Annotated in this window: 46 protein-coding genes and 1 riboswitch (1 of these 47 cut by a window edge); of the genes, 34 read left to right on the top strand and 12 right to left on the bottom strand. The window is 62.0% G+C overall.

Annotation, left to right across the window (positions count from 1 at the left end):
- Positions 1-982, top strand: partial view of a diguanylate cyclase gene (locus LCQ44_RS01505; RefSeq protein ID WP_225093880.1) — the 3' portion only. The gene continues 899 nt to the left of window position 1, outside the view; only the last 982 of its 1,881 coding nucleotides appear in the window; its start codon lies beyond the left edge, outside the window; it ends in the stop codon at positions 980-982.
- Between the two features lie 23 nt (positions 983-1,005).
- Complete coding sequence (locus LCQ44_RS01500) at positions 1,006-1,362, top strand: Hpt domain-containing protein (protein WP_195240810.1); 357 nt, start codon at positions 1,006-1,008, stop codon at positions 1,360-1,362.
- Positions 1,363-1,467: 105 nt separating this feature from the next.
- Here the strand turns inward: LCQ44_RS01500 and LCQ44_RS01495 are convergent, their stop codons facing one another.
- The 6 genes from LCQ44_RS01495 to LCQ44_RS01470 form a co-directional block, all read right to left on the bottom strand.
- Positions 1,468-2,277 (bottom strand): gamma-glutamyl-gamma-aminobutyrate hydrolase family protein, encoded by an 810-nt coding sequence (locus tag LCQ44_RS01495; protein WP_225093879.1) that lies wholly within the window; start codon positions 2,275-2,277, stop codon positions 1,468-1,470.
- 87 nt (positions 2,278-2,364) lie between these two features.
- Positions 2,365-3,129: an amino acid ABC transporter ATP-binding protein gene (locus tag LCQ44_RS01490; protein ID WP_022094659.1), complete on the bottom strand. Its 765-nt coding sequence runs from the start codon at positions 3,127-3,129 to the stop codon at positions 2,365-2,367.
- A 36-nt stretch (positions 3,130-3,165) separates the two neighbouring features.
- A complete protein-coding gene (locus tag LCQ44_RS01485; RefSeq protein WP_225093878.1) occupies positions 3,166-3,999 on the bottom strand; it encodes an amino acid ABC transporter permease in 834 nt (277 codons plus the stop codon).
- Complete coding sequence (locus tag LCQ44_RS01480) at positions 3,996-4,655, bottom strand: amino acid ABC transporter permease (protein WP_225093877.1); 660 nt, start codon at positions 4,653-4,655, stop codon at positions 3,996-3,998. The genes LCQ44_RS01485 and LCQ44_RS01480 overlap by 4 nt, the downstream gene beginning before the upstream one ends.
- Positions 4,656-4,794: 139 nt before the next feature.
- Positions 4,795-5,790 carry a glutamate ABC transporter substrate-binding protein gene (locus tag LCQ44_RS01475; RefSeq protein WP_225093876.1) on the bottom strand — a complete coding sequence of 332 codons (996 nt, stop codon included), beginning with the start codon at positions 5,788-5,790 and terminating at the stop codon, positions 4,795-4,797.
- A gap of 457 nt (positions 5,791-6,247) precedes the next feature.
- The gene (locus LCQ44_RS01470) at positions 6,248-8,029 is read right to left on the bottom strand and encodes a 1-deoxy-D-xylulose-5-phosphate synthase (RefSeq protein ID WP_225093875.1); all 1,782 of its coding nucleotides are present in this window, start codon (positions 8,027-8,029) and stop codon (positions 6,248-6,250) included.
- Positions 8,030-8,256: 227 nt separating this feature from the next.
- Here LCQ44_RS01470 and LCQ44_RS01465 point away from each other — a divergent pair, with 227 nt between their 5' ends.
- The 6 genes from LCQ44_RS01465 to LCQ44_RS01440 all read left to right on the top strand — a co-directional run bounded on the left by LCQ44_RS01465 (position 8,257) and on the right by LCQ44_RS01440 (position 16,995).
- Positions 8,257-8,793, top strand: a complete 537-nt coding sequence (locus LCQ44_RS01465) for an HD domain-containing protein (protein ID WP_225093874.1) — start codon at positions 8,257-8,259, stop codon at positions 8,791-8,793.
- 3 nt (positions 8,794-8,796) lie between these two features.
- Positions 8,797-9,816: a putative ABC transporter permease gene (locus tag LCQ44_RS01460; protein ID WP_225093873.1), complete on the top strand. Its 1,020-nt coding sequence runs from the start codon at positions 8,797-8,799 to the stop codon at positions 9,814-9,816.
- Between the two features lie 260 nt (positions 9,817-10,076).
- Positions 10,077-10,934: an HAD-IIB family hydrolase gene (locus LCQ44_RS01450; RefSeq protein ID WP_225093872.1), complete on the top strand. Its 858-nt coding sequence runs from the start codon at positions 10,077-10,079 to the stop codon at positions 10,932-10,934.
- A gap of 156 nt (positions 10,935-11,090) precedes the next feature.
- Positions 11,091-11,216, top strand: coding sequence for a hypothetical protein (locus LCQ44_RS09995; RefSeq protein ID WP_022094649.1), 126 nt, complete (start codon positions 11,091-11,093; stop codon positions 11,214-11,216).
- Positions 11,217-11,491: 275 nt separating this feature from the next.
- The gene (locus tag LCQ44_RS01445; RefSeq protein ID WP_225093871.1) at positions 11,492-12,202 is read left to right on the top strand and encodes a TetR/AcrR family transcriptional regulator; all 711 of its coding nucleotides are present in this window, start codon (positions 11,492-11,494) and stop codon (positions 12,200-12,202) included.
- Positions 12,203-12,213: 11 nt separating this feature from the next.
- Complete coding sequence (locus LCQ44_RS01440; RefSeq protein ID WP_225093870.1) at positions 12,214-16,995, top strand: 2-hydroxyacyl-CoA dehydratase; 4,782 nt, start codon at positions 12,214-12,216, stop codon at positions 16,993-16,995.
- 568 nt (positions 16,996-17,563) lie between these two features.
- Here LCQ44_RS01440 and LCQ44_RS01435 read toward each other — a convergent pair.
- Positions 17,564-18,826: an IS30 family transposase gene (locus tag LCQ44_RS01435; protein ID WP_225093555.1), complete on the bottom strand. Its 1,263-nt coding sequence runs from the start codon at positions 18,824-18,826 to the stop codon at positions 17,564-17,566.
- 299 nt (positions 18,827-19,125) lie between these two features.
- Here LCQ44_RS01435 and LCQ44_RS01430 point away from each other — a divergent pair, with 299 nt between their 5' ends.
- Positions 19,126-19,575, top strand: a complete 450-nt coding sequence (locus tag LCQ44_RS01430) for a hypothetical protein (RefSeq protein WP_225093869.1) — start codon at positions 19,126-19,128, stop codon at positions 19,573-19,575.
- Between the two features lie 125 nt (positions 19,576-19,700).
- Here the strand turns inward: LCQ44_RS01430 and LCQ44_RS01425 are convergent, their stop codons facing one another.
- Both LCQ44_RS01425 and LCQ44_RS01420 read right to left on the bottom strand, forming a co-directional pair.
- Positions 19,701-20,840: a DUF389 domain-containing protein gene (locus tag LCQ44_RS01425; protein ID WP_225093868.1), complete on the bottom strand. Its 1,140-nt coding sequence runs from the start codon at positions 20,838-20,840 to the stop codon at positions 19,701-19,703.
- 598 nt (positions 20,841-21,438) lie between these two features.
- Positions 21,439-22,596 carry an IS110 family RNA-guided transposase gene (locus LCQ44_RS01420; RefSeq protein WP_225093533.1) on the bottom strand — a complete coding sequence of 386 codons (1,158 nt, stop codon included), beginning with the start codon at positions 22,594-22,596 and terminating at the stop codon, positions 21,439-21,441.
- Positions 22,597-22,865: 269 nt separating this feature from the next.
- Between LCQ44_RS01420 and LCQ44_RS01415 the strand changes: the two genes are divergently transcribed.
- A complete protein-coding gene (locus tag LCQ44_RS01415; protein WP_225093867.1) occupies positions 22,866-26,144 on the top strand; it encodes a CAP domain-containing protein in 3,279 nt (1,092 codons plus the stop codon).
- A gap of 201 nt (positions 26,145-26,345) precedes the next feature.
- On the opposite strand, the gene LCQ44_RS01410 is transcribed toward LCQ44_RS01415, so the two are convergent.
- Both LCQ44_RS01410 and LCQ44_RS01405 read right to left on the bottom strand, forming a co-directional pair.
- Positions 26,346-28,049 (bottom strand): OPT/YSL family transporter, encoded by a 1,704-nt coding sequence (locus tag LCQ44_RS01410; RefSeq protein ID WP_225093866.1) that lies wholly within the window; start codon positions 28,047-28,049, stop codon positions 26,346-26,348.
- A 247-nt stretch (positions 28,050-28,296) separates the two neighbouring features.
- On the bottom strand, positions 28,297-29,463 hold the full coding sequence (locus LCQ44_RS01405) for an IS110 family RNA-guided transposase (RefSeq protein ID WP_225093809.1): 1,167 nt from the start codon (positions 29,461-29,463) through the stop codon (positions 28,297-28,299).
- A gap of 426 nt (positions 29,464-29,889) precedes the next feature.
- Here LCQ44_RS01405 and LCQ44_RS01400 point away from each other — a divergent pair, with 426 nt between their 5' ends.
- The 11 genes from LCQ44_RS01400 to LCQ44_RS01345 all read left to right on the top strand — a co-directional run bounded on the left by LCQ44_RS01400 (position 29,890) and on the right by LCQ44_RS01345 (position 40,370).
- Complete coding sequence (locus tag LCQ44_RS01400) at positions 29,890-30,741, top strand: type III pantothenate kinase (RefSeq protein WP_225093865.1); 852 nt, start codon at positions 29,890-29,892, stop codon at positions 30,739-30,741.
- Positions 30,742-30,825: 84 nt separating this feature from the next.
- Entirely contained in the window at positions 30,826-31,350 is a 525-nt protein-coding gene (locus LCQ44_RS09990) for a deoxycytidylate deaminase (protein WP_161115098.1), read from the top strand.
- 170 nt (positions 31,351-31,520) lie between these two features.
- Entirely contained in the window at positions 31,521-31,799 is a 279-nt protein-coding gene (locus LCQ44_RS01385) for a NifU family protein (RefSeq protein WP_022094472.1), read from the top strand.
- 109 nt (positions 31,800-31,908) lie between these two features.
- Complete coding sequence (gene lgt / locus LCQ44_RS01380) at positions 31,909-32,730, top strand: prolipoprotein diacylglyceryl transferase (RefSeq protein ID WP_225093864.1); 822 nt, start codon at positions 31,909-31,911, stop codon at positions 32,728-32,730.
- Between the two features lie 143 nt (positions 32,731-32,873).
- The gene (locus LCQ44_RS01375) at positions 32,874-35,057 is read left to right on the top strand and encodes a DUF6020 family protein (RefSeq protein WP_225093863.1); all 2,184 of its coding nucleotides are present in this window, start codon (positions 32,874-32,876) and stop codon (positions 35,055-35,057) included.
- Positions 35,058-35,222: 165 nt separating this feature from the next.
- Entirely contained in the window at positions 35,223-36,029 is an 807-nt protein-coding gene (locus tag LCQ44_RS01370) for a YebC/PmpR family DNA-binding transcriptional regulator (RefSeq protein ID WP_225093862.1), read from the top strand.
- Between the two features lie 166 nt (positions 36,030-36,195).
- A complete protein-coding gene (locus LCQ44_RS01365; RefSeq protein ID WP_225093861.1) occupies positions 36,196-36,741 on the top strand; it encodes an alkaline shock response membrane anchor protein AmaP in 546 nt (181 codons plus the stop codon).
- Positions 36,734-37,111 (top strand): DUF2273 domain-containing protein, encoded by a 378-nt coding sequence (locus LCQ44_RS01360; protein WP_040358983.1) that lies wholly within the window; start codon positions 36,734-36,736, stop codon positions 37,109-37,111. The genes LCQ44_RS01365 and LCQ44_RS01360 overlap by 8 nt, the downstream gene beginning before the upstream one ends.
- Before the next feature lie 44 nt (positions 37,112-37,155).
- Positions 37,156-37,677, top strand: coding sequence for an Asp23/Gls24 family envelope stress response protein (locus LCQ44_RS01355; RefSeq protein ID WP_195568595.1), 522 nt, complete (start codon positions 37,156-37,158; stop codon positions 37,675-37,677).
- Positions 37,678-37,883: 206 nt separating this feature from the next.
- The gene (locus LCQ44_RS01350) at positions 37,884-38,906 is read left to right on the top strand and encodes a YitT family protein (RefSeq protein ID WP_196032031.1); all 1,023 of its coding nucleotides are present in this window, start codon (positions 37,884-37,886) and stop codon (positions 38,904-38,906) included.
- A gap of 150 nt (positions 38,907-39,056) precedes the next feature.
- Positions 39,057-40,370 (top strand): zinc-ribbon domain-containing protein, encoded by a 1,314-nt coding sequence (locus tag LCQ44_RS01345; protein WP_225093860.1) that lies wholly within the window; start codon positions 39,057-39,059, stop codon positions 40,368-40,370.
- A gap of 140 nt (positions 40,371-40,510) precedes the next feature.
- On the opposite strand, the gene LCQ44_RS01340 is transcribed toward LCQ44_RS01345, so the two are convergent.
- Positions 40,511-41,974, bottom strand: coding sequence for a M20 family metallopeptidase (locus tag LCQ44_RS01340; RefSeq protein WP_055286783.1), 1,464 nt, complete (start codon positions 41,972-41,974; stop codon positions 40,511-40,513).
- 162 nt (positions 41,975-42,136) lie between these two features.
- Between LCQ44_RS01340 and LCQ44_RS01335 the strand changes: the two genes are divergently transcribed.
- The 13 genes from LCQ44_RS01335 to LCQ44_RS01275 all read left to right on the top strand — a co-directional run bounded on the left by LCQ44_RS01335 (position 42,137) and on the right by LCQ44_RS01275 (position 57,639).
- Positions 42,137-43,780 carry an amidohydrolase gene (locus tag LCQ44_RS01335; RefSeq protein ID WP_225093859.1) on the top strand — a complete coding sequence of 548 codons (1,644 nt, stop codon included), beginning with the start codon at positions 42,137-42,139 and terminating at the stop codon, positions 43,778-43,780.
- A gap of 315 nt (positions 43,781-44,095) precedes the next feature.
- Positions 44,096-45,430, top strand: coding sequence for an IS256 family transposase (locus LCQ44_RS01330; protein ID WP_089573697.1), 1,335 nt, complete (start codon positions 44,096-44,098; stop codon positions 45,428-45,430).
- A gap of 245 nt (positions 45,431-45,675) precedes the next feature.
- Positions 45,676-45,969, top strand: a complete 294-nt coding sequence (groES, locus tag LCQ44_RS01325; RefSeq protein WP_022094351.1) for a co-chaperone GroES — start codon at positions 45,676-45,678, stop codon at positions 45,967-45,969.
- Between the two features lie 96 nt (positions 45,970-46,065).
- Positions 46,066-47,703, top strand: coding sequence for a chaperonin GroEL (gene groL / locus LCQ44_RS01320; protein WP_006234938.1), 1,638 nt, complete (start codon positions 46,066-46,068; stop codon positions 47,701-47,703).
- Between the two features lie 370 nt (positions 47,704-48,073).
- Positions 48,074-48,264: riboswitch (FMN riboswitch) on the top strand.
- 5 nt (positions 48,265-48,269) lie between these two features.
- Positions 48,270-48,860: an ECF transporter S component gene (locus LCQ44_RS01315; RefSeq protein ID WP_055252299.1), complete on the top strand. Its 591-nt coding sequence runs from the start codon at positions 48,270-48,272 to the stop codon at positions 48,858-48,860.
- Entirely contained in the window at positions 48,857-50,761 is a 1,905-nt protein-coding gene (locus LCQ44_RS01310) for an energy-coupling factor transporter ATPase (RefSeq protein WP_225093858.1), read from the top strand. Before LCQ44_RS01315 ends, LCQ44_RS01310 begins: the two co-directional genes overlap by 4 nt.
- Positions 50,761-51,561: an energy-coupling factor transporter transmembrane component T family protein gene (locus tag LCQ44_RS01305; protein WP_195232443.1), complete on the top strand. Its 801-nt coding sequence runs from the start codon at positions 50,761-50,763 to the stop codon at positions 51,559-51,561. Before LCQ44_RS01310 ends, LCQ44_RS01305 begins: the two co-directional genes overlap by 1 nt.
- A 30-nt stretch (positions 51,562-51,591) precedes the next feature.
- Positions 51,592-52,038, top strand: coding sequence for a pyridoxamine 5'-phosphate oxidase family protein (locus LCQ44_RS01300; RefSeq protein ID WP_195232441.1), 447 nt, complete (start codon positions 51,592-51,594; stop codon positions 52,036-52,038).
- A gap of 44 nt (positions 52,039-52,082) precedes the next feature.
- Entirely contained in the window at positions 52,083-52,493 is a 411-nt protein-coding gene (locus LCQ44_RS01295; RefSeq protein WP_195232439.1) for a pyridoxamine 5'-phosphate oxidase family protein, read from the top strand.
- Positions 52,494-52,750: 257 nt separating this feature from the next.
- Positions 52,751-53,821, top strand: coding sequence for an N-acetyl-gamma-glutamyl-phosphate reductase (argC, locus tag LCQ44_RS01290; RefSeq protein WP_225093857.1), 1,071 nt, complete (start codon positions 52,751-52,753; stop codon positions 53,819-53,821).
- Positions 53,822-53,955: 134 nt separating this feature from the next.
- Positions 53,956-55,224: a bifunctional glutamate N-acetyltransferase/amino-acid acetyltransferase ArgJ gene (gene argJ / locus LCQ44_RS01285; RefSeq protein ID WP_225093856.1), complete on the top strand. Its 1,269-nt coding sequence runs from the start codon at positions 53,956-53,958 to the stop codon at positions 55,222-55,224.
- An 81-nt stretch (positions 55,225-55,305) separates the two neighbouring features.
- Positions 55,306-56,286, top strand: a complete 981-nt coding sequence (gene argB, locus LCQ44_RS01280; protein ID WP_117583122.1) for an acetylglutamate kinase — start codon at positions 55,306-55,308, stop codon at positions 56,284-56,286.
- Positions 56,287-56,355: 69 nt separating this feature from the next.
- Positions 56,356-57,639, top strand: a complete 1,284-nt coding sequence (locus LCQ44_RS01275) for an aspartate aminotransferase family protein (RefSeq protein WP_225093855.1) — start codon at positions 56,356-56,358, stop codon at positions 57,637-57,639.
- Positions 57,640-57,671: the final 32 nt, after the last annotated feature.

The following is a 57,671-nucleotide window of genomic DNA, read 5'->3' as shown; positions in this document are numbered from 1 at the left end:
CGACAACGGTCGTACGGCGCTCGACATGGTCGACCGCTATGGCGATGAGTTGTCGCTCGTGCTGCTGGATATTGTCATGCCGGGCATAAGCGGCTTTGAGGTGCTGGCCGATCTGTCGCGCCGATCGGGTATCGACAATCTGCCTTTCATCATGATATCGAGCGAAGATTCCAATGATATGGTTCTGCGCGCGTACGAGCTGGGCGCCTCGGACTATATCAACCGCCCGTTTGACTCCCGTGTCGTGCGCCGCCGTGTAAGCAACACCATCCGCCTATATGCCAAACAGCGCCGCCTGACGAGCCTGCTGTCCCAGCAGTACAACGAGCGCGTCAAGAACAGTCGCATGCTCATTGACATCATGGCCGGCGTTATGGAGCTTCGCAATGGCGAGAGCGGCAGGCACGTTACGAACATCGAGAAGCTGACCGAGCTGCTGCTTGGCTGTCTGGTTCAGCGTAGCGACACGATCTCCCTCGACAATGAGGAACGCTCTACGATTGCCCTGGCTTCGGCGCTGCACGATATCGGCAAGATGTCGATTGACGATGCAATTCTCAACAAACCCGGGCGCCTTACGCCCGAGGAGTTCGAGATTATGAAGACGCATACCACGATGGGCGCCGACATGTTGCTTGAGCTGGGCCGCCATCACGTCGGCAATGCGCTTATGGAATATGCGTACCAGATTGCGCGTTGGCATCACGAGCGCTGGGACGGCAAGGGCTATCCCGATGGCCTTAAGGGCAACCAGATTCCCATCGCCGCACAGGTGGTTTCGGTGGCCGACGTGTACGATGCGCTGACGAGTGTGCGTGTGTACAAGGATGCTATCCCGCACAAGGAGGCTATCCAGATGATCTTGGACGGTAAGTGCGGTGAGTTTAACCCGCTGTTGCTCGACTGCCTGCTCGAGGTGCAAGACCGTATTGCCGAGACGTTGGCACGCCCCGCCGACGTTGTCGCGTTTCCCACGATTTAGTTTGACCAAAGGAGTTTTAATCCATGATTTCCATGCGTGAGGCGTATGAGAAGATCGGCGCTAATTATGATGACGCGTGCGCTCGGCTGATGGGCGAGGAAATGCTTGCCCGCTTTGCCCTCAAGTTTTTGGATGACGAGAGCATGGACAAGCTGGAGGCCGCCATGGCGGCAGGAGACGCCGAAGGTGCGTTTATGGCAGCGCACACGCTCAAGGGCGTGAGCCAGAACCTGGGATTTGATAATCTGTACGAGCCGGCGGTCGTGGTGACCGAGGCGCTGCGCGGCGCCGATGCCGTTGACGACGCTCGCGAGGGAATGCATGCGCTGCAGCAGCAATATGCGGCTACGATGTCGGCTCTGCGCGAGGCGGGCGAGTAAGAGGTTGTGAGCCTTGGGCTGTGTGCCTGCCGCGTATAGGCAAAAGGGCGCCCCGCCGGACCATGTGGCCGGCGGGGCGCCCTTATCTGTTATGCGGTTCGCGAGCTAGCGAGCCTGCTTAACCTTTGCCGCTGCCTCGACAAACGACTTCCACAGGTTAAAGTCGGTCTCGAGTGTCTGCCAGGTGTACTCGGGATGCCATTGCACGCCCAAGCAGAACGGCTGGCCCTCGACCTCGATGCACTCGGGAACGCCATCGGTTGCCTTGGCGACCAAGCGCGTGCTCTTAGCCAGACGATCGACGCAGCAGTGATGTGCCGAGTTGGTCTGGATCAGCCTGTGCCCGCCAACCGCGCGCTCCAGCAGCGAGCCCGGCATGACCTCGACAGGGTGCACGGGGTCGTTGAGCACGTGGGTGTGGCGCCACTGCGTGCGGCCCTCGCGCGCACCCAGGCTCGGCACGTCCATGCACAGGGTGCCGCCGGTGGCGACGTTGAGCAGCTGCGTGCCGCGGCAGGTGGTAAAGAGCGGCTTCTTGGCGCGGAGTACCTCGTCGACCAGCTTAAACTCAAAACTATCGCGGATCTCGCAGCAGAGGGTGGGGTCGTAGGGTCGATCATCGCCCCAGCGCTTGGGGTTGACGTCCGGGCCGCCGGGAATGGCGATGCCGTCGGCGATATCGACGTAATGACGGATAACCTCAATGTCCTCGGTGATGGACATCTGCAGCGGTAGGCCGCCGGCGGCAAGGATGGCATCGACAAAGACACTTGCGATTTCCTCGTTGGGGGAGAGCGTCTCGCTTAAAAACGGCTTTGCCTCTTCCCAGCGCGGTGCGACGAGGATGAGTGGGCGGTCGGCGGGGGCGACGTCGACGTGCGGGGTGTAGGACGATGAGGTGCGGGTTCCGATCATAGGTGTTGCTTTCGAATCTGAAGGTGACAGGGCGCATGAGAGACGTGGGACAACGCTTCCGATGGATTTGCCCCACGGGGTGGCTGGCTAGTGCCCCTTGATGGAGTTGAGGAAGTCCTGGGCGCGCTTGGTCTGGGGATGGTCGAAGAACTCGTCGGGTGTGCCGGTTTCCACGATCTGGCCGTCGGCCATAAACACGACGCGATCGGCAACGCGGCGTGCGAAGTTCATCTCGTGCGTGATGACGATCATCGTCATGCCCTGCTGGGCTAGACGGACCATGACCTCGAGCACCTCGTTGATCATCTCGGGGTCAAGGGCGCTCGTGGGCTCGTCAAAAAGCATGGCCTTGGGTTGCATGGCAAGCGAGCGGGCGATGGCTACGCGCTGCTGTTGGCCGCCCGAAAGCTGTGCGGGCACCTTATCGGCCTGCTCGGCAACGCCCACGCGGCCCAGCAGGTCCATGGCGCGCTCGCGGGCCTCGTCCTTGGAGACACCCAGTACGTCGACCGGTCCCAGCATGACGTTCTGCAGGACGGTCATATGTGCGAACAGGTTGAACTGCTGAAACACCATGCCCAGCTCGGCACGCATGCGGGCAAGATCCTTGCCTTCCTGCGGCAGGGGCTCGCCCTCGATGAGGATCTCGCCCGAGTCGATGGTTTCCAGACGGTTGATGGTGCGGCACATGGTCGACTTGCCCGAGCCCGAGGGTCCAATCACAACGACGACCTCGCCGCGGTCGACCGAGAGATTGATGTCGTTGAGGACGTGCAGATCGCCATAGTGCTTATCGACGTGTCTGAGCTCGATCAGCGGCTGATTGCCGGTGGAAGAGGTGCTCTGTGCCATGGTGCTCGGCTCCTTATGACTCGAAATGGTAAAGCGTTAGCGGATGATGGTCGCGCCGGTCTTGTGCGAAACATAGACAGCGGCCTTGTTGATCGCGACGTTGATGAGGATGTAGATGACCGCGATTACCAGGTAGACCGACACGAGGGCGTCGTAGTTGGTAATGAGCACGCGGGCGTTTTGCATGAGGTCGGGGTAGCTCACCACATAGGCGACGGTGGTGTCTTTGACTACGACCACAAGCTGCGAAATCAACGACGGAATGATAAACCGAATAGCCTGCGGCAACACGATTTTAAAGGTGATTTTGGCCTTGGAGAGACCGAGCGCCTGGGCGGCCTCGACCTGGCCGCGCGGCACGGCATTGACGCCGGCGCGGAAAATCTCGGCCAGCACGCCGGCTGCAGCGAGCGCGACGGGAAGCGTGAGCATCCAAAACGACGGCAGCGAGATCTTGTACTGGGGCAGCACCAAAAAGAAGAAGTAGATGAACAGCAGGCTCGGCACGCCGCGGAAGAAATCCGTGAGCACACGGCAAACCAGCTGGAGCGGCTTAATGTCGCTGGTGCGGCCGAGCATAAGGGCTAGGCCCAGCACCAGCGCGATGGCGCCAGCGGTGAGTGCGACTTTAACGGTGCCCTCAAAGCCGGCAAGCAAGAACTTCCAGGTGGTGAGGTGCGTAAAGAAATACCAATAGTGGACCGAAAGCTGGCCGGTCACATAAAAGCGCTGCAGTACCAGGGCGACGAGCACGGCGACGGCAACGAGCGAGATAGCGGTGCCGATGCGAATCTTGGCGCGCATCTTGGGGCCGGGAGCCTCGTAGAGCGCATCGCGCATGGTAAGTGCAGGGGAGGAATGCTTGCTCATCGGAGGATCCTCACCTTCTTATCGATGTAGTTGCCAATGTGGCTCACCACAAAGGCCGTGCCCAGGTAGCCGAGTGCCGAGATAAAGAACGCGACGACGCCGCCGAGCGAGCGCGTGTTGATGTAGCTCACCACGCCGGTGAGCTCCTGCGGTTTAAGCGGCACCTGGCTACCGAGCGCGGTGGTGAGCATGACGGCGATAAAGAGGTTGGTCATGGGCAGCACGCTTGAGCGCAGTGCCTGTGGAATCACGATCTTGGCGAGGATACGGCTGAAGCTCATGCCGAGCGAACGGGCGGCTTCCACCTGGCCGACGCCGACGGTGTTGATGCCGCTCATAAAGTTCTCGGAACCAAAGGCCGAGCCCAAAAGGACCGTGGCGACGATAACGCAGGTGCGGTAGGGCAGGACGACCTTGAGCGGCGGAAGCGCATAGACGACGATGATAAGCAGCGCGATGCCGGGGATGTTACGGAAGACCTGGACATACAGGTCACCAAAGACGCGCAGCGGCTTGAGCGGCGACACGCGCATCACGGTGACGGCGACAGCCAGCACCATGGCGATGGCAAACGACTCAAGCGTCATGCCCCAGGTTGCTAGCAGCGCGTCGATATAGTTCTGGCCATAGAGCGACCAGAGCTCGGAGAGACTCATGCGGACCTCCCGCCGATAAGGAAAGGGGCTCCCGTGTGTACGGAAGCCCCGACAACTCAGTGAGGAAACAGTTTAGCGCAATAAAGCGAATCGTGCGTTTCCGTATGGTTTCGCAGCGGCTGATGCCCAGCTTGCGAGCTTAGGCGCCGACCTCGGGGAGCTCGGGAACATTGGTGTCGCCCGTACGGTCACCAATGCAGATCTGCCACAGCTCGGTCCAGGTGCCATCGTCCTCGATCTTCTTAAGGAAGTCGTTAACGAAGGCGACGCCGTCGGAATCGAGCGGCAGGCCGATGCCGTAGGGCTCCTTGCTGCCGAAGGGCTTGCCGGCGATCTTGTACTTACCGGGCTCGCGGACCAGGGCGCTTTGCTGCATGTTGTTGTCGATGACATAGGCGTCAACGCGACCCTGCTGGAGTGCCTGGCGGGCCTCCTCGTCGGTCTTGAACTCCTGCTGGCTGGCCTTGGGAGCGAACTCCTCCAGGATGGCGGGGCCGTTGGAGCCAGACTGGACGGCGACGTTCTTGTCGGCCAGGTCGTCGACGCTCTTGATGTCGTCGTTATCGGCGAGCACCAGGATAGCCTGCTGGGTGTAGTAGTAGGGACCGGCAAAGGAGACAAGCTTCTTGCGCTCGTCGGTGATGGTGTAGGTGGCAAAGACGGCGTCGACCTGGCCGTTCTGCAGGACGGACTCGCGCGTGTCCGAGGTCACCTGGGTGATCTCGACCTTGTTCTCGCCCAGAATGTAGTTGGACAGGAGCTGTGCGATACCGGCGTCGAAGCCGCGGGTCTGACCGTCTTTCTCGTTGAGGAGGGAGAAGAGCGTAGAGGTCTGAACGCCACCGATCTTAAAGACGCCGGCGTCCTTGACGGCCGTAGCCCAGGTGCTGGCGGCGATGGCGTCGTCATCGGCCTTGGGGCCGTTGTCGACGAGCTTGTCGAACGCCTTAGCGTCGAGCGTGGCGGAAACTTCGGTATCCTCGGAGCCCTTGGAGGAGCCGGCGGCGGAACCCTTGTCGGCCTCGGCGCTGGTGTCGGAGCAGCCGGCAAGACCAAGGCCGGCGACGGTTGCGAAGGTGGCGGCAACGAAGCCGCGGCGGTCGAGAACGACCTGCTGGGAGAGGTTCTTGCTCATGGTAGAACACCTTTCTCAATAAAATCCCTAGCGGTTGAGTAGAGTTATACCCTATCGCGCTCAAATGGGTCAACACGAAATAACTCAGAAACATACTTACCTTATGGGTAATTCTACCTACCAAAAAGGGACAGGCACCTTTGTGGTGGTCCTGGCCGATGCGGTGGCATGCCTTGCTGCTTTGTCTCAATCTGTAACATCTGCAGCCATTTTTGCCGAGTAACTGTTACAGATCGAGATTTTCTCTTCAGGGGAATTCGAATGTCTCAATCTGTAACATCTGGACGGCCAAAAGGTCCCTATCTGTTACAGATTGAGACAAACGTCGGGGACTAAGACGTCTTGTCTCGATCTGTAACAGTTAGACGGGAATTCAGGCCATAGATGTTACAGATTGAGATAATCGCGTCGCGAAAATAAAAACCTCCGCAGGGATGCTTTCCTTGCGGAGGTTTTCTTACTCGTTGAGTAGCCTTACGGTTTCGGCGGCCATGTTCTCGACCGTCATGCCGTTCTGCGCGAGCAGTTCGTTGGGATCGTAGCGGTCGGGAAAGCCCTTGGCGATGCCAAAGGTGCGCGTGCGCAACGGCGTGCATGCCAGATAGCATGCCACGCGCTCGCCCCAGCCGCCGTCCAAGATGCCGTCCTCGAGGGTGACGACGACGCGATGCTCGGCGGCAAGACTGTCGAGGAACTCGCGGTCGAGCTCGGTTGCAAAGCGCGGGTTGACGAGCGTGGCCTCGATGCCGTACTCGGCAGTCAGACGGTTTGCCACGCGCTCACCCAGCTCAAAGAAATCGCCAAGCGCGAGCACGGCAACGTCGCGGCCCTGACGCACCACGTTGTAGCGAACGGCGCTGTAGTCGGTGTCTTCGGCGGGCGCAAGGTCGGGGCGGCTTACCAGGCCGATGCCCGGTACGCGGATTGCCACGGGATGCTCGCGGTGGTCGAGCGACCAGCTCAGCATGGACAGATATTCCTCCATGCAGGCCGGCGCCAAGTAGTGCATGTTGGGAAGACCGCCCAACATGGAAATATCAAAGAACGAGAGGTGCGTCTCGGACGTGGTGCCAAAGATTGACGCACCAAACACCAAAATGGTTGCCGGGGCGTCGTTGAGGCACAGGTCGTGCCAGAGTTCGTCGTAGGCGCGCTGCAAAAACGTGCCGTACACACCAAAGACTGGCTTGGCGCCCGAGCGCGCAAGCGCGGTGGCAAAGGTCACGGCGTGCTCCTCGGCAATGCCCACATCGACGAACTGTTTGCCGGCGGCAGCGCGAAGCTCGGGTGTAAAGCCCATGATGTAGGGTGTGGCGGCCGTGATGCCCACGACCTGCGGATCGCGCTCGATGGCGGCGCTGAGCGCCTCGCCCGTAATGTCGGCGTAGGTGCGCGGCGCAGGCTCGCTCGGATGGCCCGGGCAGAGCTTGCGCCCGGTCGCCATGTCAAACGGACCCACGTGGTGCCAGCGTTCGGGGTCGCTCTGGGCCGGCTCAAAGCCCTTGCCCTTGGCGGTGGAGGCGTGCAGCACGATGGGATGATCGATATTGCGCAGTTCCTGCAGCGCGTCGACTAGGGCCAACACGTCGTTGCCGGCGTCCAAATAACGGTAGTCGAGTCCCATCGCGCGGAAAACGTTGCGCTCACAGGTGCCGTTGCTGGCGCGCAGCTCGGCCAGATTGCGATAGAGGCCACCGTGGTTCTCGGCGATGGACTGGTCGTTATCGTTGACGATGATGATCAGGTTGCTGTCGAGTTCGGCGGCATTGTTGAAGCCCTCAAACGCCAGGCCGCCCGAAAGCGAGCCGTCGCCAATGATGGTGATGACGTTGTACGCATCGCCCGCCAGGTCACGAGCGTGCGCCAGGCCGCAGCCCAGGCTCACCGACGTGGAGGTATGGCCCATGGCGAACAGGTCGTGCTCGGACTCGTCGGGATTGGCAAAGCCAGAGGCCTCGCCAAAGCGCTTCGGATCGATATAAGTGTACGCGCGCCCAGTCAGCGCCTTGTGGGCGTAGGTCTGGTGCGAAACGTCAAAGAGAATCTTGTCGATAGGGGAGTTAAACACGCGATGGAGCGCGACCGTAAGCTCAACGACGCCCAGGTTGGGGGCAACGTGCCCGCCGACGGCGGCGGAGCTTTCGAGGATGGCGTGGCGAATCTCGTCGCAGAGCTGCGGGAGCTCGGCACGATTAAGAGCCTTGACGTCCTCGGGCGTTGTCGTTTGCGTAAGCAGCATCGTTGTGGGTTACTCCATGCGAATCGAGCGCCGGCGCTCCCTCGGCCGACACAATTGCACAAGACAGTCTCGCACATTTTGGCGTTTGATATGTGACGGCGGCGCGGTAATTCGCCAACTGGTGGGGCAAAACGTTTTGTCCGATGCCATACTGATAGATTCGATGATGATTTTTTCAATACGTGCAGGCCGTGGCTTGCCGCCGTGAGCCGCTGGAAGGAGGCAGCATGTCCGATGCCGTTCGTGCCGAGAAAATCGCGCACGAGGTCGACGATGCCGCCCGCCAGCTCGCCCAGGCGGGCCGCTTGGACCTGACGCGCGAGTTTATCCAGCATGGCGACGTGACGGTCTATGCACATGTGACCTCGGTGGCACGGGCAAGTCTGTCCTTTGCCGAGCACTTGGGCCGTGCTGGCATTTCGATCGACCGTGCCTCGCTGCTGCGCGGGGCCTTGCTGCACGACTACTTTCTCTATGATTGGCACGACCCCGACCCGAGCCATCGACTGCACGGATTTCGACATCCGTTTTTTGCCCTGGCGCGTGCCGAGGAAGATTTTGAGCTGACGCCGCGAGAGCGGAATATTATCGTGCGGCATATGTTTCCGCTGGTGCCGGTGCCGCCGACGTGTCGCGAGGCGTGGATTGTTTGTCTGGCGGATAAATGGTGTGCTCTGCGTGAGACGGTCGCCGGCCGCCTGCCGCGCAAGGACGAGACGGACGATAGCGTGAGTAAAGCATCGAGTGAAAAGAGGAGAGGGTAGACGGTGGGGACCGCAATCGACATGTCCTTTGACGGCGCGACGCTTGCCGCCTGCCCGCTTTCGGCACTGGTGCTCTCGTTTGCCTTCTACGGTTTTTGCGGCTGGGCATGGGAATCGACAGTCTGCGCCATGCTCAACCACGGACGCTTTGCCAACAGCGGCTTTTTGCTGGGACCGTGTTGCCCTATCTATGGCGCGGGCGGCATTGCCTGCTGGCTGCTGTTGCGCGGGATTCCGGATGCCCCGAGCCAGTTTGTCGCTGCAGCGCTCGTATGCAGCGTGATTGAGTACAGCGTAGGCGTGCTGTTGGAAAAAACAACGGGCGCTCGCTTTTGGGACTATTCGCATCTGCCGTTTAACCTGCACGGACGTATCTGTCTGTACTGGGCCTGCGCGTTTGGCCTGGGTGCGTTGTGCATTTGCCGTTTAGTGGAGCCGGCATTGCTGGGGCTGCTTGGCCATCTGCCGGTGCTGATTGTGCGGTTGTCCGCCTTTATCGTCGCGGTCGCGATGATGGTCGACGCGTTGTGCTCATTGGCGAGCTGGCGGCGTCTGTCTGATCAGCTGGAGCGCGTCCGGGCCGACCTTGCCGACCGCATCAACGAGTCGCTTGCCGATGCCTCGGACTCAATGCTCGAGCGCATTCCCGAATCGACGATTGACTCGGTGACACAGACGCACATCCGTAGCCGTGCCGTTAACGCGTGGCTGGCCGAGCTGGGTGACGCCGCGCTCGATGCCCTGCGCGAGAAGGCTTCAATGCCGACGTTTATCGCGGATGGTGCTCGCGGCCTGGCACTTGCTGCCCGCTGCGTGGCCGATGCCGCGCCGAGCATGCCGCGTCCGTCGCTCAGTCGTCGCCTTGCCGGCAAGCGCATAAGCCGTCCGGTGCCGAGCGTGTCACTCAGCCGCCGCGACCTGCGCTTCTTCAATGCCTTCCCGCGCTTGCGTATCAACCGCTACGAGGGCGTCATCCGAGCTACCGACCTTCGTGACCGAGCCCGCGAGCTGTTCCGCCACTAGCCGGGACGGGCGCGCTCACGGCTTCCTTGCTCGCGTATTTCCCGTTGGTTTCGCGCCCGTTGCCGCGCCGTTTCCAAGATTGCGGTGCCGTTGGAGACGGCAAGATTTGGGTCGAGCCGGTCGAGGAGGTTATCCGCATCCGCACCGGCGAACATGGCCCCTCTGCGGTGTAGGACAATCTTTCGCCTGACGGGCGTGCCTCTCTTGGGGCGCGCCCGTTCTCGTCTACAATATCGTGCAGACGAAGGAGAGGCATGCCCATGATCAAGATGTTTGCGAGTGACTTAGACGGAACGCTGCTGAACGCCCTGCATGAGGCGGATGGGACCATCCGCCGTGCCATTCGCGAGCTGACCGAGGCTGGCTTGCATGTGGTTCCCGCGACCGGACGCTCGACGCTGCCGATCGGCGAGCATGGCTTTACGGGCCTGGCGCTTGACGCTTGCTGCTCCAATGGGTCCATCGTGCGCAACAGCCATGGCGAAGTGCTCAAGACCTGGACCATCGACCCGCAGGTTACCGAGGAGCTGCTCAAGGCGTTCCCGGACATTTGCTTCGACTGCTCCACGCCTGACGGCATGTTCTCGAGCGGATCGTTTGAGATGCACCAGGCGGGCTTTAAAAAGGACAGTCCTGTCAAGCGCATCGTGATGCGCGGCATGCGTGCACGTGGCGGCTATCACGAGGAGCAGTATTTCGACCAGTCGATCGGTGACATCTTGCGCCACGATGTGTGTAAGATCAACTGTCGCGTAACCTCGCCCGAGCTGGAGCGTGACCTTAAGGCGTATCTTGCCGAGCGCTCCGACCGCGTGGTCAACGCGCCGTTCGATCCGGTGATGTTCGAGATCACGGACGTGGCGTGCAACAAGGGCGAGAGCGTGGCCTGGCTGGCGGGCTACTACGGCATTGCCGAGGATGAGGTCGCGGTTTACGGAGACGGCGGCAACGACATCGCCATGCTCAAACGCTTCCGCCACAGCTACGCGACCAAAAACGCAAGCGATGCTGCCAAGGCCGCCGCGAGCGCGACTATCGGCAGCTGCATGGTCCACGCCGTCCCCAAACACATGCTCGCCACCATGCGCAAGCAGAATTCCTGCACCGTAATCGAATAATGTGACAAAGGGACAGCCCCTTTGTCACAGGTGAAGCTGGTCTCTTGAAATACGAACAAACATTCGCATATCTAACTGCGCTTTGATAGAATTGATACTGTTGGCGGCAGTTCCATGTGCCGGGCAGCGCCCTCCATCTGATGGGAGGTGATGCCCATGACCGATTTGATTGATTTCGTGAGACTTCTGACCGCTTTGGTCTCGTTCTTCACGGCACTTGTCGGCCTTTCCGAGGCACTCAAGCAGCGTTCGAAGCGCAACAGAAGGGGTCGCCGCCGCTAAGGCGTTGACCCCCTAATGCAAACAACGGCGCTGCCCAGCTTTCCAGAACTTGGGCTGCCGTCGACACTATTCTACCCACGAATGACATTTTGAACAATCGGCAATGCCGCTTCAAAAGCCAGGCACAACTGGCACAACCTAGGCGGTCGCTGAATGTGACAAAGGGACAGCCCCTTTGTCACATCCAAAATATTGCCTTTACGTGTTGATACACACGGTGTGCAATAATACTCGCACTGTGCAATAGCGCGCAGACTGAGTAACAAGGAGGACGCTTGTCCCAGCTCGAGAAATGTGATCGCCGGTCCCTTCGCTCGCAGCGTGCCCTACGCCAAGCACTTGCCAGCGAGCTTGCCGAAAGCGGCGACCTTTCGCACATTAATGTCGCGTCGCTCACCGAGCGCGCTGGCCTTACGCGCCGCACGTTCTATTCGCACTACCGCGATATTCCCGACTTTATCAATCAAATCGAGGACGGCTTGCTGGCCGAGATCCGCGAGCGCATTGAGCTCATCACCGCAGCTCAGTTGCCCGATCTCTATCACAACATCGATGAGCTCGAGCCGGCGCCCGGTTCGGTTGAGTTGCTGCGCTACCTTGCGGCCAACCGCGATTTAATCGGATCGCTGCTGGGCCCGGGCGGCGACCAGGCTTTCATTAAGAAGATTATCGACACCGCGCGTGAGGCCGTGGTGCCTCGTGCACAGACGGGCATTTTGGGCCTGGCGCTGGGCACGTTCTTTGACTACTACGTTACCTACGTCGTGAGCGCCGAGGTCGGCATGATTCAGCGCTGGTTTGAGCACGGCCTCACCGAATCGCCCGAGGCCATGGCACGCATTATGACGGTTATCGCCTTTGTGCGTCCCGGCGACCTATATGGTCAACCCATCGATATCAACGTGCCGGAATACGGCTTGAAGCTATTGAACCTGCAGCTCGAGGATACGGCCGACACCGCCGCAACCGTCGAGTCCAACAACTAAGAGGAGAGATAATGAGCAAACTCGTCGATGGCATCAAGGATCGCATGGTCGCTGCCGCACGCGAGGCCGCGCCCGCCGTGGTGGACGCCGCGCAGAAGGCCGCGACCGCGGCTGCCGAGAAAGTTGCCGAGGCAGTTGCCGATGCCAAGAACGCGGCAGGGGAGACGTCCGTCGCCAGCGAGCCCGCTACCGCTGCCGAGCCCGTAGCCGCCGCCCACGCCCCCGAAGGCGCGATCTTCAACCCCGAGAACGCTCGCGGCAACCTGCACCTGGGCATCGACGTGGGCTCCACCACCGTTAAACTTGCCGTGCTCAACGACGACAACCAGATCGTCTACGCCAAGTACCAGCGCCACCACACCGACGTCCGTGCCTGCGCCCGCGACCTGTTCGAGGGCGCTGCGACCGTGCTGCCGACGGCCCAGATGACCTGCGCCATCACCGGCTCGGGCGGCCTTCTGCTGTCCCAGTGGCTCGACCTGGAGTTTGTCCAGGAGGTCATCGCCAGCAAGCGTGCCGTCGAGACCCTCATCCCGGCCACCGATGTCGCCATCGAGCTGGGCGGCGAGGATGCCAAGATCATCTACTTCGATAACGGCATCGAGCAGCGCATGAACGGCACCTGCGCCGGCGGCACGGGTGCGTTCATCGACCAGATGGCAACCCTGCTCCACACCGACGCCAGCGGCCTCAACGAGCTCGCGGCCAACGCCACCACCATCTATCCCATCGCCAGCCGCTGCGGCGTTTTTGCCAAGACCGACGTGCAGCCGCTGCTCAACGAGGGCGCCCGCCCCGAGGACGTGGCCGCCTCCATCTTCCAGGCTGTCGTGACCCAGACCATCTCGGGCCTGGCGTGCGGCCGTCCCATCCGCGGCAACGTCGCCTTCCTGGGCGGCCCGCTGCAGTATCTCTCCGAGCTGCGCCACCGCTTCTACCTCACGCTCAATCTGGACGAGGAGCACCGTATCGTGCCCCAAAACGCTCACCTGTTTGTGGCGAGCGGCGCCGCCATGGCGCACGAGTCCAACAAGCTCAGCACGTTCCCGCAGCTCATCGGGGCCATCGATGCCCTGGGTGACACGCAGGGTGCCGAGGTCGAGCGTCTGGATCCGCTCTTTGCCACCGACGAGGACTTTGCCGAGTTCAAGACCCGCCACGACACCGAGGTCGTCCCCAAGGGCAAGCTCGAAGGCTACACCGGACGCGTGTTCATCGGCATCGACGCCGGCTCCACCACCATGAAGGCCGCGCTCGTGGGCGAGGACGGTCAGCTGCTGCACACCTGGTACGGCAACAACAACGGCGACATCCTAGGCACGGCCAAGGTCATCATGGCCGATTTCTACAACCACATCCCCGCGGGCTGCACCATCGGCCACGTGACCACCACGGGCTACGGTGAGGCGCTGCTCATCGAGGCCCTCAAGGCCGATTCCGGCGAGATCGAGACCGTCGCGCACCTGCGCGGCGCCAAGGCGTTCCTGCCCGGCGTCGAGTTCATTCTGGACATTGGCGGCCAGGACATGAAGTGCCTGCGCGTCAAGGACGGCGTCATCGAGCACATCATGCTCAACGAGGCCTGCTCGTCGGGTTGCGGTAGCTTTATCGAGAGCTTCGCCGTCTCTATGAACATGGACGTGCGCGCGTTCGCCAACGCCGCCATCCATGCCAAAGCCCCGGTCGACCTGGGAAGTCGCTGCACGGTCTTTATGAACTCGCGCGTCAAGCAGGCGCAAAAGGAAGGCGCCACGGTGGGCGATATCGCGGCAGGTCTGTCTTATTCCGTCATCAAGAATGCCCTGTTCAAGGTCATTAAGCTGCGCGATCCCAAGGAGATCGGCAGCCAGGTAATCGTCCAGGGTGGCACCTTTATGTCCGATGCCACGCTGCGCGCGTTTGAGCAGCTCACCGGCGTTCATGCCGTGCGTCCCGACATCGCCGGCTGCATGGGCGCCTACGGTGCGGCCCTGCTCGCCCGCGATCGCGCCGGCGCCGACGGCACCTCGACCATTCTTTCGGCTGAGGACATCGCGCACCTCACCGTGACGCAAAAGCATGTCCGCTGCGGCCGTTGCTCCAACAACTGCCAGCTTACCGTCAACGACTTTGGCGGTGGCAGGCGCTTCATTACCGGCAACCGCTGCGAGAAGGGCGCCGGCCACAAAAAGCAGAAGACCGAGGCCCCCAACCTCTTCAAAAAGAAAAACGAGCTGCTCTTTAACCGCGAGGTCCTGAGCCCCGACGAGGCCCCGCGCGGCACCGTCGGCATCCCGCGCGCGCTCAACATGTACGAGAACTACCCCTTCTGGCATGCGTTCTTTACGCGCCTGGGCTTTAGCGTGCAGCTGTCCGACCAGTCGAGTAAGAAGACCTACCAGGCGGGCATCGAGTCCATGCCGTCCGAGAGCGTGTGCTATCCGGCCAAGATGAGCCACGGCCACGTGATGAACCTTATCGACCGTGACGTCGACTTTATCTGGATGCCGTGCGTGCGCTGGGAGCGCAAGGAGGATCCGACCGCCGGTAACTGCTATAACTGCCCCATCGTCATGAGCTACCCCACGGCGTTGGCACTCAACATCGACGAGATCCGCGAGCAGAACATCGAGTTCCTGTACCCGTTTGTGCCCTATCACGATAAGACCGAGCTCAAGCGCCGTCTGTACCAGGTGCTCGCCGTCGACCGTGTGGCCGATGCGCAAGCCGGTCGCGGTCGCGTGCGTGGACCCAAGATCACGCGCTCTGAGGTCGATGCCGCCGTCAACGCTGCCTTTGAGGCCGATGCGCGTTTCCACGAGGACATCCAGACCATGGGTGAGGAGGCCCTTAAGTGGGTCGAGGACCACGGCGGTCACGGCATCGTGCTCGCCGGTCGTCCCTACCATAACGACCCCGAGATCAACCATGCCCTGCCCGAGCTTATCTCGAGCTTTGGCTTTGCGGTCTTTACCGAGGATTCGCTCGCGCATCTGGTAAAGCCCGAGCGTCCGATTCGCGTCGTCGACCAGTGGATGTACCACAGCCGCCTGTACGCCGTCGCCCGTTTTGTAACGATGCGCAACGACCTGGACCTGATTCAGCTCAACTCTTTCGGCTGCGGTCTGGACGCCCTGACCACCGACCAGGTGCAGGAGATTCTGGAAGCCAGCGGCAAGATCTACACCGTGCTCAAGATCGACGAGGTATCCAACCTGGGTGCCGCGCGCATCCGCATCCGCTCGCTCATGGCCGCGCTTAAGGACCAGGAGGCCGAGCGCCTGGCCGAGGCCACGGCCGCGGGCGAGGCATACGAGCAGGGCGATGCCGCGCCGGTGGCGCCCTCCACGGATGCCCCCGCGTTCGCGAGCCGCAAGTACACGTTTGAGGCTCAGCGCGAGAGTGCTTCGACCGCGTGGCCCAAGGTGCCCTTTACCGAGCAGATGCGCGACGAGGGCTACACCATCCTGTGCCCGCAGATGGCGCCGATTCACTTTGACCTGGTCAAAGAGGTGTTCCGCGGTGCCGGCTACAACTTGGAGCTGCTGCCCTCGACCGATCACGATGCTGTCGAGGCCGGCCTGCGCTATGTGAACAATGACATTTGCTACCCGTCGATTCTGGTAACGGGCCAGATTATGGAGGCCATCGAGAGTGGTCGGTACGACCTGTCCAAGACAGCTGTGGTCATCAGCCAGACCGGTGGCGGCTGCCGTGCCACCAACTACATCGCACTCATCCGCAAGGCCCTGCGCGAGAGCGGCCACCCCGAGATTCCGGTGATCTCGCTTTCGGCCGTGGCGCTCGGCGAGGACAACCCCGGCTTTAAGATTACGCCGGCGCTGCTTAAGCAGGCAGTCTACGCGGTGCTCTTTGGCGACGTGATGATGCAGATGCTCTATCGTTGCCGCCCGTACGAGGCAACGCCCGGTGCTGCCAACGCACTCTACGAGGAGTACATGGCGCGTGCCCGCAAGCTGGCGCCTAAGTTCAACAGGCACAACTACACCAAGCTTGCGCGTGAGGCCATCCGCGCGTTCGACACTATGCCGCTCGTGGGCGAGGGTACCAAGCCGCGCGTGGGCGTGGTTGGCGAGATCTTGGTCAAGTTCCATCCCACAGCCAACAACCACGTGGTCGATGTCATCGAGCGCGAGGGCTGCGAGGCAGTGGTGCCGGGCCTGCTCGACTTCTTCCTGTACTCCATGAGCAACGCCGAGCTGCAGAAGGACGAGCTGGGAAGCTCTGCCACTACGCGCGCGGGCATGCAGGCGCTCATCAAGCTCGTGGACTGGATGCGTACGCCGGTGGAGGAGATGCTCGAAAAGTCCCGCCGCTTTGAGGCTCCCGAGCGCATCGGCGCCATGGCCGACAAGGCCCGCACGGTGCTTTCGGTGTGCAACAACATGGGCGAGGGCTGGCTGCTCACGGCCGAGATGCTCGACTTGATCGATCATGGCGCACCCAATATCATCTGCACGCAGCCCTTCGCGTGCCTGCCCAATCACGTGGTGGGCAAGGCCGTGATTAAGGAGCTGCGCCGTCAGCACCCCGAGAGCAATATCGTCGCGGTGGACTACGACCCTGGTGCGTCCGAGGTCAACCAGCTCAACCGCATTAAGCTCATGATCAGCGTGGCCAAGGAAAACATGCGCGCCGGCAAGGGCTTTAAGCTCGAGAAGGTGGCGCCGCTCGCGATGGACGAGGTCACCGGCCAGATGCGCGCCCATGACGGCTGCGTGAGCTGCGGGCCGGCCAGCGAAGAGGCCGTTGCATCGGTCGCCGAGCGTCTGGGACGCGGCATTAAGAAGTAACTGGCCTGCTTTGGGCTAGATATGAGGCAAACGGGTGGTAGCCGTGCCGGCTACCACCCGTTTTTGCTGGACATATGTTGCGCAAATGACCTTGCTACAGCCTTCCGTGGGCTCGCCAGAGTTTTGGGCCGGCTCGGGCTTTGAGGGCAAGTTGCTGCAAGCCCAGGGCGATTTTTCGCTCAACGCAGGCCAGCACAGCGTGACCTATCTGCCAAACGACGAGATGATCGCTGCGGACTGCCCATCGCCACCTACGAGATGGAAGCCGATAAGTACATCTACCGCGTGTACAAGTACGAGCTGTAGGGCCGCGCTTAGGTTTGACCAATGGAGTATGAAAACAGGTTGATTTTCAATCTCAACGCAACAGCCTGAACGGGCCCCGCGTTTCCGCAGCTAGCGCAACGCGGAAATAGCCCCCGGCACCTGCTCGTCGCCTCGTTTCCGCAGGTGGAGAGGCTGTGGAGGCCGGTGCCCCCATGCCGCCGCCGCATGCTCCGCCAGCCCGCCGCGCAGCCGTTCCGGACTCAGCGCAACGGGCCCTCCGGCCCATGTCCCGGCCCGCCGCCTATCCCGCCAGCGGCCCCTCGCCCCTCGCGGCCCTGGCCCTGTCGATGCAGCCGGGCGTGAGGTCGAGCTCGCCGGGCGCCAGCTCCTCTATCCCGAACGCGTCCATGAGGGCGGAGGCGTCCTCCCCGAGGGCCGCCCGCAGCACGCGCGCCGGCGTCAGGAACCCGAGCGCCCCCCTCGGCTCGGAGTTCACCTGCGACATGAGCAGCGCGCAGTCCGCCGCCGTCAGCCGGTCGAACCTGGCCCCTGCGCCCTTGGGCAGCAGCTTCCTGATCTCCACGTGGTTCTTCTCGCACGCGCCCTTCTGCTGGCTCTGCCGGGGGTCGCAGTAGAAGAGCCTGGTCTCGCCGTCCCGCTCGCCGAACAGCGCCGCGATGGCGCCCTCGTCGGCGAACTCGCTCCCGTTGTCGGTGAGCACGGCGCCGAAGGCGCGCCTCGCGCCGTCCTCGCCGAGGACCCCGCGCAGGGAGGAGAGCGCCGCCAGGACCGAGGCGCACGTGCCGTCCGGCAGCGGCAGGGCCAGCTGGAAGCGGCTCGGGCGGTGCAGGAGCGTGAGGAGCCTGGCGGAGTCGCCCCTGGGGCCCTCGACGGTGTCCATCTCCCAGGCCGCGGCGCAGGCGTCCTCGCCGAGCGCGAGGAACGACGCGTGCGACCTGCGCGCCGAGTGGGACGTCGCCCTCTTCGGGGCCCGGCGCGACCTCGGCCTGTAGCCGACCTTGCGCCTGAGCTCCATGTTCGTCATGCCGTCGTAGCCGGCGTCCACCCACCTGTAGACGGTGGAGGCGCTGAGCCCGGGGGTCGTCGCCGCTATCTGCTGCGGGGAGAGCCCGCGCGCGAGCCCGTCCCTGATGGCCGCTAGCTTGGCGGCGGCGCCCTCCTCGGTCTCGTCGATCCCGGACCTGCTCGCCGAGAGCTCGGCGTCGGCCGCCTCCTGCGCCCTCCTGGCGCTGTAGAACACCCTGGGCCTCCTCGAGCAGCCGTAGCCCCTCCTGTGCGAGCAGCCGTTGCAGCACCTCGGCCACGCGGAGAGCCTGGGGCAGGCCCCCGACAGGTCCGCGGGCGCGGGCTCGCCGTAGCGCGAGCGCGGCGCGGTGACGTAGCGGTGCGCCGCCACCTCCCTGGTCACGGTCGACGGCGACCTGCCGAGCTCCGCGGCGATCTCGCGGGCGCTGCGGTTGCGGTCGAGCATCCTCTCGACCGTGTTCCTCTCGTGCCTCGTGAGCCTCCCGTACGACCTTCCGGACGGCTTGGGTCTGGACATGCCGGCCTCCCTCCATCGCGGGCCGGGGGATTCCGGCCCCTCTGGGGTTGCCTACCCGGATTCGCGCCTCAGGACTCAGCGCAACGCGTTGCGCTGAGTCCTGAGGCTGTTGCAATGAAAATGAGAATCAAGGGAGTATGAAAACACGCCGTTCGCCGATGCCCCCTCCGCGAGTAGCAGCCATATGGTTTGATATCATAAACATATAGCTGTCGCCAGCCTGCTGGCGACGTTCCCCCTGATATCGGAGGTTCCAGGTATGTTTCGTGCTCCGTTAAACAACTATCGGTTGGGCTAACATGGGTCGCCGTGCTATTTCGATAACCCTTGCAGTGGTCTGCCTGGCTGTGCTCTTGGGCGCTACAGGGCTGTTTGCTATAAGCCGAGAAACGTCCTATATGCAGGAATGTGCTTCCGAAGGGTTTGCCATTGATGGTTACTATCGGGATGACAAAACGAGTCTGGAAACCCTGGCTTTTCTTGAGGAGGACAACTGTCGATGGCAGCTGGTCGACCAAGACGGAATCTGCACAGACGGGCAGTTTAAGCGTACGGATGACCCCAACATCCTGGTATTAAAGAAGGAAAACGGCAAAGAATTCGGTACGGTTCACGTTGCGTATATATCGCGCCGACGCAATCAGGGGCAGATTTACCTAATTAGAGATACTAAGGTGACCCGATTTTATCTTGTGAGCACCGATCCGGCGTTTACGGTGGAGTCTGGCGATGTCGATCTGGACAGTTGATTCACGGCAATAAAACAGCGAGCGGGGCGCGGGTGTGAACTGCACCCCGCTATTTGCTCGTGTCCGTATCGCATCTGCGCCTCGTCGTAACTTGCGTCCGTGCAGGCATTCATCCCGCGCCGGCATCACTTCACATCGAACTCCACGCGGTCGAGTTCGGGCACGTTGAGGTCGATGAGCTTGCGGGCTACGTGGCGGTCGTGCGCCCCGAGCGCCTCGCTCGTTGTCACATGGGCGACAACCTCGCGCTCGACGATGCCCTCTTCCTCGCCTTCGGTAGCCGAGGTCTCGACGGCGACGGTGTAATCTTTAAAACCCGGCAGCACCGCGGCAAGCTCGCGCGTGGTTTCGGTGACGCCGTAGCCGTCCTGCACGCCGGCCTGCGCCGAGCCAATGGAACCCGCGGTCATAACGATGCAGGGGATGGCAAAGACTACCGTGCCCACAATAATGCGGCGGCGCACCTTGCGTGACAGCTCGTCGACCTCGGCGTTTTCCTTGGCGGTCACAATGCCGTCGCCGTTGAGGTCGCGCTTGAGCGGTACACGTAAAAGAAGCAATACGGCTTCGGCCGCCAGCGCGATAAAGACCACGTTGATGCCAAACTCATAAAGCGCCGAGAGAAATAGCGACCCGCTTGCGATGGCGATGCCGTAGCCCGCCGCGCACAGGGGCGGCATGAGCGCGGTCGCCACGGCCACGCCGGCGATGAGCGTGGCGGGTTCCTGGTCGCGCGAGTTGCCTAGGCCGCCCGCAAAGCCGCCCGCGAGCGCGACGGCAAGGTCCCACACAGTCGGTGTCGAATTGTCGATGATGGCGGCCGTGGTGGTGCCGAGGGACGAGAGCTTAAAGTACAACGTGGATGTGACCAGGCAAAAGGCCATTTGCAGCGCAAGGCTGGCGACGGCTTCGACGGTAATCTCGCGGTCGAGCGTGGCGATGCCATATGCCATGGCAAGGACCGATCCCATAAGCGGGCAGATGAGCATGGCGCCCACGATGGCGATGTCCGAATCGATATCGAGGCCGATGCTTGCGATGAGCATGGCGATGATGAGGATACACAGGTGAGAGCCAGTCAGACGCGCGCCGTTTACAAAACGCTTGCGGATCACGTGATAGGGCGCGCGTCCCTCGCGAATGTTGAATGCGCGCTTGAGGAAGCGGGTGATGTTTTCCATGGCTTCGCTATGAGCGGGGCGGATGCCGTGACGTCGATGATGACGCTCGCGCAGTCGCTTGATCTGTTGTTTGTCGAGTTCCATGTCCACCTCGTTCCAGCGCGGTCCGCGCAACGCGCCCGTTGTCCTAACTCTACACCGTGGCGGGCGGGGTGTCTGTTGGATGCGGAATCCGATAGGGCGGATGACGCGGGAGCAAATGCAAATCACAGGCTCAATTCCATCCCGCGAGAATATGATGCACCAGCTCCTTCAAATGTGACGAAACTGTGAAGCACGAGAGCGTGAATTTCAAAAAATACGCTGGTCGCCAATGTTGCGCAACAGAATTCAAAAATCGACAGCTACCGTTTGATACGTATGGATACATCCGTGTCAAAGGGAGAAAGCCATGGCAAACTACAGTCCACAACACTTTGGGCCTCGGGCCAAGACTGTCAACGTCAAGGGCGTTGCTAACCGCGCCGTCGCAACCGTTTTGACGGCGGGCCTCATCGCTCAGCCGCTCATGTCGCCGCTGGCGGCAATCGCCGCACCATCAACCGATAACGGCGATTCTGTTCAGGGGGGGGGTGTTCCTATAGTTTTGTCAACTGGGCAATGCTGTTTTCGAGATTGAATCGCGACATGCTAACGCCAGGCCTTTCGGCCGATGGGCTCCAATCTGTTCGGAGCGCTTCGACTAGGCGGCGTAGGGCACCCTGTCCCGCATGATCGCGTAGATGACCTTCAGCCTCTTTCGTGCCAGCGCCTTGAGCGCCTTGCCGTGCGGCATGCCCCGCTCTCGGCACCTAGCGTAGTAATCGCCCCATCTTCCCTCTGTCCGGGTAAGGCAGTTGCACGAGAATATGAGCAGGTTCTTCAGCCTCTTGTTGCCTTGGCGCGATGCCGTCACCGAGGAGATCGAGGTCCCCGACTGGCGGTTGCGCGGCGCCAGGCCGCAGTACGACGCGAGCCTGTCGTGGCTTGGGAAGTCTTCGATATCTATGGAGATCGCGAGCTCGGAAGCGGTTTTGGGGCCGATCCCCGGCACCGTCAGGAGGCATCGGTAGGTATCGTCGCCCTCGAGGAGGGCGGATATCTCCGCCGTGATCACATCGATCTCCGCCGAGTTCTCGGAGATCCTGCGCGCGAGCAGCCTCACCGCCCGGTCCTCGGCGGCGATGGCCGCCGCGTCCGGCCTTGTCGAGGAGGCCGTCGAGCGGACGAGGGCCTCGATCTTGCCGCGCGCCGCCCCGCGCGTGAGCGCCGCCGCCCTGCGGGGCCCGGCGTCGGCCACCGACCAGGCCCCGCCGAGGGATGCCATGAGCCTCAGCTGGGGACCGTCGGACAGGTCGACCAACGCCTCGAAGGCGGGGCACGATTCCAGCAGGATGCTGCGCAGCCGGTTCTTGCTCCTGGTGTTTTCGCAGGTCAGGAAGTTTCTCTGGGCGGCCAGCGCCCTCGCCGCCGCGACCGTCGGGCCCGGATCCCCGACCGGCAGGAGTGCGTCGGGGATGCCCAGCGCCGTCTTCGCGATGACCATTGCGTCCCGCTCGTCGGTCTTGGCGTCGCCGGCGAAGAGCCTGGCGGCCCCGTGTGCCGCGAGTCCCGGTAGGTACGCCGCCGACATCCCGGCCGCCTTGGCGCGGGCGAGCGCGAGGGCGCCTATGTTGCGCGACTGGTCGACGACCACGAGCGCGTCGGGGAAGCGGCCGAACAGCGAGTCCAGATCGCCCTCCCTGTTCGCGACGGGGGCGCTCAGCAGTATCTCGCCGTCCCGGGTCGCGACGCATGCCCAATGGGACAATTTCCCGACATCGAGCCCGATGACGGCTTCCGGCATTCTAGGTGGTGCCACGGTGTTATCCTCCAATCGGTAGGCCGATCGGAACCCCTCCCTGCGACACCCACATTACCTGGCCGTGGCGCTTGCGCCCGGCAGTTTCCTATCAGTCGTCCGGAGCGGCGAGCGCCCCCGGTGGCAACACCCCCCGGGCCCTCTACGGGGCAGGGGCAGACGGCCATCCGGAGGCGCCCGATCGGCGGCCCCTCGGGGCTTGCCCGTATCGTAGGCAATGCGCCGAATGCTCGCCATCGAAATTTATCGGTGGCCCACTTCAGACTGTAATGGGTAGTTCTGTAGAGAACACCGTTGCCGCCGGTAACCAAGCGGTCGTAAAGACGGCTGCCCAGCTGGCCGAGGAGTCGGCAAAGCAGCTCAAGGACGCTCAGGCCGCCTACGATGCCGCCCAGAAGAAGGCCGACGCGGCGGGCCAGTCTCAAAAGCAGGCGCAGCAGCAAAAGAATCAGGCCTCGCAGGCTGTGAGCGACAACGAAATCGAGCAGAACGCAGCAGAAGTCGCCGCGCTCCAGGAGAAGATTGACGAGCTCAAAGCCGCCGTCGAAAAGACCGAGCAGCAGCAGAAGAAGCTGGGCGACCTGAACGATCAGCTCGATCAAGCCAACAAGAGTGTCGAGGATAAGACCCAGGCGCTCAAGGACGCCAAGGCAAAGCAGGATGAGGCCAAGAAGGCCCTCGACGATGCGCAGGCCAAGCTCGAGGCCATGGGTATGGACGAGTACGAGGCCGCCAAGAAGGCCGTCGAGGACGCGCAGGCAAAGCTCGATGACGCCAATAAGGCCGTTACTACTGCACAGGCCAATCTGGACCAGGCCAAGGCTACCGAGGCCAACGCTCAGCGGGAAAAGAAGGACACTGAGGCCGCTCTGACTTCCGCCCAGGCCAAGAAGCAGGAGACTGCCGCTGCTCTCGCAGCCGCAACCACCGCGCGCGATAACGCCCAGCAGAAGTTCAACCAGGCGCAGGCCGCGCTCGATGCTGCCGTCTCGGGTACGGGTGTCGACCTCAGTGCGCTTGAGGCCGCCAAGAACGCTGCTGCTGGTGAGCTCAAGACCGCGCAGGCCGCGCTCGAAGCTGCGACGACTGCAGACGCCACCGCACAGGCGAACCTGCAGGCGGCCCAGAATACCGTCGACGCCGCCCAGCAGAAGGCCAACGCCGCCAACGCTGCCGTGGCATCTGCCCAGTCTGCATACGATGCGGCAAACAAGGAGTACAAGGACGCGGCCAGTAAGCGTGACGCCGCGAAGACGGCATACGAGCAGGCCCAGCAGACCGAGGCCGACAAGAAGGCTGAGTACGATAAGCTTGTCGAAGTTCGCAAGCAGAAGCGCAGCGAGTGGGAGGCAGCCTGCGCCGCTTCGAACGCCGCGGAAAAGGCTTATGACGCTGCTAATGCCCAGGTTGAGGCTCTTGAGCAGCAGATTGCCGACCTCAAGTCGAACATGACCGTTGACCAGGAAGTCATCAGCCAGGGCATATTCGGCTTTATGGCCTACATCAGCAACAGCAGCGATTTCACCGCCCAGCAGAAGTCAAATGCAAGTACCGCCGCGTCGATGCTCATGGGGACGACAGAGAAACAGGACTGGTATGACAAGTACGTCGATCAGGACATGTCTCGCGACACCAATCCGCTCTCCTTGGAGCAGATGCGTAACGCCCTGACCTACCTCGATACCCAGAACAACCTCCGCAAGGCGAACGGCCAGTCTGAGCTTAGCGTCAGCCTCCGCATGACTGCGGCAGCCGCCCTCAATACATCATATTCATCGAACATCTGGGGACACTCGAACTGCTATTTCGATCAAGGTGAGAATCTTGCAGGCGGCGGCGGGGCATACACCGGAGGCGAGACCGAGGATACCCTCGGCTGGCCATATACCGGTCTCTACACCCAGGAGAAAAAGGCGTTCGATAAGTACGTCGAGCAGTATGGTGACGCACTTGGAAGCCATCGATATGATTCCTACTATATCTACCAGCACTACAACAGCATCTACCATGAGTGCGGGCACTATCTAAACATCATCGATGCCGGCGCGAAGGCTATCGGCATCGCGACCGGTAGCGGTAAGAATACCGATTCCGAGGTAACCGTTTTCGACTATAGCGGGAGCACGGGGCAGAAGGATTTCACTGTCTCCGAGTTCAAGAAGCTCGTGAACGACTACATCGACTCTGCCTATAACGCTGGCGGCACGCAGGCGCAGAAGGCGCAACTCAAGGAGCTTCAGGGCAAGCTCGCCGAGGCGCAGAAGAATTTTGGAACTACTAGGGAAGCTTACTTCGCAGCTGTAAACGGGCAGAATGCCGCCCAGGACGCTTTCACCGCAGCCGATGTGAACATGAACACCGCCAAGGGCGAGTACGAGAAGGCTCAGTCCGCTACTGCTGCCGCCAAGTCCGCCTACACCGCCGCCGAAGCCAAACTCAAGGGTATCGACGTCAATACGCCCAAGACCAAGCTCAACGCCGCCAAGGGCGAGGCCGCTACTGCCCAGGCAGCTCTCGATAAGGCAAACGTCACGCTTGCTGACGGCAAGGCAAAGGCAACCGATGCCGCTGCTCAAAAGGCGAAGGCTCGCAGCGCCCGCGATGCTGCCAAGGTAAAGTCCGATCAGGCCAAAGAGGCGTATGACAACGCTACCGCTTCGGTCAAGGACCTTGCCGCCAAGTGCGATGCCGCCAAGACGGATCTTGCGAACAAGCAGGGCACGCTTGACGATGCCAAGAAGGCCGACGACACTGCCCAGGCTGGCGTTGACAAGGCCCAGACCGCAGATACGCAAGCCGCGACCGCTCTTTCGGACGCCAAGCAGGCAGTTGCCGCCAAGACGCAGGCCCTGTCCGACGCACAGGCGAAGGTCAAGGCCGCCGAGGACGAGCTTGCCACCGCAAACAAGGCCTTCGAGCGCTTTGCCGGCGCCCAGAAGGCGGTCGACGACGCCAAGGTCGCCTATGACGCTGCCGTCGCCGGCGTCGCCGATGCCCAGAAGCAGCTCGAGGCCGCCAACGAAGCCGTCGTCGATGCGAATTTCGAGATCGTCAAGGCCAAGGCCGAGCTTGCCAGTGACGAGGCACTCAAGGCCGATCTTGAGGTTGTCGACCACAAGGCCTCTCTTGCCGCGGGCACGACGGGCAACGAGAAGCTGGTCAAGCTGAACGCTGCCTACGCTCGCTATAAGGCCGCCGTCGATGCCGCCGCTGGTCTCAAGGCTGCTCTGAGCGATGCCGACGCCAAGCTGTCCGATGCCAACGACGCCTATGCCGCTGCACTGGCCGAGCTCGGAGATGCCAAGGATGCCCTGGCTGCCGCGCAGGCCGAGTACGACAAGTATCATCCCAAGGCCGAGCCGCAGGCCAAGCCTCAGGTTGCGCAGGCTGCTGCAAAGGCTCCTGTCGCCAAGAAGAAGGTTGCGGACGCTGCGCTCGCCCAGACCGGTGATGACTCCGCGCTTGCGGGCGAGGTCTTCGTTATCGGCGGTATTACGCTCGTGGCCGCGGGCGTGACGCTGGGCGATCGTCGTCGCAAGCACATGTAATGATCCGGGCGTAGATTCTGCAACGAACTTCGCTTCATAGCAGGAACGCTTCGATAGCTTAACCGATAAGGCCGGCGCGCTGTTAAACGCAGCGCGCTGGCCTTTCTTTGCGTTGGTATCAAAAAGCCCGGTCGGTAGCCGCGAAAGCTACCGACCGGGCAAATCGTAGGCAATATGGTTGCTGTCGAGCAGCTGCTCAGCTTAGCCCAGCAGGCTCAGACCCACGGAGACAAACGCCAGGATAACGCCGACGATGGACTCGCCGCCGAGCAGGCCGCTGGCGACAACCAGGCCCTGTTCCTGGAAGGCGGCGTCCTTGGCAGCCTTCTCCTCGTCAGAAAGACCAGCGGTGGCGTCGCGGTGGGCGGACCACTTGTCGTAGGCGAGCTTGACGCAGGAGCCCAGGAATGCCGTGAGTGACATGTAGAACGGCAGGTACACGCCCAGGCCGATCATCATGGCCGGAATGCCGAGCCAGTACATGACGATGCCGGCGATAAAGCCGCCAACGAACCACGGCACGCTCGGGATGCCCGAGACCATGGTGGCGACGACGCTTGCCTGCGCGGCAACAAAGCTCTTGTCGGGGCCAAAGGCGTCCGGGCCATAGGCGGTGACGAGCGCGACCATGACGGCGGCGGCGACCAGGGCGCCCACGATGCCGCCGATGGCTTGGCCGATCCACTGCGCACGCGGGTTGGTGCCCAGCACGGCGCCGGCCTTAAAGTCGTTCATGACGTCGCCCGCAAGGCCGCACGCCACGGCTACGATGCCGGCGATAAAGAACAGCTTGACCTGAGCGATCTGAGCGAAGGCAGCCACGATGAGCATAACGATGAGGCCAAAGATTTCCATGGGGTCGATGCCCGTCTGGCCGCAGCTCTGTGCGCTCATGATGGTGGTGACAAAGGTGAACAGCGTCACGATGACGGCCGGAACGGGGCCAAGGTCAAGCACGATGGCGATGATCACGGCGATGGCGGCAGCGCCCAGGCCGATGATGCCGGCGTCGAGCTTAAGGGAGCCCGAGATGAGCGACTGCTCGTCGGTGTCGGTGGAGCTGTCGGCGGCAAGACCGCGGACGATACCGGCGACCTGCGGCAGGATGTCCTTGAGGACGACGGCGACGCCAAAGCCCATCATGAGGCCCATGCCCAGGGACTTGACGATGCCCTGTGCAGTCACAACGTCGAACAGACCGGCAGCGGTGCCGCCCACGATGATGCCAAAGTTGCCCAGCAGGGCGCCGGCAAACCAGAAGGCGACCGGGGCGAAGCCCACGAGGAAGCCGACGGAGAGCAGCATGGGCGAGTTGTAGATACCAAAGGTCACGCCGGGGATGTTGAGCGTGCACAGCATACTGGGCACAATGCCCAGGGCGTCGCGCAGCACGCTATAGATGCCGGCGATGGCCATGGAGCCAAAGAGCTGCTTGCCGGTTTTGCCGCCAGCCTCGGTCGCGCGCAAGGTCTGAGCTGCGGCGTTGCCGGTGGGGAACTCAAGCGCGGCGTCCACGATAAAGTGACGGTGGATGAGCGCGGTGGCCAGCAGGCCCAGGATGGTGCCGGCGAGTGCCACGATAAACATGTCGAGCCAGCTGATCTGGTCGGCATAGCCCAGCATCCAGGCGCCCGGGATGGTAAACGCCAGGCCGCCGGCGACCATAGCGCCCGCGGACATGATGGTGTGGGTGACGTTGGCCTCGTTGAGGCTGGCATTGCCCATGAGCTTAAGGAAGAACAGCGAAATGACGGCAGCGAAGACGATCGGCCAGGGGAGTGCGCCCATCTTGAGGGCGGTGTAGGCCGAGCTTGCCGTGATGATCACGCAGCCAAGGACGCCGATGACGACGCCGCGCAGCGTGAGTTGCCCGCGCATCGAAGCGCGGTTCGAGGGATTGCTCATATAAAACTCCTTTGCGTATATCCGCTTCCCCCGGGAGCGCCGCTACGGATACGGCGCGGGAAGTCGGGTTACCAAGGGCCGCCGCGTGAGCTCGCAAACGACCGCGCACCAGTATAGCGGCAAGGTAGTCATTTTGGGACGTGTCTCTATAGTTTTGTCAACCGCGTGCTTCGCGCCATTTCGGCATGACGCATCCGGGCATCTGGCGCCCCCGCTTGGTTTCCTCTTCGGTTGATCCCGCCGCCCGCTAGGCCGCGTACGGGACGGCGTCGCGCATGATCGCGTAGATGACCTTGAGCCTCTTCCTCGCGACCGCCTTCAGCGCCTTGCTGTGCCTCATCCCCCTCGCCCTGCACTCCCCGTAGTACCTCCCGAACCTGTTGTCCGTGCCGATGAGGGAGTTGCAGCTGAATATGAGCAGGTTCTTGAGCCGCCTGTTCCCGCCGTGCTGAGGCGACGTCGACCTGATGCTGCTCCCGGAGCGCCTGTCTGACGGCGCCACGCCGCAATAGCTCGCGAGCTCGTCGTGCCCCCTGAACGCGGATATGTCGATCGACGTCACCAGCGCCGCGGCGGTCTTGGGGCCGATCCCGGGCACCGTGAGGAGGCACTCGTAGACCTCGTCGCCCGCCAGCGAGTCGGCCACGAGCGAGTCGAGTTCCTCGATGTCGGCGTCGAGGGAGGCTATCTCCCGGGCGAGTATCCGGACCGCGACGTCCTCGCCGGCCGGGAGCCGCCTTCCCGAGCGCGACGAGGCCAGCAGCGCCTCCCAGAGCCTCCTGGCCCCCGCCGCGGGGGCGCCCGCGCGCCTGGCGGCGTTCGAGAACCTGCGCCAGCCGGCGGCCGAGCACCCGGCGGCCCCGCCGAACTCGGCCAGCATCGACACCTGCCAGCGGCTCGACGGGTCGACCGCGCCCTCGAGCGCGGGGTCGGCCTCGAGCAGGGTCGCGCGCAGCCTGTTCTTCGCGCGGGTCCTGGCGGACGACGCAAACTCGCGCTGCGACGACAGGATCCGCAGCGAGGCGGTCCCCTCGGGCTCCTCGGGCGCCGGCCTGAGGGCGCGGGGCACGCCGAGCGCGGTGCGCGCGATCACCTCGGCGTCGATGGCGTCGGTCTTCGCGATGCCGGGGAACATCCCGCGGGCCTGCTTCTCGGCATATCCGGGCAGGTAGGCGCAGGGGTTCCCGTGCGCATGGGCGCGCGCGAGGACCAGTGCGCCGATGTTTCGCTTCTGGTCGACGACGACCAGCGCGCCGGAGCCGGCCCGCTCGAGCAGCCGGTCGATGTCGTCGGGCCTGTTTGCCAGCTCGGCCCTGAAGGCGACGCCCCCTCCCGCATCGAGCGCGCACGCGCTGTGCGAGCTCTTCCCGACGTCGATCCCCAGGTAGGCCACGGGCGTCTCTGCTGCAGGCATGGTGTATCCTCTCCCTTGAGCCGGCCGTTAGCCGCGGAAGCGACACCCACATTACCCCGCCGTGGCCCGGTCCGGGCCCGGCACATCTCTATCAGTCGTTCCCCGCGGCCCCTCCCGCCCCGGCGGCAACACGTCCCGGGCCCTCTACGGGGCAGGGGCTGACGGCCGTCCGGGGCGGTCGGCCAGCGACCACCGGTACGGCTCAATCGTATAACCGTGCAACGGAAAAGAGCCGCCCTTTCGGACGGCTCAAACTGTAATGGGCTATTTTAGCTACCCTTTGACAGTCGACGAATTATTTGGGATTGGGGCAAATATCAACCGACATATTGGGGTAGCTAAAATAGCCCCGTCCCAAAATGACTACCTGGGATGACTGGTTTAGGTAGGCGATATACTGCTGGGCAGACGAAAGGAGCGCCGACGATGCTTAATGGGTGCGCATATATATTGACGGTCGACGTGGGCAACACGTTCATTCGCTTTGGCCTGTTTGCCGAGGATTCGGCCGCGGCGCAGGAATGCCCGCTTGCGACGTGCGAGATCACCACGCCGTCGAGCATCACAGCAGACGAGGCGCGCATGCGTCTCGCTCAAGTCATGGCCGCGCTAGCGGCCGATGCGGGCATGCCGGGTGCACTCGTTCCCGCGGCCGCAGTGCTGAGCTGCGTGGTGCCGGCGCTCGAGCGCCCGTGGAAGACGGCGCTTTCCCGCATCTGCACGGGGCGCGTGCTCACGGTGGGGCCGGGACTTAAGACCGGCATGCCCGTCCACTACGACGACCCGGCCGAGATCGGCCCCGACCGCATCGCCGACGCCGTGGCGGCCCGGGCCGTTTACGGCTCTCCGTGCATCGTGATCGACCTGGGCACTACGACCAATATCGAGGTCATCGATACGCACGGAACCTTTGTCGGCGGCGTCATCGCGCCGGGTCTGGCACTTGGCGCCCGCTCGCTTTCGGCCGCTGCGGCGCGCCTGCCGCAGGTTGAGCCCTCGGCGCCGACACACGTCATCGGCCGCAACACGCGTGAGGCTATGCGCTCGGGCGTGGTTTTGGGCGAGGTGGCCCGCATCGACGGCATGCTCGACATGGTGCTTGCCGAGATGCGCGCGACCAAGGCCGCGGGGGAGGGCAGCGTGCCCATCGTCATTACCGGCGACGATGCCGAGGCACTCGCGTCGCTGGTCGGTCACAGTCTGACGGTCGACGATGCGCTGACGTTGCGGGGTCTCGCCGAGCTCTATCGCATCAACCAAAAGCCCCGCCGCGTGTAAAGGTGAGGGCTCCGGTGGGATAAACGCCCCCACCTTTCACCTGCTACAATGGGTCAAACTATTGCGATTACGGAGGTGTCTGCAATGTCGGACGATCTTCATCAAACTTCGTCAGGCAAGCGCCTGGACGTCATTAGCTGGGACGAGTTCTTTATGAGTGTGGCCATCGCCGCGCAGCGCCGCAGCAAGGACCCCAACACGCAGGTTGGTGCGTGCATCGCCAACACCAACCACCGCATCCTTTCGGTGGGCTACAACGGTACACCCTCGGCGCTCAATGACGACTTTTTTCCGTGGGGTACGAGCGACGACCCGCTGCAGGACAAGCACAACTACGTGGTCCATGCCGAGGCCAACGCCGTGCTCAACTACCGTGGCTCGCTCAAGGACCTCGAGGGTTCCACGGTCTACGTCACGCTGTTCCCGTGCCACGACTGCGCCAAGATTTTGGCTCAGGTGGGCGTGGGCGAGGTCGTCTACCTGGACAACAAGTACGCCGACACCGATGACGGACGCATCAGCCGCCGCATCCTCGACTCCTGTGGCATCAGCTACCGCCAGGTTATCGTCGATGTTCACATCGGCACCGAGGGGCGGGCTCAGCAGTAGCGCGTGGCAACGCCAGCTGGCAACAAAAGGCAGCCAAAAGAGCCCGTCCCAAATTGACTACTCGTGAAAGTCGCGTCTGCGCGCATGGACGGCTCGTGAGCGGGTACACGGCTGTAGTAACATAGCTCTGTCCGCGGGCGCGCCCGCGTTATTGTGAGAAAGGAGCCCCTGTGGCTGTTAACGAAGAGCTGCTTAAGAAGGTTCTTGAAGAGATTCGCCCCAACCTACAGGCCGACGGCGGCGACATGGAGTATATAGGCGTTGATGACGAGGGCGTCGTCAAGCTGGAGCTTCAGGGCGCCTGTGCCGGTTGTCCCATGAGCGCCCTGACGCTTTCCATGGGCATCGAGCGTATCCTCAAGGAGCACGTGCCCGGCGTTACGCGTGTCGAGCAGGTCAATGCCTCCGGCGAGACCGATGACCTGTACGACGAGTACGCGCCGTTCTAAGATGCGAAAGCTGCGGACGGCATACTCCGCATAGACGTTACGCCCAAATATGCGGCTGCGAGCGCAAGGCCCGCGGCCGCATTTGTATGTAGGGAGTAGGAGGGTCGACATGCTCAACGACTTCTACCATATGCTTGATCCCGTCGCGATCTCGGCGGGCCCCATCACCATCTACTGGTACGGCCTGGCCTACGTGGTCGGTGCCCTGCTCACGGCGGTCGTCATGTACCGCACGCAGCGTCGCTGGGGTTTTGACATTACGGTCGACGACCTGACGAGTGTCGTGGTCGGCGTGGTCTTTGGCCTTATCATTGGCGCCCGCCTGTTCTACGTCATCTTTTACGGCGACGGCTACTACTGGGCGCATCCGCTCGAGATCTTTGCCACCAACGAGGGCGGCATGAGCTTCCATGGCGGTTTGGTGGGCGGCGTTATCGGCGGCGTGCTCGTGTGCCGCATGTACAAGCTCGACGCCTGGACCATCGCCGACCTTGCCGTTATCGGTGCTCCGCTGGCCTTATGTCTGGGACGCTGCGCCAACTTTGTCAACGGCGAGCTGTGGGGCAAGCCGACCGATCTGCCCTGGGGCGTGGTCTTTGGCGGGACTGCGGGCGATATGCCGCGTCACCCCTCCCAGCTCTACGAGGCATTTCTTGAGGGCATCGTGCTCTTTTGCATTCTGCAGGTGCTCAGCCGCAAAAAGCCGCTACTGCCCCAAGGCACGTTTATGGGCGTCTTTGTGATGGGCTACGGCATCGTCCGCTTTCTCGTTGAGTTTGTGCGCGTGCCCGATGCGCAGCTGGGCTATCTGCTGAGTGGCGTCATCACCATGGGTCAGCTGCTGAGCCTGCCGCTTGTAATCGCGGGCCTGGCGCTCATCATCTTTGCTCGTCGCCGCAACCAGCCCCAGCGCGTCTACCTGGACGCCTAACCACCAAAACCACCACAAAGGGGACAGGAACCTTTGTGGTGGTTCGCTGGGCAACGATGACAGAACCGTAACGTTTCCCCAGATAAAACCTGCCAAAATAAACCTGTCCCTTTTTGGCAGGTTTCTAGAAAGGCTTTCGGACTGTGAAGGATTCCGACCTCTCCACAACGGCTGCGCGCGACGCTGCCCGCATCGTCTGGTTTAAGCGCTACCCTGCCAAGCAGACGCTCATCGCATTTTTGCTCGCGCTGTTGGCGACCACGGCGTTTTCCATCGATCCCTCCCCGGTGTCGAGCAACGCAGTCTTGGCGATTGACCCCAACGCCTCGGGCATGCTGTACGTGTGCTACGAGGTGCTCCTCTCGTTTGCCGGCCATACCGACGCGGTCATGTTGCTTGCGCTTGCCTGCTTGCTCACTCTGCCGTTTCGCTACGTGTTCTTTGGCCGTGGCGACACCTGGCGTCCATCGATCATTCTGCCGTCGCTGTTCTTCGCCATCTGTATGGTGTTCGGCCGCAGCTACGATCTCACCGACTCGGCCGAGATTGTCCTTGGCGACAAAGCCCGCATCATCTGCGCCTGGATTGGCGGCGCGGGCTGGATGCTCTTGGCGGTCGTTGCCTTCTACCTTGCCTTTGAGTGTCTAGATTGGCTGAGCTCTCGGCGCATTCCGTTTTCCGAAGCGCACTTTGGCCGCGTATGGCGTGTAACTCACGCCGTGCTCTCGGTCCATCCCTTTGCCGGGCCCTTCCTGGTGCTTATGATCGCCTGGGCGCCCACGCTCGTTGCTTCGCTGCCCGGCCTTTTTATGGGAGATACGGGCGCGCAGATTCGCCAGTGGTTTAACTATCCCAACGGCACGAGCGACTACCTGCGCCTACTCAACCCCAACGTGCTGCTCAACGGGCATCATCCCGTAGTGCACACGGCCATTATCGGCTCGTGCGTCCAGCTGGGGCTTTCACTGTTCAACAGCGCCAACGCAGGTCTTGCCATCTATACCTGCGCTCAATTTGTCATCACGGCTGCCTGCATGGCCTATTCCATTTCGTCGCTGCGCAAACTGGGCGTGAGCCTGCCGGTTCGCGGTGCGATCCTGCTGTTCTTTGCGTTTATGCCGATGTTCTCTAACTACGCGGCGTTGCTCACCAAAGACGTGCTCTTTGCCGACGCGTTCTTGGTGCTGCTGGTACAGACCGTCAAGCTCGTGGCATGTGGCTTGCCCCGTCGTGATGCCAATGTCGAGCGAGCGGGCGAGAAAGCCCCCGTGCTCTTTGCGCGCCACGACTGGCTGCTGCTTGCTCTGGGCGCCATGGGTTCCACGTTCCTGCGCAACGGCGGCTTGGTGTTTCCCCTGGCGGCATGCGTAATCGCGGCGGCGTTTTGCGTATGGGACGTGCATGTGGCTCGTCGTGCAGCCAAGCAGACTGGTGCTGCGCCTTCAGGCGCCATCCCGCGTTTCCGCTGGGTCGGTGTTCTCGCGGTGCTCGCGCTCTGCCTTGCCTCTAATATGTACTTCACCAAGGTCTTTATGCCGGCGCACGATATCACGCCTGGTTCCAAGCGCGAAATCCTCTCGATTCCGTTCCAGCAGACGGCTCGTTTCGTCCAAAAGCACGACGGCCTCAACTCGGGCGTCAACCCCACGGTTAAGGAGGACGGCACCATTGTGGAGGCTCCTTGCGACGGCTTGGTGACCGACGAAGAGCGTGCCGTGATCGACCGTGTGCTCAAGTACGAGAACCTGGGCCGCCGCTACAACCCTGACAAGTCCGATGCCGTCAAGAACTGCTTTAACGAGTATGCCTCGCAGGAGGACATCGATGCCTATTTTGAGGTATGGGCTCAGATGTTTAAGAAGGATCCCGAGTGCTATATCTCGGCGCTTATCAATAACTACTATGGTTATTTTTATCCGAGCGCGCGCGATGCCTGGGTCTACAGCACAGCGCGTAGTGCCGAGATTATGGCGCGCCCCGACAACCTCAAGTACTTCGACTTCCATCCGGTTGACAGCAACATGGTGCGCTGGTGCGACCACCTGATCAATCTGTACCGTGTGGCGGTGCAGCGTGTTCCCTTTATCTCGCTCACCATGAGCTCGGCCACCTATGTGTGGATCATGATCGCCGTGGTGGTCTACCTGCTGCGTCGTCATTCATGGCGTGCGCTGGCGATCTGGGTGCCGCTGTTGGGCGTGCTCGCCGTGTGCCTGATTGGTCCGTGTAATGGCTCGACCTACATGCGCTACCTGTATCCGGTCATCGCCTGCATGCCCTTCGTCATCGGCGCCACCGTCACCCGCAGCGACTTCCTCTGGTTCTAACTTGGTGCATGGGGGGTCAGGTTTCTTTGCACCAAAGGGGTCATCATCACGACGCCTTCATTTTGGGGTTTATCTCACAGGCCAGTAGGTATATCATAACGACGTTTGTTTATATTGCCCGAGCATCTGCGCTGGGCTTTAGGTCGAAACCGATAGGAGACACGTATGTCCGGACACTCTAAGTGGGCCACAACCAAGCATCGTAAGGGCGCGCAGGACGCCAAGCGTTCCGCCCTCTTCTCCAAGCTCAGCCGCAACATCACCGTTGCTGCCCGTCTCGGCGGTGACCCGCTGCCCGAGAACAACGCCAGCCTCGCCGCTGCCGTTGCCAAGGCCAAGGCTCAGTCCATGCCTAAGGACAAGATCAAGTCCGCTATCGACAAGGCTTTTGGTTCGGGTGCCGATGCCGCCGTCTACGAGAACATCGTGTACGAGGGCTACGGTCCCGCCGGTGTCGCCGTCTACGTCGACTGCCTGACCGACAACCGCAACCGCACCGCTGCCGACGTCCGTTCCGCCTTCTCCCACGCTGGTGGCAACCTGGGCACCTCCGGTTCCGTCGCCTTCCAGTTTGAGCGCAAGGGCCAGATCGTCGTTGCCAAGGAGGTCCTGGACGAGAACGCCAAGAAGGAGACCATGATCGCCAACGGTGCTGCCGGTGACGAGGATAAGTTCATGATGGCCATCGCCGAGGCCGGTGGCGAGGACTACGAGGACGCCGGCGAGGAGTGGATCGTCTGGACTACTGCCAACGAGGTCATGGCTGTCTCCAAGGCGCTCGAGGAGCAGGGCGTCCAGGTCAAGGGCTCCGAGACCACCATGGTCCCGACCACCCCGACCGAGGTCTCCGGCGCCGACGCCAAGAAGGTTCAGCGCCTGATCGACCGTCTTGAGGAGCTCGACGACGTCCAGGATGTCTACAGCACCATGGACATGACCGACGAGGTCATCGCTGCCCTGGAGGAGGAGTAGCGCCCGCACGGATTGAGCCGTGCATATCTGGGCATAATGAAGCGAGCATGCAAGCCTCGTGGAATAGATGAGCCGGATCCGCGTGCGTAGAGCACCGGACCCGGCTCTTTTATAATGATGCGAACCGTTTTGCATTTCGAGAGCCGAGATTTGAAGGGAGCGCCGCGTGCGCGTACTCAAACGAGCCCTAGCGATCGTGTACCTTGCCGCTACCATCGTGGCGCTGGGTACGCTTGTCTGCCAGTTTTGGGGGCCGTATACGTATCGCTTTATGTTGCTGATGCGCGACCCCATGCCGCGCATTGTCGTGACGGCATGCGGCGGAGTTGTGGCGATCGGCGTGCTGGTAAGCTTCTCCCGCCTGATGTTTGCTCGTCGCGAGCCGTCCTGCGTGCATCCGGCGGGGGAGCGCAATATCGAGGTCACGCTCGCGGCGCTTTCTTCGTGTGCCAGGGCTGCTGCCGAGCGCGACGACCGCGTGATGGTCGAGCGCGTCGAGGCGCGCGTACAGGGCTCCGACGAATCGCGCGTCTGTTTTAAGGTCGACGCCATCGCGCTTGACGACCGGGACGTGGCCTCCCTTGCAACTGCGATGCAGCAACGTATCGAGGAGGCCTGCGACACCATGCTCGGCACGCCGGGCACGACCGCACGCGTCCGTTTTTTGCCGTCCAAGACTACCGTCCAGACCGTGGAGGTTTCCGGTGAGTGATACCAATCAAGATAAGACCGCTCGTACGCCGCGCCTGACGATTGACCAGAGCGCCACGCCGGCGAGCGAACCTGTTGATTCCAAAGCAGAGGCAACTGAGTTACAAGACGCGGCGGCCGCGGATTTTGACGAGGCTATGGGTCTCATCAAGGGTACGGGCGCTGCCATCTGGAGCTATGCTGTGCGTCATCCCAACACCACGCTCGGTGCCGTCGCTGGCTTTATCCTTGCCGTGTTGGTGCTCACGCTCGGCCTGTGGGACACGCTCGTCATTGCATTCTTCGTGCTGATCGGCGCCGTGATCGGCCAAATTCGCGACGGCGAAAACGGGATCGTCAACTTCTTCGGCCGTCTGTTTAGCGGCCGCTAATATGTATTCGACTGTCGCATCCGCGGCAGGCATAAGGAGGAACCATGGCTTTTAATACGAAGGTCGATGTGGCCGATACCGAGCTCGAGGCAGACGAGACCGTCACCGCCGAGGCCGAGGACGTAACGCTCGAGGACGAGGCGCTCGTCGAGGCCGAGCCCGCCGATGACGCGGACGAGGATGATGAGGAAACAGACGAGTCCGAGGACTCGCTGACCTATTCCAACGGTGTGATCGAGAAGATCGTTGCCATGGCCACCCGCGAGGTTCCGCACGTTTTGGGCATGAAGGGTAACCTCATGCACTTTGTGCAGGAGCAGTTTGGTGCCGAGAATCTGACCAAGGGCGTGACGGTCGAGGTCACCGATGACAATCGCGTGGTCGTCAACATCTCCGTCATTATCGAGTACGGAGCCTATGCGCCCGCGATCTTCGACGATGTCAAGGCACGTGTCACTGAGCGCCTTGCCGCGATGACCGGCCTTGAGGTGGCGGGTGTCAACCTGCGCATCGAGGACGTCATCACCCCCGAGGAGTACGAGCACCGCACCAGCCAGCACGAATAACCTTCCAAAAAGGGACAGGTTTGTTTTGGCAGGTTTTATCTGCGAAAACGTTAAACGGCCGACCGCGCAAGCAAAAGCGTGGCCGGCCGTTTTTGTACGCTCCCGATATAGTCATACCGCTCGTCTAACTAAGGGTTGCAATCCCCGCGTTCCGCGTTACCCTAATGAGCGCATTGTTTCCAAATTGTTAACGAGGAGTTGCCGTAATGGCCGACGAGCACGAAACAGAAAGCAAGGCATGGGCAATCGAGGCCGCTGCGGCAGAGGCGGCGTCGCGTGCTGCCGAGGAGGTACATCGTCCTCCCGTGGTGCCGATGGAGCGCGTGGTTGATCGCACCGATATCGAGCGCGGCGAGCGTGTCGGTCAAAAGCGCAGCCAGGAGCCGGGCTTCCCGCGCTTTTTTGCCGAGCTCAATCTGGGCCTGATTCTTACGGCCTTCGCCATCGTTGCGTTTAAAACCCCTAATCACTTTGCTTTTGGCGGCACCTCGGGCGTGTCGGTCATTCTGTCCACGCTGTTCCCGACCCTGCCCGTCGGCGTTTTTATGTGGATTATCAACGCGGTTCTCGTCGTCTTGGGCTTTATCTTTTTGGAGCGCAAGGCAATCCTGTGGAGCGTCTTCGCCTCGTTTGCGTTGTCCGCCTATGTTTCGCTTTTTGAGCTCTTTATCCCGACCGATGTCTCTCTGACGGGCGATATGTGGCTCGACCTGTGCTTTGCCGTCATCTTGCCGGCGCTCGGCAGCGCTATTGTCTTTGATATCGGCGCCTCGACGGGTGGCACGGACATTCTTGCCATGATCCTCAAGCGCCGCACGACGCTCGAGATTGGCCGTGCCCTGCTGCTGGTCGATATCGGCATCGTGACCATCGCGGCCTTTTTGTATGGCCCGCGTGTCGGTCTGTATTGTGTGCTCGGCCTGTTTGCCAAGACGCTTGTGGTCGACAAAGCCATTGAGAGCATTCACCTGCGCAAAGTCTGCACGGTCATTTGTTCCGAGCCCCTTAAGGTCGAGGAGTTTATCGTCAAGCATCTCAACCGCACGGCGACCATCAGCCGCGGCTACGGTGCCTTCTCGGGCAAGTGCGTGACGGTGATCATGAGTGTGCTGAGCCGTCGCGAGGCCGTGCAACTACGCCGCTATGCGCGCGAAGTCGATCCGGGTGCCTTTATCACGATCGTCGATAGCTCCGAGATCGTCGGCAAGGGCTTCCGCGGAACGAACTAGCACAGACGTATTCAACGAACCGCCTGCTGGCGCCGTGTACCTTGCAAATCGGTCATCTTTGAGTATTTGACCCCACATTGGGCAATAATGATGCTAAAGACAACGTTTGCGATCCAAGTGATTCGCTCAAGATACGAAGGGATGATTTCGATGTTCTGCTCGCAGTGTGGCGCCCCCATGGGCGATAACGACAAGTTCTGCGGCGTGTGTGGTGCTCCTAATGCCGGTGCCGCTGGCCCCGCTCCCCAGGGACAGCCTCAGCCCCAGCAGTTTGTTCCGCAACCGCCCGTGGCGAATGCGCCAAAGGGCTGTGTGGCTCAGGCGTTCCAAGATATGACTAAGACTCCGGGCGTGCTTCAGCGTGTATGCCAAATCGCGTTTTTGCCGGCGCTGATTTGCGTTGTGTCGGTGCTCGTGTTGTTTATTCCCGTTATTGGCGGCATTGCAGCTGCCATCGGCTTTTTGGCAGCTTGCATTGCGAGCGTGTGCGGTTCCGGCTTTGGCATCGAGTGGGGTCGCGATCTGTCGCTTAAGATCGATGACGGCATGGATCGTCCGCTGATGCGTTCCACGTCGTTTGGTCTCGGAGTCTTTTCGAGCGTTATTTCGGTCGTGCTCGAGGTTATCGCTGCCATTCCCGTTATCGGTGTAGTGCTTTCGCTGGTGGAGGGCGTGGTAATTGGCGCTGCGGGCTCGTATTCTTATTACGGTTCTTATGCGCTCGAGGCTGCGCTGTTCGGTTCGCTTGGCCTGCTTGTCCTGGCGCTAATTGCCTCGGCGATTCTGGGTGTCTTCTTTAAGATGTTCGCCGACATCGCCGTGATGCACTTTGCGGTGACCGGGCGTGTCGAGAGCGCGTTTTCGCTCGATAAGGTCTGGGCGGCGTTTAAGCACAACAAGACCAAGCTGTTCTGTGCTTCGTTCCTTCCCGAGTTTTTGACGGGCCTGGTCGCCAACGTTGTCACATGGATCTTGACGGTCGTCTTTGGCGCCATTGCCTCTGTCGGTATGTATAGCTACTACTATCGTCCTACGGGTATTGAGGCAATTGTTACCGGCGGTGGCGTCACGCTCGCGCTGTTCTTGGTGCTGGTCGCTTTCGTCACCGTATTTCTTACGGTCTTTGGCAAGATGCTCAAGCACCGTGCCGTTGGCTATTGGGTTGCACGTTATGCAAGCGAGTGGGCCGACGAGGACAAGGACGACGTCCTGACTTTTGTATTGCCCTTCGAGAAGAAGTCCGCTCCCTCGGGTTACAGCGCTCCGGATGCCGAGCCCGCACCTGAGTCCGAGCCCAAGCCTGAGCCGGCACCTGCACCCGCTCCCGCGACCGAGCCTGAGCCGGCGCCCGAGTCTGAGACGGCATCTGAGCCCGAGCCTGCGCCTGAGCCTGAGCCTGAGCCGGCACCTGCACCTGAGTCGGCGTCCGAGCCAAGCTCCGACGAGGAACCTCAGGACGAGTAGCCATGCCGTCTGCCATTTGGGGACGGGGTAGAAATAGTAGAAATAGCGCTTGAAGAATGAGCGGGGGCGGACGTGTCGAAACGTCCGCCCCCGCTTTGACATCGCGATGTGGCTATGACTGCGAGATGCCAGCGAATCGACTACTCGTCGTGCTTCTCCTCGCGGCGTGCAGCAGCGCGTGCGTCGTGGATGCCCTTGATCGCGGCATGGCGAGCCGTTCGGGCATCATGGATGGCGTCGCGAGCCTCGGCGGTCGTCGCCTTGGCAGAGCGCAACTTGGCGGCCAGATCGGGGTTGGTTTCGGCGACCGCGGTAATCGCGGGGCCGTCGAGCTCCTCTTGCGTGGGCTCGGCCAAAAAGTCGATAGCATACTGGGCGGCCACCATGGAGCCCTTTGCCAGCACGGTCTCGTCGATCTTGTAGAAGCAGGAATGTTGGGCGTACGTGGCGCCAATCTTGGGGTTGCGCGTACCTACAAAGGCGAGCACGCCCGGTACGCGACGCAGGTACTCCGAAAAATCCTCGCCCGAAAGCGTGCCGCGATAATGGCCTTGGCCGGCGGGGCCCAAGCACTTGATTACAGCCTGACGGCAGCGCTCGCTCGAGGCCGCGTCGTTTTCGACCTTGTAGTTGGCGATGGTGTAGTCGGTGAGCTCTGCCTCGGCGCCCAAGGCGGCCGCGGTATGCTCCACGATGCGGCGCATGAGCTCCGGCATTTCCTCGTGGGTCGAATCGCCGTAGGTGCGCACCGTGCCGGCGAGGTAGGCCGTGCCGGCGATAACGTTGCGTGCGGTGCCGCCGTGCAGCTCGCCGACGGTGATGACGGCGGGTTCGTAGGGGCTAATCTCGCGCGAGACGATGGTCTGCAGGGCGTTGACGATCTCTGCGGCCACCATAACGGCGTCGTGACCGCGCTGGGGCATGGCGCCGTGGCACGAGGTGCCGCGTACGTCGATACGGAACCAGTCGGTATTGGCCATGCGCGGTCCGGGCTCGCAGCTCACGGTGCCGGCGTCGACCTCGCTCCAGATGTGCGCGGCATAGGCGCCATCGACGCCGTCGAGCACACCCGTGCCGATCATGAGCTTGGCGCCCTGGCCGTTTTCCTCGCTGGGCTGGAAGACGATGCGGACCTCGCCGTGGATGTCGTCGGTCATATGGCGCAGGATTTGCAGCGTGCCGAGCATCATGGCGATATGGCAGTCGTGGCCGCAGGCGTGCATACAGCCCTCGTTGACGCTGGCGAACTCCTCGCCAGTCTGCTCGGTAACGGGCAGGGCGTCGATATCGGCGCGCAGCAGGATGCGGCGGCGTGGCGTGCCGTCCTCGCGATAGGCGTCGGGCGCGGTGCCGCGAAGCGTTGCCACCAGGCCCGTCTTAAGGGGACGCTCGTAGGGGATATTCATGGCGTCGAGCTGGTTGGCGATGTCGGAGGTCGTGCGCTCCTCGGCGAGGCTCAGCTCCGGGTGCTTATGGAAGTGCCGGCGCTGCTTGATGATATATGGTTCAAACTCGGTAGCGATATCTTGGATGGCCGCGGTGACGTCGTCAGCCGCGCGAGCCTCGGTCGCCGCCATAATCTGCTGTGCCTTGGTCTTCGTCATGGTCGATTTGCTCCTTGCTGGGTTGATCGCAAAATCGTACAGGCTCTCTCCAGTATGCCACCTGCCGCTAGGGCTGGTAAAGTTGCCGTTTGCCGCTTGGGGTTTTGTTACAAGGGCGGGGGAGTACACTCGGGGGTGTTGAATTTCCTGCCAGAGATGGGGATGCCCATGCAACATATCGATCGGATTATCCGCTCCAAGAACGTCTTTACCGCGCAAGACGGCATCGATACCACCCGCGAGCTGGCGATTGCCATCGCAGGCGACCGTATCGTCGCAGTCGGTGCGCCCGATGACGTGATCGCCGCCGCTCCTGCCGCTACGTCGGTTATCGACTACGGCGAGCAGTTTGTCTGCCCCGGTTTCCATGACGCTCATCTGCACTTCTTCCATACCTCGGTCGGTTCCTCGCCGTACATGCTCATGGATATGGGCACGTCCGAGGCGGCGCTGGTGCAACATGCGCTCGAGTTTTCCCGGGACCTGCCCGACGACGCTTGGGTTGTGACGCAGGGCTGGCGCGACTACCGTTGGGACCCGCCCGAGCATCCTACCAAGGCGTCGCTCGATGTGGCATTCCCCGATCGTCCCTGTGTTATGTATTCGGGCGACGGGCACACGCTGTGGCTCAACAGCCGCGCACTCGAGGCGCTCGGCGTCACACGCGACAGCGAGCCACCAGCGGGCGGTAGCTACGACAAGGATGCAAACGGCGAGCTCACGGGTATTGCTCACGAGGCGGCTGCCATGCAGCTGCTGCCGCGCTGCCTTGAGTGGCTGGGCGAAGATCGCATCGCAAGCGCTTACGCCGATCAAATGAGGCGTATGGCCGAGCAGGGCATCACCTCGATATGCGATATGTCGCTCATGCCCATGCCGGGCTGCGATTTTATCCGCGACGACGTCTACGACAAACTGCAGGCAGCCGGCAAGTTGGGCATCCGAGCCCATCTGTTCCCCACGCTGTTGGATGACCAGTCGCGCTTGGAAGAGCTGCAGACCCGCTACGCGAACAACGTGCTGCTCTCGGCGCCAGGCTTTAAGCAGTTCTTCGACGGCGTGTCGAGCGAACACACGGCATATCTCACCGAGCCCTATACCAATCCGCGCTTCCCGGGCGACCAGGGCCGTCTGACGGTTCCTGCCGAGCGTATGCGCAAGCTGGTCCTCGCTGCCGCGGAGCGCGGCCACACCGTGCGCATCCACGTCATCGGCGACGGTGCGATTCATGCCGCGCTGGATATCTTCGAGGAGGCCGCCGACCTGTACGGCCTGCCCCAGCACGGCCATAACACGCTCGAGCACCTGGAGAACCTCTTGCCCGAGGACATCGACCGCCTGCGCAAGCTTAACGTGGTTGCTTCGAGCCAGCCTTGCCACATTACACTCGACCCGGGCGGCCCCGAGCGCGACCTGGGCCTGGAGCGCAGCCGCATCATGTGGCCGTTTGCGACCTATAAGCAGCGCGGCATTCGACAAGCCTTCGGCACCGATAGCCCCATCACAGCTGTTACAAGCATGAACGTGCTCTACACGGCTATCACGCGCCAGGACCCCAAAAGCCACTGGCCCGAGGGCGGCTGGTTACCGAGCGAGCGCATCGATGCAGCAACAGCCCTGCGCAACTACACCCTGGGCAGCGCCTATGCAGCGGGCGACGAGCAAAACCTCGGCAGCTTGGAGCCCGGCAAGTACGCCGACCTGGTAGTCCTGGACCAAAACCCGCTCACCATCGACCCCCAAGAGCTCCAGGCCACCAAGGTTCAGGCGACCTACCTGGCAGGCAACCTCATCTACGAGCGTTAACCCCACATCTCACCCCTCAGTTGCGGTGAAATAGTCCCTAAAATCGGCCTTCAAGCCCAAAAACAGGAACTATTCCACCGCAACTTAAAAGAGCGCGTCTCAACAACGTGCCCCTTTCTTGTTCGCACCATCTGCATTGCCATTTTGCTGCACTGACTTTTCTGAATGCCGGGACCGAATTAGTTAACCTGCCTCCGGAGCCACGGTAGCGCGCAGAGATGTGGTGTAAGAGGCGGGGCATGCCCCGCCTCCGCCCTTTCTTGAAAGGGAGGGGACACCGCCTAGAATTCGTCGTTGGAGTAATGAAGGTGACGAATGGAAGGAAAGGCGATGCCCCAAGAAGAGAGTGTACTGCGCCTCGGCCGCGACGAGGCCCTCGAGGCGGCGAGGCTTTGGCAGGAGTGCGGCGACGCGCGCGAGTTCGCGTGCAGGGTGCTGGGCAGCGTGATGAACGCGCTGATGGACTCCGAGGCCCAGCAGATGTGCGGCGCGAGCCGCAACGAGCGCAGCGACGGCAGGGAGAACAGCCGCAACGGCTACCGCCCCAGGTCGCTCAAGACCGCCGTGGGCGACGTGGAGCTCGAGATACCCAAGCTCAGGCACGGCACCTACTACCCCGAGGGCATGCTCGCGCGATGGTCGCGCGTCGACACCTCGGTGGCCGCCATCGTGCAGGAGATGTACGTATGCGGCGTGTCCACCCGCAAGGTCGAGCGCGTGGCGTCCAAGCTGGGCATATCCTCGCTGTCGAGCTCGGAGGTCTCGAGCCTCTGCTCCGACCTCGACGCCGAGGTGGCGGAGTTCCGCCGCCGCGACCTGTCGGGCACGCCGTGCTGCTACCTGTGGCTCGACGCCACCTACATGAGCTGCAGGGTCGGCTCGTCGGTCGTCTCGCAGGGCGTCGTGACCGCGATCGGGCTGGGCGCCGACGGGCGCAAGCACTTCCTGGGCTGCGACGTGGTCGACACCGAGAGCGAGGACTCCTGGGCGGCATTCCTCGGCGGGCTGCGCGAGCGCGGGCTGGCCGGCGTTCGCCTCGTGGTCTCCGACAGCCACGCCGGGCTCGTGGCCGCCGTCTCGCGCCTGTTCCAGGGCTGCGCCTGGCAGCGCTGCGTGACGCACCTGCAGCGCAACCTCCAGAGCGCCTGCTCGGGCAGGCCCGAGGACTCCAAGGCGGCCGTCAGGGACCTCGTGCACGCCGCGGTCTACCAGGACGACCCCGACCTCGCGCGCTGCGTGTGGGCCGAGGCGGCGCCCTGGGTGGCGTCGGTGTCCGCCAGGGCCGGCGAGGTCTTCGAGCAGGCCGAGGACTCCGCGCTGGCGTTCACGGCCTTCCCCAGGGCGCACTGGGCCAAGCTCCGCACCAACAACGTCCAGGAGCGCGCCAACCGCGAGATCAAGCGCCGCTACAGGGTCGTGCAGTCCTTCCCCTCGAGGGAGTCGATGCTGCGCCTGACGTGCGCGAGCCTCATGGAGACCGAGGGACAGTGGTCCCAGCAGCGCGTGTTCTCCGAGGCCTCGGCCGCCGAGGGCTTCGCCGAGCCCGCGGACAGGCCGGCCCCGACAGAGGGGAGGCGCCGCGCGCTCGGGCGGCGCGCCAGGGAGATAGTGGACGAGATAGTCGAGAGGCGCGGTCTCAAGAAGGAGTAATATCGGGACTTGCAGCGACGGACCTCAGGACGCTCTTACACCACGTCTGCGCGCGCCACCGGAGCCACACGGGAGCCACCGCTAAGTTATCCCCCGGCATTCAGAAAATCTAAGTGCCAAAAAATAAGATTTTTTGACTCCGTGTTGTATAACCCGCCATTCGTGGGTACCATTCAACGCGTACGCAAACAAAAAGGGTTAATTCGCGTGGCATAACCACGCGGCCCAAAAAGGAGGAGACAAGCATGTCGTCTTTGAAGCCGCTTGCAGATCGTGTTCTGGTCAAGCCCGACGAGGCCGAGCAGAAGACCGCTTCTGGTCTGTATATCGCCAGCAACGCTCAGGAGAAGCCGCAGCGCGGCACCATCGTTGCCGTGGGCGCCGGCAAGGTCAACGACAAGGGTGAGCGCATCCCCATGGACGTCAAGGTTGGCGACGTTGTCATCTACGGTAAGTTCGGTGGCAACGAGGTCAAGGTCGACGGCGAGAAGTATCTGCTGATGCGCGCCGACGACATCTACGCTGTCGTCGAGGCCTAGTCTCGTCAGAATCTCTGATTCGTCTTTGAACGCGCCCGCCGCATAGGACTCGGAAGCGGCGGCGCGAGTCACATTTCTTTTGGAGGATTACCTACCATGGCAAAGAACATTACGTTCAACACCGATGCCCGCGCTAAGCTTGCCAAGGGCGTCAACACTCTGGCCGACGCCGTTACCGTCACCATGGGCCCCAAGGGTCGCTACGTTGCGCTGCAGCGCACGTTCGGTGCTCCGACCATCACCAACGACGGCGTTTCTGTCGCCAAGGAGATCGAGCTCGAGGACAACATCGAGAACATGGGTGCTCAGCTGGTGAAGGAGGTTGCCACCAAGACCAACGACACCGTGGGTGACGGCACCACCACCGCAACCCTGCTCGCTCAGGCCATCGTCAACGACGGTCTGCGCAACGTCGCCGCTGGCGCCAACCCGCTGGCCATCCGTCGCGGCATCGACAAGGCCGTCAACGCCGCCGTCGCCGAGATGAAGAAGCAGGCCAAGCCGGTCGAGACCAAGGAGCAGATCGCTTCCGTCGGTACCATCTCCGCCGGTGACCCCGAGGTCGGCGAGAAGATCGCCGAGGCCATGGAGGTCGTGGGCAAGGACGGCGTCATCACCGTCGAGGATTCCCAGACGTTCGACATCACCATCGACACCGTCGAGGGCATGCAGTTCGACAAGGGCTATGTCTCCGCTTACTTCGTCACGGATAACGACCGCATGGAGGCCGTGATGAAGGATCCGTACATCCTCATCACCGACCAGAAGATCTCCAGCGTTCAGGACATCATGCCCGTTCTCGAGGCTGTCCAGCGCGCTGGCCGCGGCCTGCTCATCATCGCTGAGGACATCGACGGCGAGGCTCTGCCTACCCTGGTCCTCAACAAGATCCGCGGCGCTCTCAACGTCTGCGCCGTCAAGGCTCCGGGCTACGGCGATCGCCGTAAGCGCATCCTCGAGGACATCGCCGTCCTCACCGGTGGCCAGGCTGCCCTGGACGAGCTGGGCGTGAAGGTCGCCGACATCACCGCCGATATGCTCGGTACCGCTAAGTCCGTCACCATCTCCAAGGACAACACCGTCGTCGTCGGCGGCGCTGGCTCCAAGGAGGCCATCGACGCTCGTATCGCTCAGATCAAGGGCGAGATGGAGAACACCACCTCTGACTTCGACCGCGAGAAGCTCCAGGAGCGCCTGGCCAAGCTCTCCGGCGGCGTTGCCGTCATCAAGGTCGGCGCTGCTACCGAGTCCGAGCTCAAGGAGATCAAGCACCGCGTCGAGGATGCCCTGCAGGCTACCCGCGCTGCTGTCGAGGAGGGCATCGTCGCCGGCGGTGGCGTCGCCTTCATGGACGCTGCTCCTGCGCTCGACGCTGTCGAGATCGACGACCCCGAGGAGAAGATCGGCGTCGACATCGTCAAGAAGGCTCTGACCGCTCCGGTCGCTACCATCGCCAAGAACGCTGGCTTTGAGGGCGCTGTCGTGGTCGACAAGGTTGCCGAGCTGCCCGCCGGCCAGGGTCTCAACTCTGCCAACGGCGAGTGGGGCGACATGATCGAGATGGGCGTCCTCGACCCCGTCAAGGTCAGCCGCGTCACCCTGCAGAACGCTGCTTCTGTCGCCAGCCTGATCCTCATCACCGAGGCTACCGTCTCCGATGTGCCCAAGAACACTCAGCTTGAGGACGCTATCGCTGCTGCCACCGCTGGTCAGCAGGGCGGCGGTATGTACTAAGGCCGACAAGGTCTAGAACTCCCACCGGGAATCCGGGGGCGGGACGGGGCTTCTCTCCGGAACGTCCTCGGACATGCAAAGAGGCTCCGCATCGCGCTTCGCGCTGCGGAGCCTCTTTGCGTCCTGCGGAATGTTCCGGAGAGAAGCCCCGTCCCGCCCCCGGATTCCCTGCGTTTACGGCCTTGAGGTCGGCTCGCGGAGAAAGTCGTGGTTGATGGGAGTACGTGTCCCTTTCGCTGTTTCGCGGCTTTGCCGCGAAAGGCACGTTACTTTGGGATGGGTGGGGAACGTGGTTGTTGCGGCAACTGATCCCCGCCACAAATTACCCTCGGCATACTTGCGCGAACGATTGCTCGTGCTACACTTGCAATTGCTGTTTCAGGGCGGGGTGGAATTCCCCACTGGCGGTAAATTGGGCGGTGCCAAAGGGGTGCCGTGGCGCAGGCGAGGACCTGCGTCGAGCCGATGAGTCCGCGACCCGTGCGTGTGTTGGTTCGCATGCCGGCTGAACTGGTGAAACCCCAGTACCAACGGTTAGAGTCCGGATGAAAGAGGCAGGTGATCTTATGTCTGAACAGTCGCAGCATATCCATTTTGAGAACACGAATAGGTGGAGCACCAAACAGCTCGTTACCATGGCGCTGATGTGCGCCTTGGGCGCCCTGTTTATGTACGTGCAGCTGCCCATCCTTCCTTCGGCGCCGTTTTTGACGTATGACCCGTCGCTGGTGCCGGCGATGGTGTGCGGGTTTGCGTATGGTCCCGGCGCCGGTACCGCTGTTGCCGCTATGGCAATCGTTATCCATGCGCTCACCACGGGTGACTGGGTCGGCGCGCTTATGAACCTGGTTGCCACGCTGGGTTACATTCTGCCCGCGGCTATCGTTTACCAGAAGATGCACACCTATAAGGGTGCCGTGATTGGCCTGGTGCTCGGCGTCATTGCCGCTACAGCGCTGTCTATGGTCGCAAACCTTACCATTGGCGTATGGTTCTGGTATGGCTCGGTCGATGTGATCGCCCCGCTCATGATTCCTGCCGTACTGCCGTTTAACCTTATCAAGACCGTGCTTAACTCGGTGTTGACGCTGGCGGTGTATAAAGCAGTCTCCAACCTCATCACGCCTAAAAAGGACCAGGTCAAAGGCCGCGCATGATTGAGTGTCGGGGCGTTTCCTTTAGTTATGACGGTGCCGCACCGGCGCTCGACGGCGTCGATCTGAATATCGAGGACGGCGAGTTTTTCTGCATCCTCGGTGGCAATGGGTCGGGCAAGTCGACGTTTGCCAAGCATCTGAATGCACTGTTGCAGCCCGATGCGGGCACGGTACGCATCAACGGCATGGACGCGTCCGATCCCGAGCTGGTCTACGACATCCGCTCGACTGCTGGCATGGTGTTCCAGAATCCCGACGACCAGCTTGTGGCGACGCTTGTCGAAGATGACGTTGCGTTCGGTCCCGAAAACCTTGGCGTGCCATCGGCGCAAATTGCGCAGCGCGTACGCGAGGCGCTGAAGGGTGTGGGCCTGGTGGGCTTTGAGCGCCACGAGACCCACGCGCTTTCGGGTGGCCAAAAGCAGCGCGTGGCGCTTGCCGGCGTGCTCGCCATGGAGCCGCGCGTTCTCATTTTGGATGAGGCTTCCTCGATGCTTGATCCGCGTGGGCGCAAGGGCCTCATGAAGGCTTGCCGCGCGTTGCACGATCGCGGCATGACCATCGTGATGATTACGCACTTTATGGAAGAGGCCGCCGAGGCCGATCGTGTCGCGGTGTTTCGGGCGGGGCGCGTTGCCATGCTCGGTACGCCCGAGGAAATCTTGATGCGAGCGGACGAACTTGCGCAGCTCAACCTGGATATGCCGGCGTCGTGCTGCTTAGGTAGGACGCTTCGTGCGAAGGGCGTGCCCGTTTGCGCGCAGGTACGTGAGGCGGATATGGTCGCCGAGATTGCGCAGACTTATGCCGAGCGAAGTGGGGCAGGCACCGCGGGGCAGTCTTCCGCATCCCAGTTGGAAATCGCTGACGGCACTGTTCCGGTAGACAACGAGGGCAACGCGTCGGAGCCCGTCATAGAGCTATCCCATGTTTCGTACAGTTATTCGCTGAGCGCCCGCGAGCGTCGCCGTTGGCACAAGCGCTCGGCCGCCGAGGGTTCATCGAACAAACAGGCTCTCTGGGGAAACGACCCCAGCAGCCCGTGGGCGCTGCGCGATGTATCGCTGACGGTGCGTCGCGGCGAGTTCCTGGGTTTGGCAGGTCATACCGGTTCGGGTAAGTCGACGCTGGTCCAGCATCTCAACGGTTTGATTCGTCCCCAGGAGGGAAGCGTTTGCGCGCTGGGGCTCGATCTGTCAAACAAGAAAGACGCCGCCGCGGTTAAGGCCAAGGTCGGCGTGGTGTTTCAATATCCTGAGCGTCAGCTGTTTGCCGAAACCGTGGCGCAGGACGTGGCGTTTGGTCCGCACAACCTTGGCTTGCCGCAAGATGAAGTCGACCGTCGTGTCGAGTCATCGCTCTCACGCGTGGGCCTCGACCTTTCCACGGTCGGCGACAAGAGCCCCTTTGAGCTTTCGGGCGGTCAACAACGGCGCGTGGCATTCGCCGGCGTGCTTGCCATGGAGCCCGAGGTCCTGGTGCTCGATGAACCCATGGCGGGGCTCGATCCGGCTGCGCGCAGGGATTTCCTAGGGCTCATCGATCGACTCCATTGCGAGGGCCTGACCGTTGTCATGGTTTCGCACAGCATGGATGACCTGGCAAATTGTTGTAACCGTATCGTTGTGATGAACGAGGGCGCGGTGTTTGCCGAGGGAACGCCCGTGCAGGTGTTTGCGCATGCCGATGAGCTCAAGTCGATCGGCTTGGGCGTTCCCGCCGCCCAGCGTATGGCGCTGGCGCTTACGGAGGCGGGCGTGCCGCTGCGTCGCGGCGGGCTCTATACGGTTGAGTCGTTGGCCGACGAGTTGGCAAATTTGCTGATCGGTCGCTCAGACGGTTCTTCTAACGTCTCGGACATTGCTAAATCCAAGACGGTCGCGCGAGAGGAGGGCTGCTGATGGAGGCGTTTTCGTTTGGTAGTTACTATCCCGGCGATAGTGCAATCCACCGCCTGGACCCGCGAACCAAGTTGCTCTTGGGCTTTGTGTTTCTGATCACGACGCTCACGGTCAGTGGCTTCCGCGGACTGGCCCCTGTCGCAATTTTCGTCGTGCTGATCTATGCCGTGTCCCGGGTGCCGTTGCGCCGGGTCCTATCATCGATGGCGCCGCTGCTGGCAATCGTCGTCGTGGTCGCGGTGCTCAACTTGTTTACCGATCAGAGTGGGCGCATCTTGTGGCAGCTCGGTTTTCTGCAGATAAGCGAGGGCTCACTGCGTTCTGCCGCCTTTATGGCGTGCCGCCTGACGTTGATGATGGCCGGCATGAGTGCCATTACGCTCACTACGCCGACGCTCGACCTCACCGCGGGCTTTGAGCGTCTGCTCGCACCGTTTGCGCGTGTGGGACTTCCTGCGCACGAGCTCGGCATGATTATGGGTATCGCGTTGCGCTTTATGCCGCAGTTCGCCACCGAGATGAAGCAGACGGCCGATGCGCAGGCGAGCCGCGGTGCACGCGTAACGGGCGGTCCGCTCGGTGGCGTACGCATGCTCGGCAGTGTGGCGATTCCGCTGTTCACCGGCGTGTTCCGTCATGCCGAGACGCTGTCTGCTGCCATGGATGCACGCTGCTATCACGGCGAGCAGGGCCGCACACGTCTGCATGCGCTTGCATTTGGCCGCGGCGATGCGTTGGCTGCGGTGGTGACGGCGCTGCTGCTCATCTGCGTCATCGGCATCAATCTTCAACTTGTTTAGGCGCGATTCGAGCGCAAGAAAGGGGTCCCTATGACCGACAACGACCGCACGGCTCAGCTTGAGCGCGCCTGTTCGTATCTCAGGCGCATTCCGGCGTGGTATCTGGCCACGACCGATGTGGCCGACGGACATCAGCCCCGCGTGAGACCGTTTTCGTTTGCCATGGTCGATGACGGTAAGTTGTGGTTTTGCACGTCGCGCGATAAGGATGTGTGGGCGGAGCTGAGTGCGAATCCCAAGTTTGAAGTATCGGGCTGGAAGCCGGGGGAATGTTGGATCGTGTTGACCGGCGAAGCCGCACTTGAGGACGACGCAGCTGCGAGCGACAAGGTGCGTCAAGCGGGTTTTAAGCACATGGTGGGCATTGGCGAGCAACACGATAGTGCCAACGACGGCCGCCTTGCGTTTTTCTCGGTCCGCAATATCGTCGCCCGCTTCTGTGATATCGACGGCAGCGAGGAGCGCCTGGAGCTCTAGCTCACACAAACCAGGCTCTCAAACTGGCTAGTACAGGAGGAAACGTGGACGGATTGAATACGGTTTTGGAGTATCTGACGTCGGTGCCGGCGTGGTACTTGGCGACGAGCGTGGACGGGCAGCCACATGTACGTCCGTTCTCGTTTGCACAGATTCAGGACGGTAAGCTGTGGTTTGTGACGGCGCGCACCAAAGACGTGTGGCAAGAGCTGCTGCAAAATCAGCGCTTTGAGGCCACGAGTTGGTGGCCGGGCCATGGCTGGCTCATCTTGCGCGGGCATGCGGGTCTGGATGACCAGGCCGCTCCCGATATGCGCGAGGCTGGATGGAAACATCTTGAGCGCTTGAGCGAGCACTATGAGGGGCCTAACGACCCCACGCTCGTCTTCTTTAGCGTGGAGGAACCCGAGGCCTTTATCTGCAATCACGACGAATGGGTGCCGGTCGAGCTCTAGCCAGCTGGCTCATCCTAACAACTTAGTTTTCGCATGGGCGGGTCCCGTGTTGCCCGGCACCGTAAGGAGTGCCGGTCAATACGGGGCCCGCTCCATTTGTCAATTCCTTCAAGCGAATGTGTCGGGAATGTTTCAATGCATGAATATGTAAACCATTTACGTGTTAATGCATCTTTTGGTGCTAAAGTTTCAACCCACTTCATAACGACAGCTGCGAAATGCGCATCGGTGCATAAATCGCAGACAAGGAGTCTGATATGTCTTTGAAGGTTGGAATCGTCGGCGCGGCTGGATATGCCGGAGCCGAGCTCATTCGCCTCGTGCTCGGTCATCCCGAGTTTGAACTTGTCGCCATTACGTCCAACGCCGATGCCGGCCAGCCGTTGTCTGCGGTGTACCCGAGCTTCACCGGCGTAAGCGATCTTGTCTTCACGACGCATGATGCCCCCGAGCTCAAGAACTGTGACGCGGTATTTTTGGCCGTGCCGCACACGGCTGCCATGGCTCAGGTGCCCGCCCTGCTTGCCGCGGGAGTCTCCTGCATTGACCTCTCGGCCGACTATCGCCTGAGCGATCCGGCCACCTTTGAGGCCTGGTATGCCGCCGAGCACACGAGCCCCGAGTTGCTCAAGACCCGCGCCTTCGGTCTGCCCGAGCTGTTCTCCCAGGATTTGGAGACCGCTGCATCCGATCATGCCGACGGCAAACCCGTGCTGGTCGCCTGCGCCGGCTGCTATCCCACCGCAACGAGCCTTGCTGCCGCTCCTGCCGTGCGTGCGGGCTGGGTGGCCGAGAACGGTCCCGTGATTGTCGATGCCATCAGCGGTGTGACGGGTGCCGGCAAGTCCTGCAACGCTCGTACGCATTTTTGCAGCGCCGACGAGAACTTGGAGGCCTACGGCGTGGGTAAGCATCGCCACACGCCCGAGATTGAGCAAATCCTTGGCCTGACCGATCGCGTCGTCTTTACCCCGCACCTGGCACCGCTCAAGCGTGGTCTGCTCTCCACGGTGACGATGCCGCTCGCGCCGCAGGCCATCGACTCCTTGGCTCTTGAGGACGTTGTCGACTATTACAAGCAGTTCTATGCCGGTCGCACCTTTGTGCGCGTGCTCGATACCGGCCAGCAGCCCAAGACGGCTTCGGTTGTCGGCACCAACGCCGCCCAGATTGGCCTCGCGCTCAACAAGCGCGCGGGCGTGCTGGTGGCGACGGGCGCCATCGACAATCTGTGCAAGGGCGCTGCGGGCCAAGCGGTCCAGTGCGCCAATATCGTCTTTGGCTTTGACGAGCGACGAGGCTTGCCCACAGTGGCGTGCCCGGTGTAGCACATTCGATTGTTAACGATTTGGTAGTCGGGCATCGAGTGGGGCGCCACTCTTAAGCCGGTCTCATGATTACGACTGGCATGGCGCACCAACCGATGTCCGTTTTTTGTTTGACATAAGGAGTCATAAAGACGATGAATACCGAGCTGTTTGATATCAAGATTCGCGCCGTCGAGGGTGGCGTTACGGCTGCGGCTGGTTTTAAGGCTGCAGGCATCCACGCTGGGTTCCGCAAGAACCCCGAGCGTCTGGATTACGCGTTCGTCGTGCCCGATAAACCCTGTCCCGGTGCCGGCGTGTTTACCACCAATCGCTTTTGCGCGGCGCCCGTGCAGGTGAGCCGTGCCAACCTGGGCGGTGCCGACAAGGGCTACGGTATCATCGCCGGCGTTTCGATCAACTCTGGCAATGCCAACGCCGCCACGGGTGAGACCGGCCTTGCATGCGCGCGCGAGACCTGCAACATCGCGTCGCAGGTCATCGGCTGTGAATCCCAGCAGATCCTAGTTGCATCCACAGGCGTGATTGGACAGATTCTGCCCATCGACACATTTGAGACTGCCATTCCTGCTGCCTACGAGGCGCTCTCCGCTCACGGTGGCGCCGATGCCGCTCGCGCCATCATGACGACCGACACGCACTCCAAGGAGTACGCCGTGTCCTACGTCAGTGAGGCTGCGGGTCATGCGGGCAATGTCTATACGGTAGGCGGAATGTGCAAGGGCTCGGGCATGATCATGCCCAACATGGCCACCATGATCGCAGTTATCACCACCGATGCCCCCGTCGAGCCTGCGGCACTTCATGCCCTGCTGCTTTCGACCGTCAAACAGACCTTCAACAAGGTAACGGTCGATTCCGACACCTCGACCAACGACACCTGCATCATGCTTGCCTCCGGCGCCGCTGCCGCAGATGTCGAGCCTATCGTTGAGGGCTCCGATGCCTTTGACGAGTTGGCATTTGCTGTGCACGAGGTGTGCGAGAGCCTGGCGCGCAATATCGCCGCCGATGGTGAGGGCGCATCCAAGCTTGTTACGGTCAACGTTACCGGCGCCGTGAACGACGAGGAAGCCGATATCGCCGCCCGTGCCGTTGCCAACTCGCCGCTCGTTAAGACCTGCATCGCCGGCCACGACTGCAACTGGGGTCGCGTTGCTATGGCACTCGGCAAGTGCGGCGTGAAGTTTAATCAGGAAGACGTTTCCATCGACATGATGGGCATGCCTGTCTGTCGCGATGGTCTGACTGTTCCCTTTGACGAGGACGAGGCTCTACGACGTTTCGAGGCGCCAGAGATCGTGATCTCGGCCGACCTGGGCGCAGGCGACGCGGCAACGACCGTGTGGACCTGCGACCTCACGCATGAGTACATCTCCATCAACGGCGACTACCGTTCCTAGATTCCGGGCACGCTGCGCATCTTGCCGCGATTGCGGACAGCGGAGCACGGCGCGATAACGATATGAAAGACGAGGCAGATTATGAAATTCGCACGCGATTGTCGTTCGAGCGAATCCAACGAAGCAACCGCGCAGCTGCTGTTCGAAGCGCTGCCGTGGATTAAGAACCTGACCGGCAAGACGGTTGTTATCAAATATGGCGGAGCCGCCATGGTTGATGAGCAGCTGCGCCGCGACGTGATGAGCGACATCGTTTTGCTCAAGATCATCGGTATGCGCCCCGTCATCGTGCACGGCGGCGGCAAGGCTATCAACGAGGCGCTGAGCCATTACGATATTCCCGTCGAGTTTAAGAACGGCCAGCGCGTGACCACGCCGGCGACTATGGATATCGTGCGCGAGGTGCTGGGCGGCAAGGTCAACCAGGAGCTGGTTGCTGCCATCAACCACCACGGCAACCTGGCCGTGGGCGTGTCGGGCAGCGATGCCGGCACGCTCATCGCCGAGCCGCTCGACCCCGAGCTCGGTCGCGTGGGCAAAGTGACGCACGTCAACACCGACTATATCGAGCGCTTACTCGACAGCGAGTACATCCCCGTCATCGCAACCGTCGCGGCGGGGGAGGACGGCGGTTTCTTCAACATCAACGCCGATACCGCCGCCGGTGCCGTTGCTGCGGCGCTCCACGCGCATAAGGCGATCTTTTTGACCGATGTCGATGGCCTGTACAAGGACTTTAGCGACAAGGACTCGCTTATCTCCAACCTAACGCTCGACGAGGTTAACGAGATGCTCTACGGCGGCGAGGTCGATAAGGGCATGATTCCCAAACTGCGCGCGGCCGTCGATGCGCTTGCCGGCGGCGTATTTCGTGCTCACATCATCAACGGCACCACGCCGCATTCGCTGCTGCTGGAGCTGCTGACCGATGCCGGCGTCGGTACCGTGATCCATTCCACCGAGACGGCTTACGAGTTCGATACGCATCCGCATCCGCTTTCGACGTTTGCTGCGCGTCTGACCGAGAACCTCGACGAGGTCGAGAAGCTTCAGACGGTCTAGCTGACCCGCAGCCGCCCCATTCCTGCATCCATAGCCCCGCGCCGTCCGGCGCTCAACGAAAGGCATCCCATGTCACTTGCAGCTCAGCAATCGCTTGAATCCCATTACGTTATGCATACCTTTGGCCGCTTTCCGGTCGAGTTTGTCGAGGGCCACGGCATGAAGCTCACCGGCGACGATGGCCGTGAGTACCTCGACTTTCTTGCCGGCATCGGCGTGTGCAGCCTAGGTCATGGCAACCTGGCTGTGCTCTCGGCGCTCGAGGCACAGACCAAAAAGCTCATGCATGTCTCCAATTACTTCTACATCGAGCAGCGTGGACAGGTCGCGGCGCTGCTGTCCAAGCTTGCTAACGACGACGTAGATGGTGCGCGCGTGCTTGCCGATGCCATTGCCGCCGGCGATGAGACCACGGCAGCTGCTCTTGGTGCCCCGGCTGCGGGCGAGCAGGTGTGGGAGACGTTCTTTGCCAATTCCGGCGCCGAGGCCAACGAGGGCTCGATGAAGCTCGCGCGCTTGTACGCCAAGCGTGCCGGTAACGGCGGCAACACCATCGTGTGCATGCGCGGCGGCTTCCACGGCCGTACGCTCGAGACCATTGCCGCCACCATGCAGGATTGGCTGCAGGATAGTTTCCGTCCGCTGCCGGGTGGCTTTGTGGCCTGCACGCCCAACGATGTCGATGAGCTGCGTGCGATCTTTAAGCAGCTGGGGAGCGAAATTTGTGCCGTGATGCTCGAACCGATCCAGGGTGAGAGTGGCGTGCACCCCATGACCGAGGAGTTTATGGCGGCAGCGCGCGACCTAGCACACGAAGTGGGCGCCGTGCTTATCGCCGACGAGGTCCAGTGCGGTATCTTCCGCACGGGTAAGCCGTTTGCGTTCCAGACCTATGGCGTGGAGCCCGACATTATGAGTCTTGCCAAGGGCATTGCCGACGGCGTGCCCATGGGTGCCGTCGTGGCAAAGAAGGAGATTGCCGACGTGTTTAAGCCGGGCGACCACGGCTCGACCTTTGGCGGTAGCTGCTTGGCCGTCGCGGCGTGTGCCGCGACGCTCTCCGCGCTTGTGCGCGGCGATTATGCCGAGCATGCTGCCAAGGTGGGTGCCTATATGGAGCAGGCGCTGGCTAAGCTTCCGCATGTGGTAGAGGTGCGTGGCCGTGGCCTGATGCTCGGCTGTGATTTGGATGATGCCGCGGGCGACGCACATGATATTGTTGCCCGCGCGCTGGCCGCCGGTGCCGTGATTAACGCTACGGGTGCTCATACGCTGCGTTTCTTGCCGCCGCTCGTCTGCGAGGAAGCCGACGTGGACAGTCTGATCGAGATCCTGTCGGGTGTCTTGGTCTAACGCAGCGCAATAACTCAATTTGGACCGGGTTC

The organism is Collinsella aerofaciens (genome assembly GCF_020181355.1).
Taxonomy (GTDB): Bacteria; Actinomycetota; Coriobacteriia; order Coriobacteriales; family Coriobacteriaceae; genus Collinsella.
The sequence above is the reverse complement of the archived record's forward strand: the minus strand, read 5'-3'. Positions and strand labels throughout refer to the sequence as shown.

Excerpts from the sequence above, each read along its gene's own strand:
- LCQ44_RS01405 (WP_225093809.1), bottom strand. The coding sequence starts at position 29,463 with ATGCCTGCAGCAGAGACGCCCGTGGCCTACCTGGGGATCGACGTCGGG.
- groES (WP_022094351.1), top strand. The coding sequence starts at position 45,676 with ATGTCGTCTTTGAAGCCGCTTGCAGATCGTGTTCTGGTCAAGCCCGAC.
- LCQ44_RS01440 (WP_225093870.1), top strand. The coding sequence starts at position 12,214 with ATGAGCAAACTCGTCGATGGCATCAAGGATCGCATGGTCGCTGCCGCA.
- LCQ44_RS01370 (WP_225093862.1), top strand. The coding sequence starts at position 35,223 with ATGTCCGGACACTCTAAGTGGGCCACAACCAAGCATCGTAAGGGCGCG.
- LCQ44_RS01330 (WP_089573697.1), top strand. The coding sequence starts at position 44,096 with ATGGAAGGAAAGGCGATGCCCCAAGAAGAGAGTGTACTGCGCCTCGGC.
- argC (WP_225093857.1), top strand. The coding sequence starts at position 52,751 with ATGTCTTTGAAGGTTGGAATCGTCGGCGCGGCTGGATATGCCGGAGCC.
- LCQ44_RS01310 (WP_225093858.1), top strand. The coding sequence starts at position 48,857 with ATGATTGAGTGTCGGGGCGTTTCCTTTAGTTATGACGGTGCCGCACCG.
- argB (WP_117583122.1), top strand. The coding sequence starts at position 55,306 with ATGAAATTCGCACGCGATTGTCGTTCGAGCGAATCCAACGAAGCAACC.
- lgt (WP_225093864.1), top strand. The coding sequence starts at position 31,909 with ATGCTCAACGACTTCTACCATATGCTTGATCCCGTCGCGATCTCGGCG.
- LCQ44_RS09990 (WP_161115098.1), top strand. The coding sequence starts at position 30,826 with ATGTCGGACGATCTTCATCAAACTTCGTCAGGCAAGCGCCTGGACGTC.
- argJ (WP_225093856.1), top strand. The coding sequence starts at position 53,956 with ATGAATACCGAGCTGTTTGATATCAAGATTCGCGCCGTCGAGGGTGGC.
- LCQ44_RS01425 (WP_225093868.1), bottom strand. The coding sequence starts at position 20,840 with ATGGAACTCGACAAACAACAGATCAAGCGACTGCGCGAGCGTCATCAT.
- LCQ44_RS01315 (WP_055252299.1), top strand. The coding sequence starts at position 48,270 with ATGTCTGAACAGTCGCAGCATATCCATTTTGAGAACACGAATAGGTGG.
- LCQ44_RS01435 (WP_225093555.1), bottom strand. The coding sequence starts at position 18,826 with ATGTCCAGACCCAAGCCGTCCGGAAGGTCGTACGGGAGGCTCACGAGG.
- LCQ44_RS01340 (WP_055286783.1), bottom strand. The coding sequence starts at position 41,974 with ATGACGAAGACCAAGGCACAGCAGATTATGGCGGCGACCGAGGCTCGC.
- LCQ44_RS01350 (WP_196032031.1), top strand. The coding sequence starts at position 37,884 with ATGGCCGACGAGCACGAAACAGAAAGCAAGGCATGGGCAATCGAGGCC.
- LCQ44_RS01410 (WP_225093866.1), bottom strand. The coding sequence starts at position 28,049 with ATGAGCAATCCCTCGAACCGCGCTTCGATGCGCGGGCAACTCACGCTG.
- LCQ44_RS01470 (WP_225093875.1), bottom strand. The coding sequence starts at position 8,029 with ATGCTGCTTACGCAAACGACAACGCCCGAGGACGTCAAGGCTCTTAAT.
- LCQ44_RS01485 (WP_225093878.1), bottom strand. The coding sequence starts at position 3,999 with ATGAGCAAGCATTCCTCCCCTGCACTTACCATGCGCGATGCGCTCTAC.
- LCQ44_RS01500 (WP_195240810.1), top strand. The coding sequence starts at position 1,006 with ATGATTTCCATGCGTGAGGCGTATGAGAAGATCGGCGCTAATTATGAT.
- LCQ44_RS01300 (WP_195232441.1), top strand. The coding sequence starts at position 51,592 with ATGACCGACAACGACCGCACGGCTCAGCTTGAGCGCGCCTGTTCGTAT.
- LCQ44_RS01335 (WP_225093859.1), top strand. The coding sequence starts at position 42,137 with ATGCCCATGCAACATATCGATCGGATTATCCGCTCCAAGAACGTCTTT.
- LCQ44_RS01400 (WP_225093865.1), top strand. The coding sequence starts at position 29,890 with ATGCTTAATGGGTGCGCATATATATTGACGGTCGACGTGGGCAACACG.
- LCQ44_RS01275 (WP_225093855.1), top strand. The coding sequence starts at position 56,356 with ATGTCACTTGCAGCTCAGCAATCGCTTGAATCCCATTACGTTATGCAT.
- LCQ44_RS01465 (WP_225093874.1), top strand. The coding sequence starts at position 8,257 with ATGTCCGATGCCGTTCGTGCCGAGAAAATCGCGCACGAGGTCGACGAT.
- LCQ44_RS01495 (WP_225093879.1), bottom strand. The coding sequence starts at position 2,277 with ATGATCGGAACCCGCACCTCATCGTCCTACACCCCGCACGTCGACGTC.
- groL (WP_006234938.1), top strand. The coding sequence starts at position 46,066 with ATGGCAAAGAACATTACGTTCAACACCGATGCCCGCGCTAAGCTTGCC.
- LCQ44_RS01345 (WP_225093860.1), top strand. The coding sequence starts at position 39,057 with ATGTTCTGCTCGCAGTGTGGCGCCCCCATGGGCGATAACGACAAGTTC.
- LCQ44_RS01475 (WP_225093876.1), bottom strand. The coding sequence starts at position 5,790 with ATGAGCAAGAACCTCTCCCAGCAGGTCGTTCTCGACCGCCGCGGCTTC.
- LCQ44_RS01450 (WP_225093872.1), top strand. The coding sequence starts at position 10,077 with ATGATCAAGATGTTTGCGAGTGACTTAGACGGAACGCTGCTGAACGCC.
- LCQ44_RS01415 (WP_225093867.1), top strand. The coding sequence starts at position 22,866 with ATGGGTAGTTCTGTAGAGAACACCGTTGCCGCCGGTAACCAAGCGGTC.
- LCQ44_RS01490 (WP_022094659.1), bottom strand. The coding sequence starts at position 3,129 with ATGGCACAGAGCACCTCTTCCACCGGCAATCAGCCGCTGATCGAGCTC.
- LCQ44_RS01480 (WP_225093877.1), bottom strand. The coding sequence starts at position 4,655 with ATGAGTCTCTCCGAGCTCTGGTCGCTCTATGGCCAGAACTATATCGAC.
- LCQ44_RS01430 (WP_225093869.1), top strand. The coding sequence starts at position 19,126 with ATGGGTCGCCGTGCTATTTCGATAACCCTTGCAGTGGTCTGCCTGGCT.
- LCQ44_RS01355 (WP_195568595.1), top strand. The coding sequence starts at position 37,156 with ATGGCTTTTAATACGAAGGTCGATGTGGCCGATACCGAGCTCGAGGCA.
- LCQ44_RS01305 (WP_195232443.1), top strand. The coding sequence starts at position 50,761 with ATGGAGGCGTTTTCGTTTGGTAGTTACTATCCCGGCGATAGTGCAATC.
- LCQ44_RS09995 (WP_022094649.1), top strand. The coding sequence starts at position 11,091 with ATGACCGATTTGATTGATTTCGTGAGACTTCTGACCGCTTTGGTCTCG.